Source organism: Acinetobacter sp. ANC_7634 (assembly GCF_056779875.1).
Genome location: NZ_JBWYIT010000001.1, coordinates 518,504 through 576,174, shown reverse-complemented (window position 1 = coordinate 576,174; position 57,671 = coordinate 518,504). Strand labels below are relative to the sequence as shown.

Annotated in this window: 52 protein-coding genes (2 of these 52 running past the window's edge); 23 read left to right on the top strand and 29 right to left on the bottom strand. The window is 38.4% G+C overall.

The genetic code is table 11. The features are described 5' to 3' along the window. A protein-coding gene (gene kdsA, locus AC1M9A_RS02730) for a 3-deoxy-8-phosphooctulonate synthase (protein WP_035263729.1) crosses the window boundary here: on the bottom strand, positions 1 to 535 show its 5' portion. Its footprint begins 323 nt before the window's first position; the window shows 535 of its 858 coding nt (coding positions 1–535); its start codon is at positions 533 to 535; the stop codon falls past the left edge of the window. Between the two features lie 32 nt (positions 536 to 567). Beyond that, positions 568 to 2,208, bottom strand: coding sequence for a CTP synthase (locus AC1M9A_RS02725; protein ID WP_035263731.1), 1,641 nt, complete (start codon positions 2,206 to 2,208; stop codon positions 568 to 570). A gap of 227 nt (positions 2,209 to 2,435) precedes the next feature. Between AC1M9A_RS02725 and AC1M9A_RS02720 the strand changes: the two genes are divergently transcribed. After that, on the top strand, positions 2,436 to 2,834 hold the full coding sequence (locus AC1M9A_RS02720; protein ID WP_481587524.1) for an internalin: 399 nt from the start codon (positions 2,436 to 2,438) through the stop codon (positions 2,832 to 2,834). 97 nt (positions 2,835 to 2,931) lie between these two features. On the opposite strand, the gene AC1M9A_RS02715 is transcribed toward AC1M9A_RS02720, so the two are convergent. The 3 genes from AC1M9A_RS02715 to AC1M9A_RS02705 all read right to left on the bottom strand — a co-directional run bounded on the left by AC1M9A_RS02715 (position 2,932) and on the right by AC1M9A_RS02705 (position 6,662). Further along, positions 2,932 to 4,032 carry a YheT family hydrolase gene (locus tag AC1M9A_RS02715; RefSeq protein WP_481591061.1) on the bottom strand — a complete coding sequence of 367 codons (1,101 nt, stop codon included), beginning with the start codon at positions 4,030 to 4,032 and terminating at the stop codon, positions 2,932 to 2,934. Between the two features lie 51 nt (positions 4,033 to 4,083). Beyond that, positions 4,084 to 4,491, bottom strand: a complete 408-nt coding sequence (locus tag AC1M9A_RS02710) for a nuclear transport factor 2 family protein (RefSeq protein ID WP_481609575.1) — start codon at positions 4,489 to 4,491, stop codon at positions 4,084 to 4,086. Positions 4,492 to 4,637: 146 nt separating this feature from the next. Further along, positions 4,638 to 6,662: a 2,4-dienoyl-CoA reductase FMN-binding domain-containing protein gene (locus AC1M9A_RS02705; RefSeq protein WP_481609574.1), complete on the bottom strand. Its 2,025-nt coding sequence runs from the start codon at positions 6,660 to 6,662 to the stop codon at positions 4,638 to 4,640. Between the two features lie 138 nt (positions 6,663 to 6,800). Between AC1M9A_RS02705 and AC1M9A_RS02700 the strand changes: the two genes are divergently transcribed. The 3 genes from AC1M9A_RS02700 (at position 6,801) to AC1M9A_RS02690 (ending at position 9,061) form a co-directional block, all read left to right on the top strand. After that, positions 6,801 to 7,343: a PadR family transcriptional regulator gene (locus AC1M9A_RS02700; RefSeq protein ID WP_092766380.1), complete on the top strand. Its 543-nt coding sequence runs from the start codon at positions 6,801 to 6,803 to the stop codon at positions 7,341 to 7,343. An 11-nt stretch (positions 7,344 to 7,354) separates the two neighbouring features. Further along, positions 7,355 to 8,263, top strand: coding sequence for an alpha/beta fold hydrolase (locus AC1M9A_RS02695; RefSeq protein ID WP_481607427.1), 909 nt, complete (start codon positions 7,355 to 7,357; stop codon positions 8,261 to 8,263). A gap of 75 nt (positions 8,264 to 8,338) precedes the next feature. Further along, complete coding sequence (locus AC1M9A_RS02690; RefSeq protein ID WP_481609573.1) at positions 8,339 to 9,061, top strand: SIR2 family NAD-dependent protein deacylase; 723 nt, start codon at positions 8,339 to 8,341, stop codon at positions 9,059 to 9,061. Between the two features lie 9 nt (positions 9,062 to 9,070). Here AC1M9A_RS02690 and AC1M9A_RS02685 read toward each other — a convergent pair whose 3' ends face one another. The 3 genes from AC1M9A_RS02685 to AC1M9A_RS02675 all read right to left on the bottom strand — a co-directional run bounded on the left by AC1M9A_RS02685 (position 9,071) and on the right by AC1M9A_RS02675 (position 11,585). Continuing rightward, complete coding sequence (locus AC1M9A_RS02685) at positions 9,071 to 9,679, bottom strand: hypothetical protein (RefSeq protein WP_481609572.1); 609 nt, start codon at positions 9,677 to 9,679, stop codon at positions 9,071 to 9,073. Then, positions 9,660 to 9,959, bottom strand: coding sequence for a hypothetical protein (locus AC1M9A_RS02680; protein ID WP_481609571.1), 300 nt, complete (start codon positions 9,957 to 9,959; stop codon positions 9,660 to 9,662). The genes AC1M9A_RS02685 and AC1M9A_RS02680 overlap by 20 nt, the downstream gene beginning before the upstream one ends. Before the next feature lie 168 nt (positions 9,960 to 10,127). Then, the gene (locus AC1M9A_RS02675) at positions 10,128 to 11,585 is read right to left on the bottom strand and encodes an aspartate ammonia-lyase (protein WP_180027778.1); all 1,458 of its coding nucleotides are present in this window, start codon (positions 11,583 to 11,585) and stop codon (positions 10,128 to 10,130) included. Positions 11,586 to 11,954: 369 nt separating this feature from the next. Between AC1M9A_RS02675 and putP the strand changes: the two genes are divergently transcribed. Next, the gene (gene putP, locus AC1M9A_RS02670) at positions 11,955 to 13,469 is read left to right on the top strand and encodes a sodium/proline symporter PutP (RefSeq protein WP_481609570.1); all 1,515 of its coding nucleotides are present in this window, start codon (positions 11,955 to 11,957) and stop codon (positions 13,467 to 13,469) included. Between the two features lie 45 nt (positions 13,470 to 13,514). Here putP and AC1M9A_RS02665 read toward each other — a convergent pair whose 3' ends face one another. Continuing rightward, positions 13,515 to 14,006 carry an Lrp/AsnC ligand binding domain-containing protein gene (locus AC1M9A_RS02665; protein WP_481609569.1) on the bottom strand — a complete coding sequence of 164 codons (492 nt, stop codon included), beginning with the start codon at positions 14,004 to 14,006 and terminating at the stop codon, positions 13,515 to 13,517. A gap of 125 nt (positions 14,007 to 14,131) precedes the next feature. Between AC1M9A_RS02665 and putA the strand changes: the two genes are divergently transcribed. After that, on the top strand, positions 14,132 to 17,881 hold the full coding sequence (gene putA, locus AC1M9A_RS02660; protein WP_481609568.1) for a trifunctional transcriptional regulator/proline dehydrogenase/L-glutamate gamma-semialdehyde dehydrogenase: 3,750 nt from the start codon (positions 14,132 to 14,134) through the stop codon (positions 17,879 to 17,881). Between the two features lie 51 nt (positions 17,882 to 17,932). On the opposite strand, the gene pepN is transcribed toward putA, so the two are convergent. Then, positions 17,933 to 20,542 carry an aminopeptidase N gene (pepN, locus tag AC1M9A_RS02655; RefSeq protein ID WP_481609567.1) on the bottom strand — a complete coding sequence of 870 codons (2,610 nt, stop codon included), beginning with the start codon at positions 20,540 to 20,542 and terminating at the stop codon, positions 17,933 to 17,935. Positions 20,543 to 20,846: 304 nt separating this feature from the next. Between pepN and AC1M9A_RS02650 the strand changes: the two genes are divergently transcribed. The 3 genes from AC1M9A_RS02650 (at position 20,847) to thiM (ending at position 23,352) form a co-directional block, all read left to right on the top strand. Next, positions 20,847 to 21,110, top strand: coding sequence for a hypothetical protein (locus AC1M9A_RS02650; RefSeq protein WP_035263756.1), 264 nt, complete (start codon positions 20,847 to 20,849; stop codon positions 21,108 to 21,110). A gap of 199 nt (positions 21,111 to 21,309) precedes the next feature. Next, a complete protein-coding gene (locus tag AC1M9A_RS02645; RefSeq protein WP_481609566.1) occupies positions 21,310 to 22,470 on the top strand; it encodes a hypothetical protein in 1,161 nt (386 codons plus the stop codon). A 9-nt stretch (positions 22,471 to 22,479) separates the two neighbouring features. Further along, on the top strand, positions 22,480 to 23,352 hold the full coding sequence (thiM, locus tag AC1M9A_RS02640; protein ID WP_481609565.1) for a hydroxyethylthiazole kinase: 873 nt from the start codon (positions 22,480 to 22,482) through the stop codon (positions 23,350 to 23,352). A gap of 34 nt (positions 23,353 to 23,386) precedes the next feature. Here thiM and AC1M9A_RS02635 read toward each other — a convergent pair whose 3' ends face one another. The 3 genes from AC1M9A_RS02635 to AC1M9A_RS02625 form a co-directional block, all read right to left on the bottom strand. After that, positions 23,387 to 23,755 (bottom strand): 5-carboxymethyl-2-hydroxymuconate Delta-isomerase, encoded by a 369-nt coding sequence (locus AC1M9A_RS02635; protein WP_180027772.1) that lies wholly within the window; start codon positions 23,753 to 23,755, stop codon positions 23,387 to 23,389. 52 nt (positions 23,756 to 23,807) lie between these two features. Further along, positions 23,808 to 25,523: an AAA family ATPase gene (locus AC1M9A_RS02630; protein WP_481589920.1), complete on the bottom strand. Its 1,716-nt coding sequence runs from the start codon at positions 25,521 to 25,523 to the stop codon at positions 23,808 to 23,810. 113 nt (positions 25,524 to 25,636) lie between these two features. Further along, positions 25,637 to 27,679 carry a hypothetical protein gene (locus tag AC1M9A_RS02625; RefSeq protein ID WP_481609564.1) on the bottom strand — a complete coding sequence of 681 codons (2,043 nt, stop codon included), beginning with the start codon at positions 27,677 to 27,679 and terminating at the stop codon, positions 25,637 to 25,639. Between the two features lie 229 nt (positions 27,680 to 27,908). On the opposite strand from AC1M9A_RS02625, the gene AC1M9A_RS02620 reads away from it, so the two are divergent. The 3 genes from AC1M9A_RS02620 (at position 27,909) to mdh (ending at position 31,235) form a co-directional block, all read left to right on the top strand. Continuing rightward, positions 27,909 to 28,739 (top strand): SDR family oxidoreductase, encoded by an 831-nt coding sequence (locus tag AC1M9A_RS02620; RefSeq protein WP_481609563.1) that lies wholly within the window; start codon positions 27,909 to 27,911, stop codon positions 28,737 to 28,739. Positions 28,740 to 28,790: 51 nt separating this feature from the next. Further along, positions 28,791 to 29,756 (top strand): alpha/beta hydrolase, encoded by a 966-nt coding sequence (locus tag AC1M9A_RS02615; protein ID WP_481609675.1) that lies wholly within the window; start codon positions 28,791 to 28,793, stop codon positions 29,754 to 29,756. A gap of 306 nt (positions 29,757 to 30,062) precedes the next feature. After that, a complete protein-coding gene (mdh, locus tag AC1M9A_RS02610) occupies positions 30,063 to 31,235 on the top strand; it encodes an iron-dependent methanol dehydrogenase (protein WP_035263769.1) in 1,173 nt (390 codons plus the stop codon). A gap of 202 nt (positions 31,236 to 31,437) precedes the next feature. Here the strand turns inward: mdh and AC1M9A_RS02605 are convergent, their stop codons facing one another. Then, on the bottom strand, positions 31,438 to 32,613 hold the full coding sequence (locus AC1M9A_RS02605; RefSeq protein ID WP_481595370.1) for a sigma-54-dependent transcriptional regulator family protein: 1,176 nt from the start codon (positions 32,611 to 32,613) through the stop codon (positions 31,438 to 31,440). Between the two features lie 204 nt (positions 32,614 to 32,817). On the opposite strand from AC1M9A_RS02605, the gene exaC reads away from it, so the two are divergent. Next, entirely contained in the window at positions 32,818 to 34,329 is a 1,512-nt protein-coding gene (gene exaC, locus AC1M9A_RS02600; RefSeq protein WP_180027767.1) for an acetaldehyde dehydrogenase ExaC, read from the top strand. A 59-nt stretch (positions 34,330 to 34,388) separates the two neighbouring features. On the opposite strand, the gene AC1M9A_RS02595 is transcribed toward exaC, so the two are convergent. From AC1M9A_RS02595 to AC1M9A_RS02585, 3 genes are all read right to left on the bottom strand, one after another. Then, positions 34,389 to 35,441 (bottom strand): NAD(P)-dependent alcohol dehydrogenase, encoded by a 1,053-nt coding sequence (locus AC1M9A_RS02595; protein ID WP_481609562.1) that lies wholly within the window; start codon positions 35,439 to 35,441, stop codon positions 34,389 to 34,391. 101 nt (positions 35,442 to 35,542) lie between these two features. After that, positions 35,543 to 36,145, bottom strand: coding sequence for a 2-hydroxychromene-2-carboxylate isomerase (locus AC1M9A_RS02590; protein ID WP_481609561.1), 603 nt, complete (start codon positions 36,143 to 36,145; stop codon positions 35,543 to 35,545). Between the two features lie 22 nt (positions 36,146 to 36,167). After that, positions 36,168 to 36,938: an SDR family oxidoreductase gene (locus AC1M9A_RS02585; protein WP_481609560.1), complete on the bottom strand. Its 771-nt coding sequence runs from the start codon at positions 36,936 to 36,938 to the stop codon at positions 36,168 to 36,170. An 86-nt stretch (positions 36,939 to 37,024) separates the two neighbouring features. Between AC1M9A_RS02585 and AC1M9A_RS02580 the strand changes: the two genes are divergently transcribed. Together AC1M9A_RS02580 and AC1M9A_RS02575 are read left to right on the top strand one after the other, a co-directional pair. Beyond that, a complete protein-coding gene (locus AC1M9A_RS02580) occupies positions 37,025 to 37,597 on the top strand; it encodes a TetR/AcrR family transcriptional regulator (protein ID WP_481609559.1) in 573 nt (190 codons plus the stop codon). 88 nt (positions 37,598 to 37,685) lie between these two features. Further along, positions 37,686 to 38,387 carry a glutamine amidotransferase gene (locus AC1M9A_RS02575; protein ID WP_481609558.1) on the top strand — a complete coding sequence of 234 codons (702 nt, stop codon included), beginning with the start codon at positions 37,686 to 37,688 and terminating at the stop codon, positions 38,385 to 38,387. Between the two features lie 160 nt (positions 38,388 to 38,547). On the opposite strand, the gene AC1M9A_RS02570 is transcribed toward AC1M9A_RS02575, so the two are convergent. Next, on the bottom strand, positions 38,548 to 39,129 hold the full coding sequence (locus AC1M9A_RS02570; RefSeq protein WP_481609557.1) for a hypothetical protein: 582 nt from the start codon (positions 39,127 to 39,129) through the stop codon (positions 38,548 to 38,550). Between the two features lie 393 nt (positions 39,130 to 39,522). Continuing rightward, positions 39,523 to 40,107, bottom strand: a complete 585-nt coding sequence (locus AC1M9A_RS02565; protein ID WP_179998144.1) for a YceI family protein — start codon at positions 40,105 to 40,107, stop codon at positions 39,523 to 39,525. A 330-nt stretch (positions 40,108 to 40,437) separates the two neighbouring features. Here AC1M9A_RS02565 and AC1M9A_RS02560 point away from each other — a divergent pair, with 330 nt between their 5' ends. Further along, entirely contained in the window at positions 40,438 to 40,965 is a 528-nt protein-coding gene (locus tag AC1M9A_RS02560; RefSeq protein WP_481596990.1) for a nuclear transport factor 2 family protein, read from the top strand. 58 nt (positions 40,966 to 41,023) lie between these two features. Here the strand turns inward: AC1M9A_RS02560 and AC1M9A_RS02555 are convergent, their stop codons facing one another. After that, the gene (locus AC1M9A_RS02555) at positions 41,024 to 41,239 is read right to left on the bottom strand and encodes a hypothetical protein (protein WP_035263790.1); all 216 of its coding nucleotides are present in this window, start codon (positions 41,237 to 41,239) and stop codon (positions 41,024 to 41,026) included. Between the two features lie 114 nt (positions 41,240 to 41,353). Beyond that, positions 41,354 to 43,342, bottom strand: a complete 1,989-nt coding sequence (tkt, locus tag AC1M9A_RS02550) for a transketolase (RefSeq protein ID WP_481589912.1) — start codon at positions 43,340 to 43,342, stop codon at positions 41,354 to 41,356. Between the two features lie 443 nt (positions 43,343 to 43,785). Between tkt and metK the strand changes: the two genes are divergently transcribed. Then, positions 43,786 to 44,952, top strand: coding sequence for a methionine adenosyltransferase (metK, locus tag AC1M9A_RS02545; RefSeq protein WP_035263794.1), 1,167 nt, complete (start codon positions 43,786 to 43,788; stop codon positions 44,950 to 44,952). Between the two features lie 45 nt (positions 44,953 to 44,997). Here the strand turns inward: metK and AC1M9A_RS02540 are convergent, their stop codons facing one another. Beyond that, positions 44,998 to 45,240 (bottom strand): hypothetical protein, encoded by a 243-nt coding sequence (locus tag AC1M9A_RS02540; protein ID WP_035263796.1) that lies wholly within the window; start codon positions 45,238 to 45,240, stop codon positions 44,998 to 45,000. Positions 45,241 to 45,547: 307 nt separating this feature from the next. On the opposite strand from AC1M9A_RS02540, the gene AC1M9A_RS02535 reads away from it, so the two are divergent. Further along, on the top strand, positions 45,548 to 45,757 hold the full coding sequence (locus AC1M9A_RS02535; protein WP_180027759.1) for a hypothetical protein: 210 nt from the start codon (positions 45,548 to 45,550) through the stop codon (positions 45,755 to 45,757). Here the strand turns inward: AC1M9A_RS02535 and AC1M9A_RS02530 are convergent. Both AC1M9A_RS02530 and AC1M9A_RS02525 read right to left on the bottom strand, forming a co-directional pair. Continuing rightward, entirely contained in the window at positions 45,701 to 46,342 is a 642-nt protein-coding gene (locus tag AC1M9A_RS02530; protein WP_179998148.1) for a LysE family transporter, read from the bottom strand. The two genes, AC1M9A_RS02535 and AC1M9A_RS02530, sit on opposite strands and share 57 nt — an antisense overlap. 106 nt (positions 46,343 to 46,448) lie before the next feature. Then, positions 46,449 to 47,033: an FxsA family protein gene (locus AC1M9A_RS02525; protein ID WP_035263802.1), complete on the bottom strand. Its 585-nt coding sequence runs from the start codon at positions 47,031 to 47,033 to the stop codon at positions 46,449 to 46,451. 122 nt (positions 47,034 to 47,155) lie between these two features. Between AC1M9A_RS02525 and ruvC the strand changes: the two genes are divergently transcribed. After that, the gene (gene ruvC, locus AC1M9A_RS02520) at positions 47,156 to 47,701 is read left to right on the top strand and encodes a crossover junction endodeoxyribonuclease RuvC (RefSeq protein WP_035263804.1); all 546 of its coding nucleotides are present in this window, start codon (positions 47,156 to 47,158) and stop codon (positions 47,699 to 47,701) included. Between the two features lie 23 nt (positions 47,702 to 47,724). Here ruvC and AC1M9A_RS02515 read toward each other — a convergent pair whose 3' ends face one another. After that, on the bottom strand, positions 47,725 to 48,003 hold the full coding sequence (locus tag AC1M9A_RS02515; RefSeq protein ID WP_092766403.1) for an acylphosphatase: 279 nt from the start codon (positions 48,001 to 48,003) through the stop codon (positions 47,725 to 47,727). Positions 48,004 to 48,018: 15 nt separating this feature from the next. Then, positions 48,019 to 49,530 carry an NAD(P)H-hydrate dehydratase gene (locus AC1M9A_RS02510; protein WP_481609556.1) on the bottom strand — a complete coding sequence of 504 codons (1,512 nt, stop codon included), beginning with the start codon at positions 49,528 to 49,530 and terminating at the stop codon, positions 48,019 to 48,021. A gap of 19 nt (positions 49,531 to 49,549) precedes the next feature. On the opposite strand from AC1M9A_RS02510, the gene queG reads away from it, so the two are divergent. Together queG and bioB are read left to right on the top strand one after the other, a co-directional pair. Beyond that, entirely contained in the window at positions 49,550 to 50,653 is a 1,104-nt protein-coding gene (gene queG, locus AC1M9A_RS02505; protein ID WP_481609555.1) for a tRNA epoxyqueuosine(34) reductase QueG, read from the top strand. 290 nt (positions 50,654 to 50,943) lie between these two features. Beyond that, a complete protein-coding gene (bioB, locus tag AC1M9A_RS02500; RefSeq protein ID WP_180027754.1) occupies positions 50,944 to 51,933 on the top strand; it encodes a biotin synthase BioB in 990 nt (329 codons plus the stop codon). Between the two features lie 46 nt (positions 51,934 to 51,979). Here bioB and AC1M9A_RS02495 read toward each other — a convergent pair whose 3' ends face one another. Then, positions 51,980 to 52,189 (bottom strand): hypothetical protein, encoded by a 210-nt coding sequence (locus tag AC1M9A_RS02495; protein WP_092766405.1) that lies wholly within the window; start codon positions 52,187 to 52,189, stop codon positions 51,980 to 51,982. A gap of 191 nt (positions 52,190 to 52,380) precedes the next feature. Between AC1M9A_RS02495 and AC1M9A_RS02490 the strand changes: the two genes are divergently transcribed. Next, entirely contained in the window at positions 52,381 to 53,700 is a 1,320-nt protein-coding gene (locus tag AC1M9A_RS02490; RefSeq protein WP_481609554.1) for an acyl-CoA dehydrogenase family protein, read from the top strand. A 158-nt stretch (positions 53,701 to 53,858) separates the two neighbouring features. Here AC1M9A_RS02490 and AC1M9A_RS02485 read toward each other — a convergent pair whose 3' ends face one another. After that, on the bottom strand, positions 53,859 to 55,121 hold the full coding sequence (locus AC1M9A_RS02485; RefSeq protein WP_481609553.1) for an acyl-CoA dehydrogenase family protein: 1,263 nt from the start codon (positions 55,119 to 55,121) through the stop codon (positions 53,859 to 53,861). A 13-nt stretch (positions 55,122 to 55,134) separates the two neighbouring features. Further along, positions 55,135 to 56,385, bottom strand: a complete 1,251-nt coding sequence (locus AC1M9A_RS02480; protein ID WP_481588244.1) for an SfnB family sulfur acquisition oxidoreductase — start codon at positions 56,383 to 56,385, stop codon at positions 55,135 to 55,137. Between the two features lie 208 nt (positions 56,386 to 56,593). Between AC1M9A_RS02480 and AC1M9A_RS02475 the strand changes: the two genes are divergently transcribed. Further along, positions 56,594 to 57,671, top strand: partial view of an LLM class flavin-dependent oxidoreductase gene (locus AC1M9A_RS02475; RefSeq protein ID WP_092766409.1) — the 5' portion only. Its footprint extends 338 nt past the window's final position; 1,078 of the gene's 1,416 nt are visible here — the first part of the coding sequence; it begins with the start codon at positions 56,594 to 56,596; its stop codon lies off the right edge, out of view.

The window sequence follows — 57,671 nt, the reverse complement described above, 5'->3', positions numbered from 1 at the left end:
TGTAACCAAATGCTGAGCCACGCTCACATAAAATCAGCTTGTCATTCCCTGCTTCCAAACACTTATGCAAGATATGACGCATTTCATGCGGTGCTAAGAATTGCGCTTTTTTGATATTGATAATGGCTTGAGTTTTTGCCATTGCCTCAACAAGATCTGTTTGACGGCTGAGGAAAGCAGGTAATTGAATGATGTCAGCCACTTCAGCCACAGGTGCTGCTTGATATGGTTCATGAACATCTGTAATGATGGGTACATTAAAATGTTTTTTAATGTCAGCTAACCACTCAATTCCTTTTTCAAGACCAGGTCCGCGGAAAGAATTTAAGCTCGAACGATTTGCTTTATCAAAGCTTGCTTTGAAAACATATGGAATATCCAAACGTTTGCAAATATCAACATAAGTTTCTGCAATTTCAAAAGCTAAATCTTTTGATTCAAGTACATTCATTCCGCCGAATAATACAAATGGCAAATGATTTGCCATTTGTATATCGCCTAAACGTACAATTTCTTGTGCTTTTAATTGTGACATTTAAACTTCCTAGTTATGTCCTAAGACATTCATTATTTCGATTTTTGATACTGTTTTTTAGCAGCATCAATAAAACCAGCAAATAATGGATGACCATCACGTGGAGAACTTGTAAATTCCGGGTGGAATTGTACAGCAATAAACCAAGGATGTTGAGGAATTTCAACAGTTTCAACTAAACGTTGGATTGGTGAATAACCAGAAATTTTCATACCTTTTTCTTCTAAAGTAGGAATATAACGATTATTCATTTCGTAACGATGGCGATGACGTTCAATAATTTCTACTGAACCATACACTTCTGCAGTTTTAGTGCCTTCAACCAATTCTGATTTTTGAGCGCCAAGACGCATTGTTCCACCAAGATCAGAATCTACAGAACGTTGTTGTACTTCACCACGTTCGTCTAACCATTCCGTAATCAAACCAATTAAAGGCGATTTAGTTGAACGGTTAAATTCAGTTGAAGTTGCATCTACGATACCAGCAACATTACGTGCGTATTCAATGACCGCAAGTTGCATACCCAAACAAATACCAAGGAATGGAATTCCATTCTCACGTGCGAATTTAATCGCTTGCATCTTACCTTCAGTACCGCGCTCGCCAAAACCACCAGGAACTAAGATTGCGTCAGCATCTTTCAACACTTCCGCTACATCTTGGCTTTCTAGTTCTTCGGCATTGACATAATCAATTTGAACTTTAACGCGGTTTTGGATACCTGCATGTAAGAGTGCTTCGTTTACAGATTTATAAGCATCTGGAAGTTCAACATATTTACCCACCATCGCAACACGAACAGTGTACTCAGGATTTAATAGTGCTTCTACGACATTATCCCAATCTGAAAGATCGGCTTCTGGTAAATCGTTATAACCAAAACGCTCGCAAATTAAATCATCAACGTCTTGTTCATAGAACGTACGTGGAATTTCGTAAATTGTGCGTGCATCTTTACACACCACAACTGCACGAGCTTCTACGTTCGTGAACAACGCAATTTTACGCTTTGTATCAGCATCAACATCGTGTTCAGTACGACAGATCAAAATATCTGGTTGAATACCGATTGAGAGTAATTCTTTCACTGAGTGCTGAGTTGGTTTTGTTTTCAACTCTGCAGCTGACTTGATATATGGCAACAACGTTAAATGCATCAGCATTGTGCGTTTGTGACCAAGTTCAACCATTAACTGACGAACAGATTCCATGAATGGGAGAGATTCAATGTCACCTACTGTACCGCCAATCTCAACAATAGCAACGTCATAGCCTTCACCAGCGCGAAGAACACGTTCTTTAATATTGTCTGTAATGTGTGGAATAACTTGAACTGTTCCACCAAGGTAATCACCGCGACGCTCTTTATTTAAAACGTCTTGGTACACGCGACCAGATGTAAAGTTATTAAGCTTGGTCATTTTCGCACGACGCAAGAAACGTTCGTAATAACCCAAGTCTAAGTCAGTTTCCGCACCATCCTCTGTGACAAAAACTTCACCATGTTGGAACGGGCTCATCGTCCCTGGATCGACATTAATATATGGATCCATTTTCACCATGGTTACTTTTAATCCACGGGCTTCTAAAAGTGCAGCAACTGAAGCAGCTGAAATACCTTTACCTAGTGATGAAACAACACCACCAGTAACGAAAATAAAATGGGTCATTGGGTTTCTCGTACAATCGAGCCTAAATCGGCCTGCAATGTTGCGCAATTTTACTTTACTCTGTACCTATAAAGCAAAGTCAATCCGCATCAATTCAAAGAACAATAAACAATTGGTTATTCTATCATCATTTCCAATAAAGATTCACGCACACTTTCAGTGATTTTCATCTGTTAATTTGCTGTTATACTACGTCAGTCGATCTAGCTAGTTTGTTTTGAGCAACTATGAATAAAAAATTTTTAATCGGTGGTGCAATCTTATCTGCACTCCTCGTTACTGCATGTGTAAAAAAAGAAGCGCCTAAGGAAGAAGAACAGGAACAAACTGTTGAAACAACTGAACAGGCAGAACAAATTGAGAACATTGAGATTTCTGAACCAGAAATCGAACCTGAGCCACCAACTCAAGTTGAAATTGAGCATCAGGAGACAAACAATACGTCAGCGACTATTCGTCGTGAATACCGCGATGCTCCTGCACAAACGAATCCTGCCCCAGCACCAGCTGTTGAAAATGTAGAACGCCCTACACCTTCTCCAAGTGCATCAACAGGTGGTTCTCAATCTGAAGATGATGCTGTTGCCGCTGCTATTGCTGCTGCTACCCCTGCTTTAGAAAACTAATTTTCGAATTTAAAAAAACCGAGTGACAAGACTCGGTTTTTTTATGTCAACATAAATGAAAGTCAAATTGTTATTCATTTATAAACAACAAAAATTGTCAGGCTTTCTCTAATTCTAAAAAAAATTCTGCAATTAATTTGTGTGCCCAAGATTCTGGATTTTTATTACCTTCATAGAAACAGCAATGGCTTCCTTTTTTTGTGGTCACTACTGCCATGTTCGGCATATGTTGAATCACTTCTTTATAAGGCTCTAAATTGCGGATATGGCATACTGGATCGTCTTCCGAATTTAAAATCATCAACGGCACTCTAATCTTCTCAAAGACATAGATGGGATTTGTCGCTTTACAATATGCGTCATAATTTTCAAATCCAGCGAACTGATAATATGTTTTTTCAAAATCAAATAAATCTTTAGCAACACTCAGTTGCTTTAAACTTTCTAAATTTCGCCAATGTTGCTCATAAGGTTTTAAAAAATGTGCATTTAACTTTTTTGCCATCAAACGGCTATAAAAAGGATGAACATTTGAAAAACCAGTTTCCGTATTGTATCCAGGACAAAGTGCGAAAGCCGCTTGAATTGGTGTGGAGCTTTCTTCCTCACCTAAATATCGAACCAATAATCCAGTTCCTGCTGAAGACCCAACTGCATACAATTTAGAATATGGTAAGCGCTGTTGAATATGTTCAATCTGCTCTCTTAGATCTTGCGTGTTTCCAAAAAGATTAATTTTAGGAACTGAAAGTGGTAGACCTGCATGCCCTCGTCTTAAACACAATGCAATACGCCAACCAGTTACTTGATGTAAGTCTCTGACCAATTCTCTCATACTGGCTGGGCTTCCAGTAATGGTATGCAGCACTAAAATAGTAGGTGTTTCCGCAGGCAGATGCATGCCATACCAAGCAATACCCGTTGTTCCCCCATCAGACATTGTTAACTGTTCAATGAAGTCATATTCTAATTTTACGGTTTTCTTTCGAATTTTATCAAAATACACCAAGTGAGCATGCGTATTCGAGAGCCACGGCGTTGGTCTATATTTATAATGCAGACGTTTCAAGTTTGAAATCACATGCGCTAACTCACCTTGCGGATTAAAATAGATTGAAGGTATAGCTGCACCAGTAAAATGATCAAGTTGGGTTTGAGTGAATTCTTGCATCCACTTGAAACGCTGATTAAGATTCATACAGACTCCGAATTTACTTACTCCAATTCATAAGCCAAAAACATGCCTAATTTATTTTGGTAGAAATTGAGCCATACGTTGGCCCATTTGCAACGCCAAAGCCTCTAAACCACTTTTAGGCCGAATCATCACCTCAAAGTCAATAATTTGACCTTGCTCATTAAACTGGATCATATCAATCCCTTTTAATGTTTTTTCACCGACATTTGCGGAAAATTCGAGCACAACACTGAGCCCATCTGCTGTATAGAACTCACGGTGATAACGAAAATTTTCAAAGATCTCAATCACATTGGTCAAAATAAAAGTAACAACTTGTTTGCCTGGATAAGGCTTAAATGCGATGGGTGATTTAAATACGACTTCTTCAGACAAAAGCTCATTCAATAGACTTAAATCACGCGTTTCAAGCATGTGGTGCCAACGTTGAATGGATTTTTGTGTGGTTTCGAGTGTCATTTTTATGTCCTTTTTGTTGTATCAGTCCAACCTTTTAGAAGAAAAGGGAGAATACTATGTCAAGGAGAAGTCACATTTAATTAAGTACCCTCTCCAAATCCTCTTCTCGCACTTTAATCTAGAATACAGGAGAGAAATTTTCTGGCTTAAATCTTGGCAGCCAATTCAGCACCTTGACGAATCGCACGTTTTGCATCTAGCTCACCCGCTTCTTTCGCCCCACCAATTAAATGAACTTTTTTACCTACCTGCTCAAGTTGATCAAACATAGCCGTATATGATTCTTGACCTGCACAAATCACCACATGATCCACGTCTAAGACGGTAGTTTGTTCATTGATTGTGATATGTAAACCTTGGTCATCAATCTTGTTATACGTTGCACCTGGAATCATTTTTACTTCGCGATTTTTTAATCCAGTACGATGAATCCAACCCGTTGTTTTACCCAAGCCTGCACCAACTGAAGTGGCTTTACGTTGTAATAAGTAGATTTCACGTGATGGCTGTTCTAATTGAGCAGGTTTTAAACCTCCTACATTAGAATATGATGTATCAATTCCCCATTCATCATAAAATTTTTGAGGATTCAAGCTTCCACTTTCCCCCTCATGGGTTAGATACTCAGCAGTATCAAAACCAATACCACCAGCACCAATAATCGCAACACGCTGTCCGACTGGTTTTTTCTCTCTTAAAACTTCGATATAAGACAACACTTTTGGATGATCAATTCCTTCAATATCTAAATGTCGAGGTGTCACACCTGTAGCGACGACAATTTCATCAAACTGATCTGCATTGAGCTCTTCAAAAGTTACAGTATGATTAAGTTTTAATTGAATTAAAGGTTGCAGCTCAATTTTTCGCTTAAAGTAACGCAATGTCTCATAAAACTCCTCCTTTCCTGGAATCGTTTTTGCAATATTAAATTGCCCCCCAATTTGATCGGCTGCTTCAAAGATGGTGACTTGATGACCACGGTCAGCTGCATAAGTAGCAAAACTCAATCCTGCAGGACCTGCACCAATGACAGCAATTTTTTTAGGCGTATGGGTTTCTTTAAAAATGAGTTCAGTTTCATGGCATGCACGTGGGTTAACCAAGCATGACGCAATTCTGAGTGAAAAAATATGATCCAAACACGCTTGGTTACAGCCAATACACGTGTTGATTTCGTCACTTCTACCCTGTTCAGCTTTTAGTACAAATTCTGCATCTGCAAGCATTGGGCGAGCCATAGAAATCATATCTGCATGACCTGAAGCTAACACGTGTTCAGCCATTTCAGGGGTATTGATACGATTTGAGGTAATCAATGGAATATTAACTTCACCTTTTAGCTTTTCTGTCACCCATGTAAATGCTGCTCGAGGTACTTTCGTTGCAATCGTGGGTATACGCGCTTCATGCCAACCAATCCCTGTATTAATGATAGTCGCTCCGGCTTTCTCAATTTCTTTTGCAAGATGGATGACCTCCTCAAGCGTTGAACCGCCCTCAACCAAGTCGAGCATCGAAAGTCTATAAATGATAATAAAGTTTTCACCCACCTCTGCACGGGTACGTTTTACAATTTCAATCGGCAAACGAATGCGGTTTTCATAACTCCCACCCCATTCGTCATCACGGTGATTGGTACGTGCTGCGATAAACTCATTAATGAGGTAACCTTCAGACCCCATAATCTCAACACCATCATAACCTGCATATTGAGCCAGCTTTGCACAGTTAGCAAAATCATCAATGGTTTGATGAACTTCAGCCGAGCTTAAAGCATGAGGTTTAACTGGATTAATTGGTGCCTGAATTGCTGATGGCGCAACGTTTTCAGGCTGATATGAATATCGACCAGTATGCAAAATCTGCATTGCAATCTTACCGCCAGCATCATGTACCGCTTGCGTAATGATTTTATGTTTCTCAGCTTCAGCAATCGAGTCTAATTTTGACCCTCCAGCAAAAGTCACACCAGCATCGTTGGGTGAAATTCCCCCCGTCACGATAAGACCGACCTGTCCTTGAGCACGCGCAGCATAAAATGCGGCCATACGTTCATAGCCACCTTCAACCTCTTCTAAACCTACGTGCATTGAACCCATCAATACACGATTTTTTAAAGTGGTAAAACCTAAATCTAGTGGTGCAAGTAAGTTTGGATAATTTGACATTCTGACCTCATGGCTCGCGTTTGCTTGCTATTATTGTGTGCTTCATGCAACTTGTTGCATAAATATATATTCTAATTTTGCATTTTATGCAACATGTTGCATAATAAAGTTGATTCAACATTTTACGATATATGATTTATGTCTTTAGCACATGTTTTGTTGACCAGTCTCATCGAAAAACCAAGTACAGGTATTGAACTTGCGCGTCGCTTTGACCGTTCTATGGGATTCTTTTGGAATGCAACTCATCAACAAATCTATCGTGAACTCAATGCTATGCAAAAAAAAGGTTGGATTTCGACTATTGATGAAGGTGATCCCAATTCGAGAAAGAAAAAATATAAAGTTGATGCTCTAGGTCGAACTGAACTTGCCAATTGGATGGTACAGCATAGTGAGCCTGCCCAACTCAGAGAAGAATTGATGGTGCGTTTAAGAGCTGAAGCACAATTAGGTGGTAATAATGTGCTGACAGAATTGGAGTCTCATTTAGAAATTCATAAAAATAAGTTAAAAATATACCAAGCGATTTACGACAAAGATTTTGCCAATAAAAATAATGATGATCGTACACTCTATATTCATAAAATGATTCTTCAATTAGGCATTGAATTAGAGCAAGGTTGGATCAGTTGGTTAGAACGTGTAATTCCACAATTGAAAATAATGAATACAAAATAAAGGATATATCTATGCCATTTTTTACTATGCAAGATAACGAAAAATTATATGTTCGTGAAATTGGTCAAGGTGAACCTGTTTTGGTGCTATCTGGTTTAGGAATGCAAAGTTGGCAATGGATTCCTTTTTTTGCATTTAATTTAAAGAAATATAAATTTATTATTCCTGACTGGCGTGGTTTTGGTGGGTCTAAGCATTGTAAAATTCCAGATGCTGATGCTATTTCAAGTCACTGGAACGATATTCAGGCATTGATCAGTCAACGCCCTAGACAACAATATAAAGTGATTGCTTATTCTATGGGGGCAACTACTGCCATGCATGGTATGCAATATGGTCAATTTGCTGATCAAATCCAAGCATACTTGCATATTGATCAAACCCCTAAAATACCTTCTGATGAAACTTGGAGTTTCGGGCTATTGGGCGATCGCTATCCAGAGTTCAAAAAGCTACTCATCGAACTTTCTTCTTTTTTACATCAACATGAAAATTATCAAAACCTGAGTGAATTACCTACTCACTTAAGCCGCGAATTAGTCGAGCTTTGGGTTAAATTTTTATCTTTACAAGATAATCATCAATTGAGCGCTAAAATTTTTAAAACAACACTCAATCAACCGAAAATTCAAAAGTTAATCCTCCCTATGCAACGTCTCGACTATATGCGTTGGTACATTGACAACTATCTAAACCATAAAGAAGATTACAGAGCCGCGATCTCAAAGTTAGAATGTCCAGCAACTTTTTTTATCGGCGCTAAATCCGCACTCTATCCAGCGCAAGGGCAAAAGCTCATTGCTGAATCGGTTAAAAATCATCGTATCGTACTGTTTGAGCGCTCAGGGCATACGCCTTTGATCAATGAACCCATTAAATTCGCACAAGAAATTTCTAAATTTCTGAATCAAACTATATAAGCTCTAATGAATATTTGAATATTAAGTTGATCCAGACGTCATACGTGGGCATAAAATCAATAGGACGGAGATTGGATGAATCAGTCTAAAAAAAAGCTTGTGATTTTTTCGGGTGCTGGTATGAGTGCTGAAAGTGGTATCAATACATTTCGAGATAGCGATGGACTTTGGGAAAACCATCGCATAGAGGATGTCGCAACGCCCGAAGCTTGGCGTAACAATCCTGTTTTAGTACAGCGCTTTTACAATGAACGGCGAAAAAAAATTTTAGCATCTGAACCTAATGCAGCACATCTTGCGATTGCAGCACTTGAACAACATTATGATGTACATGTGATCACGCAGAATATTGATGACTTACATGAACGCGCTGGAAGCAAAAAAGTACTACATCTTCATGGAAATATAAGACTGGCCAAAACCTCAGGGCCAGATGCTCAATTCACAGACAAATTTTACACAATTGAAGGTACTGAACTGGATATTTCTCGTGACTTCTGTGACGCTGGATATCCGCTTCGTCCACATGTCGTATGGTTTGGTGAATCCGTTCCCGCTTTTGAAGAAGCAGATGTGATTTGCCAGCAAGCTGAAATCTTTGTTGTGATTGGAACGAGCTTAGCTGTTTATCCTGTTGCAGGCTTAGTACACAGTATTTCACCAAATTGTGATGCGTATTATATCGACCCTAAAGCCGATCTCAGCCGTGTGCCACAACACTATACATGTATCTCAAAATCAGCAACCGAAGGAATGCAAGATTTGGCTAAACTTCTTTCTTCAGTTCAGCCAAATTGAGGCATGGGCTTATTTGAGTTTATCAAAATAAGGTTTTAACCATCGATATAACCAGAAGCCAATTAAGACAATCAAATACAAAGGCCAAATCATTAATAAAAACACCAAAAGATCGAGCACAAATTGCCAGCCATATTTGATGCTATTCCAAGCACGCTGAGTAAAGTGATCACCATTTAATCGCGCCACTGCATCAAAATCAATATCAACCCTTTCTCGGACCAGTGTTGGTTGATTCAGTTGCAAACTGATCGTACTGAATTTAACTCGGTCTTGAACTTCGAGTTGAGTGAGCCGTGTGATTTCATTCAAATGAGCTGGTCGTGCTTGACTTGAAATAGTCTGTGCTTGATTCATTTTTTCTTGAAGAAGCTTCAATTCAAAACGTTGTGCACTATAGCGTTGCTGATTCAGAAAAAAAATTAAAGGTAAAAGTTGATTAACAACATGTGGGGCACGCTCACTCGGTACACGTAGCACCATAAAAGATACAGGTTCAACTTTTTCAAATACTTTTACTTTGCCTTCTGAAATATTCTGACGTTTAAGATCAACCACATTGAAATCAATATCTTTTCTTTCAATAAATCCGCCTGCTTCAAGGGTTATTTTTTTCAATCTCTAAACTGCTTTTCACCAAATCTTTAACGGTAAAGTTAACTTGCGCCTCTCGAACCATACGACGAGTCAGTTCAACCGGATTAACCTCTTGATTTAATATGACCTCAGGTTTTTGCTCCTGGACGGGCAAAGTATTTGGTTCAGCCGCTTCTTGCATATCGACTTGCTTATCAGCAGTATTTTCTTGAACTGCTTCAGCAGAATGTTCCTCTATTTTTTTTGAACAGGATGCCAGCAACATCGAACACAGCAGCGTGCTTATTGCTATTCTTTTCATTCATTTTCTCTAAATTATAATGTTTGTATTGATGGCTCATAATTTTTATTATTATAAATATTCAATTAAGAAATTATACTTAAAAGTTTCAATGAAAATGGCATACCTCATTGAATGAAATATGCCATCAATTCATATTCAATTGACTTTCAGATTCTACCTACTCTATTAGCTTACTTTGTCCATGTTCATATCATCGACAACATGACCAGCGATCTCAGACACTAAATTTTCAAAAGAGAAAATTTGATTTAACTGCTCTTGCGTCAAAAGATTCTGCTCAATGACAACTTGCTGAATGGTTTTATTTTCTGCAAGACAAACCTTCCCAATTTCATCACATTTGGCATGACCTAAGATCGGATCTAATAATGTGACGATACCAACACTTCGCATCACTGCATCGTAACAAGACTGTTCATTTGCAGTAATACCTTGAATACACTTGTTTTCCAGTGTTTGCATTGCTTGAATTAATAAATTGGTTGACTCATTCATGGTCAGTGCAATTACAGGTTCCATGACATTTAATTGTAATTGCCCCGCTTCAGCTGCCATGGTCACTGTCAAATCATTACCAATGACTTTAAAAGCAATTTGGTTCACTACTTCAGGAATAACTGGATTGATTTTCGCAGGCATAATGGATGAACCGGCTTGTAATTCAGGTAATCTAATTTCAGCTAATCCCGTACGAGGCCCTGAACTTAATAAGCGCAGGTCATTACAAATTTTTGAGAGCTTGACGGCTAAACGCTTTAAAGTACTTGATAGAATAATAAATACGCCACAATCACTAGTGGCTTCAACATAGTCTTCAGCACCTTGTAATTTCAATCCAGTAATTTGAGAAAGCGTTTGAACCACTTCTAGTGCATATCCATGAGGTGTGTTCACACCCGTTCCAATCGCAGTCGCACCCAAATTTATTTCTAGCAGTAAATGACGCATCTTTTGGATGAGGCGATAGTCTTCTTTTAATAGCGTCGCAAATGCACGAAACTCTTGTCCAAGTGTCATGGGTACAGCATCTTGGAGTTGAGTTCGCCCCATTTTAATTACGTGTTGAAATTCAGATGCTTTGATCTCAATAGCAGCGATTAATGAGCGAACTTGAGACAATAAATCTTCTAAACTGTAATATGTTGCTAGTCTCAATGCAGTTGGATAAACATCATTGGTCGATTGCGATTTATTCACATGGTCGTTTGGATGAATTACATCATATTGACCTTTAGGCAAGCCGAGATGCTCGAGTGCAAGGTTAGCCACCACTTCATTACTATTCATATTAATAGAAGTTCCAGCCCCCCCCTGATAAATATCAATTGGAAATGATGATTTCCAACTTTCAGGCTGCTCAATCAGTTGATCACAAGCCCATTGAATCGCTTGGCTGACATCTTGACTCAATTTGGAAAATTTTAAATTTGTCTGTGCTGATGCTTTTTTTACCTGTGCCAATGCACGAATAAAATGTATGTTTTCACCTATTTGTTGATGCGAAATCTGAAAATTCTCCATCGCACGCAGGGTATGAATCCCATAGTAACGATCGAAAGGAACCGCTTTTTCACCGAGCAGATCATGCTCTATTCTTGTTTTATCAAATTGAACCGTAGACACTTTTATTACTCAACAATAATGCACCATTATCGTGCAATATCGATCATAGGCTTCATGCTTATTTTCACTATTGCTTTAATACTTCTTTATGCAATAAAAAATTACAACTTCGCTGTTTAAGTGACAAATGTAACTTTATGTTAAAGACAATCGTTTATAGAATTGTTTTAAACCTCAAAGTAATTATTTTTTGAAAAAATAGTCTTTGTAACTAAAATTACATTCAGTTTCACTAAACGACTATAAATCTCACTCAAATGTAACAGAGCGTAATTTTCAAAACGTGCTTGAATCAGCTCCTCGAATAATTCGATTAAAAATTCATCTCGGAAAGATGGTCATTTAGGACAGACAAAGGATGGCATAGCAATGAGCCAATTAAATCCTACGCTAATCACATTTATTTTTTATATTGTGGCGATGCTTGGCATTGGGCTTTATGCCTATAAAGCCACGAATAATTTTGATGATTATATTTTAGGTGGTCGGAGTTTAGGCAGTGTCGTCACTGCATTATCCGCAGGTGCATCAGATATGAGTGGCTGGTTACTCATGGGTCTACCTGGTGCAATTTATCTCTCAGGTTTATCCGAAGCTTGGATTGCCATTGGTTTAATTATCGGTGCTTGGTTGAACTGGCTTTTGGTCGCGGGTCGTCTACGTGTTCATACCGAAATTCAACATAACGCATTGACTCTCCCCGACTATTTCACCAGCCGCTTTGGTGATCGAAAAAAAGTTCTCCGTATCATCTCAGCTTTTGTAATTTTGATTTTTTTTGCAATTTATTGTGCCTCTGGCATGGTCGCAGGTGCACGTTTATTTGAAAGCCTATTTGGCTGGGATTACAACACAGCCCTTTGGATTGGAGCAGTGGCAACGATCAGTTATGTCTGTATTGGCGGTTTCTTAGCCATCAGCTGGACAGATACATTCCAAGCAGGCTTGATGATCTTTGCGCTTTTACTTGCTCCAGTAATGACCTATTTAGCCATTGGTGAAAATGCTCAGCAAGTTAGTGTCATTGTGGAATCCGCACGCCCATTAGCGAATAATTTACTTTCAGATCTCAGCACTGTAGCAATTTTATCTTCAATGGCATGGGGACTTGGCTACTTTGGTCAACCACATATTCTTGTGCGCTTTATGGCAGCAGATTCCGTGAAGTCTATTCCAGCAGCACGTCGAATTGGAATGACATGGATGATTCTATGTCTTGGTGGTGCAGTCGCTGTCGGTTATTTCGGAATCGCTTACTTTGATACGTTTCCTCAACTCGGTGCTGCAGTCAATGCAAATCCTGAAACTGTTTTTATGGAATTAACTAAAATTTTATTTAATCCATGGGTTGCAGGAGTGATTCTTGCAGCGATTCTTGCAGCAGTGATGAGTACCCTCAGTTGCCAGCTATTGGTATGCTCTACCACGCTTACAGAAGACTTATACAAAGCATTTATTCGTAAATCTGCATCACAAAACGAGCTGGTTTGGGTAGGTCGTTTGATGGTATTAATCGTTGCGATTATGGCGATCTTCCTTGCAATGAATCCGAACAGCAAGGTACTCGGTTTAGTTGCTTATGCGTGGGCTGGCTTTGGTGCAGCATTTGGACCACTGATTATCCTTTCTCTCTTCTGGAAGCGAATGACCATCAATGGTGCATTGGCAGGTATGATTGTTGGTGCTGTTACCGTCATTGTATGGAAAAACACCATGGCTGATACTGGCGTCTATGAAATCATTCCTGGCTTTATTTTATCTTGGGTGAGTATTATGGTGGTGAGTTTATTAGGCCGCCCGCCAGCGCAAGATGTGACTGACCGTTTTGATGAAGCTCAACAGAAATATGAAATTGAAATGCAAGAAATCAAAAATGGAAGGTAATGAGAAATAAAAAATTAAGGGGCTTATAGCCCCTTTCTTATACATTTACTTTTTAAATGTTTGCTTAAGTTGCACTTGCGAAGATTCCTTAATAACTTCCATCACTGGATAGCTACGGGTTTCTTTGATGCCAGGCAGTTGCCATAAAACCTGTCCAGAGATCTTACGAAACTCTTCCATGTTGGCGCAACGAATTTTAACTACAAAATCAAACCCACCGCTGATCATGTGACATTCAACAATCTCAGGGTAACTTCTGACTGCATCAGAAAATTCTTCTAATACATTTGGAGTTGTTTTATCTAATAAAATTTCGACAAATACCACAAAACTTCGATTCAGCAGATCTGGATTTAACTTGGCTTCATAACCTGTAATATACCCATCTTTGGTTAATTTTTGTACTCGAGCAAGCGCTGCTGTGGGAGAAAGATTGACCATTTCAGCAAGTTTTATATTTGATAGACGCCCATCTTTTTGCAAGATATCTAAAATTTTTAAATCTGTACGATCCAAGGTCATCATTTGATTCTGCATGCGAATTATTCTCTAAATTTAACTCTAATTATAGTGAGTTATGCACCATATTTTCTGTAATTATAAATTAAATAAACCTTAAAGATAAATCTATTTCATTGTCACAGGACGCTGGCGTATATCTCATGGAACAACTTAGCTCACCCCTTTCTCGCCCATTAGACATTCAAGACATTACTGAATTTAAAGATAAATCAGATCTAGAATTAGAAATAAATCGTGCATGGCGCCGTGATGAATCTGAATGTGTCGAAACACTTCTCGAACAGACCGAGATTGATCAAGAAATTTCAGACAAAATTTATCAATTAGCCTTCAATTTAGCGCATTCATTACGTGAACGTAAAGGGTCAGCGGGCAAAGCAGGCATTGTACAGGGTTTATTACAAGAATTTTCATTATCTTCACAAGAAGGTATTGCGCTCATGTGTTTAGCTGAAGCGCTGTTACGTATCCCTGATAAAGCAACACGTGACTTATTGATCAAAGACAAAATCAACCAAGGCAATTGGAAAGATCATTTAGGTCAAAGCAGCCTAATGTTTGTAAACGCGGCAGCATGGGGCTTAATGTTGACCGGTAAGTTAATGGAAACACCTAAAGCAAATAGTTTATCTGGTCTACTCACAGGCATCTTGGCACGAAGTGGCCGTGGCATTATTCGCAAAGCCGTTGATGTTGCTATGCGTATGATGGGTGAACAGTTTGTTACAGGTGAAACCATTGATGAGGCGTTAAATAATGCCGAACGATTAGAAGAACAAGGCTTCCGTTACTCATATGATATGTTAGGTGAAGCAGCGCTTACAGATCATGATGCGGAGCGCTATTATCAAGATTATACAAATGCGATTCATGCGATTGGTAAGGCATCATCCAACAAAGATGTTTACGAAGGCCCTGGGATCTCAATCAAACTTTCGGCGCTTCATTCACGTTATCAACGCTCGCAAATTGACCGTGTACACGATGAACTTTATCACAAAGTCTTTAATTTAGCGGTTCTAGCAAAACAATATGATATTGGTCTAAATATCGATGCTGAAGAAACTGATCGGCTGGAAATTTCATTGGAACTTCTTGAACGCTTATGTTTCGAACCAAAATTGAATGGCTGGAAAGGCATTGGATTTGTGATTCAAGCTTATCAAAAAAGATGTTTTTACGTGGTCGATTACATCATTGATTTAGCTAAGCGTAGTCAAAAACGTTTAATGATCCGTTTAGTCAAAGGCGCCTATTGGGACAGTGAAATTAAGAAAGCACAAGTTGAAGGCATGACCGATTATCCTGTCTTTACTCGAAAAGTGCACACAGATTTATCTTATATTGCATGTGCTCGCAAACTTTTAGCCGAACCAGACTTTATTTATCCGCAATTCGCGACACATAATGCACAAACCTTAGCCACTATTTATCATTTAGCGAATCCTGAACAATATTATAAGGGACAATACGAATTCCAATGTTTACATGGCATGGGCGAACCACTTTATGAACAAGTCGTCGGTTCTAAAGCAGATGATAAACTTGGCATACCTTGCCGAATTTATGCACCTGTCGGAAATCACGAAACCCTTTTGGCTTATTTGGTTAGACGATTGCTTGAAAATGGGGCAAACACGTCTTTTGTAAATCGTATTGCTGATAAAACACTCAAAATTGATGACTTGATTGAAAATCCACATCAAACCATTGATGTCACAAGTCGAATCGAAGGCAAAGTTGGATTAAAGCACCCTGCTATTCCATATCCGAAACATTTATATGCTGATCATCGCCCTAACTCTCTTGGAATTGATCTTGCAAATGACCAAGACCTTGAACATTTGAATCATACTTATCAACAATGGTCTAAAGTTCAAATTAAAGCCACCCCAATGGGTCTGAGATTAGATGAATCCGTACACGATACAAAGTCAATGGCAATTCTCAATCCTGCGAACCATCAAGATATTGTCGGTGAAGTGACGGAGACTCATGCCATGCAAGTGGAAATGGCGTTAGTTAATGCGACTGAAGCACAGCAGGATTGGCAAAATTTAGAAAAAGATCAACGTGCAGAATATTTAATTACAGCATCCAATGTGATGGAGTCTCGACTTGAAGAGCTAATGGTTCTGCTCAGTCGTGAAAGCGGTAAAACATTTGCCAATGCGATTGCTGAAGTACGCGAAGCAGTAGATTTCTTACGCTACTACGCAGCACAAGTGAAAGATCTAGAACACAAAGCCGTTATTCAACCCTTAGGTACAGTACTGTGTATTAGTCCTTGGAACTTCCCATTGGCAATTTTTACAGGTCAAATCGCGGCGGCACTTGTAACAGGGAATACTGTAATCGCCAAACCAGCGGAGCAGACCCCTTTAATTGCCTCAATTGCAGTTCAGATCCTTTGGGAATCTGGCGTACCACAATCTGTCTTACAGCTCTTGCCAGGACGTGGTGAAACAGTGGGTGCACAACTCAGTAGTGATCATCGTATTCAAGGTATTATGTTTACAGGGTCAACTGAGGTTGCGAAAATTTTGCAGAAAACCGTTTCAAAACGACTGAATCAATTTGGTCAATCAATACCTCTCATTGCAGAAACCGGCGGTCAAAATGCCATGATCGTAGATTCTTCTGCCCTGACTGAACAAGTGGTATTAGATGTTGTCAGCTCAGCATTTGATAGTGCTGGTCAGCGTTGTTCAGCACTGCGAATTTTATGTGTTCAAGAAGATAATGCGCATACCGTAATCAAAATGCTTAAAGGTGCGATGAAGCAATTGCGTGTCGGTATTCCAAGTTTATTAAAAACTGATATTGGACCTGTTATTGATCGCGAAGCAAAACAAACCATTGATCAACATATCAATAAAATGAAATCTTTGGGCTATCCCGTTCAACAACTCATGTTGGATGAAGATGACTCTCATCTCAAGCAAGGCACATTTGTTAAGCCGACTTTGATTGAGTTACCACATTTAGATGATCTTGAACGTGAAGTTTTTGGTCCAGTACTGCATGTCATTACTTATAAATATGGCGAACTTGATCGACTTATTGATCAAATCAATGCCAAAGGCTATGGTTTGACTATGGGCTTACACACACGGATCGATGAAACCATACAAACCGTAATTTCAAAAGCAGAAGTTGGAAATCTCTATATTAATCGCAACATTGTAGGTGCTGTTGTCGGTGTACAACCCTTCGGTGGAGAAGGTTTATCTGGTACAGGTCCCAAAGCTGGTGGACCGATGTATATTTATCGCTTAATGCATGAATGTACACATAAAAAAATTGCACAACCTTATGCAACGAGCCAAGCCGTTGAATTGACTGAACATCAAAACGTATTGAATCAATATAAAGATTGGGTCAATAAGTCATTTCCTCATTATCAAATGAAGGCGTTGCAACCAAGTTGTGTCGGACATAGCTATGAATTACAAGGACCAACAGGTGAAAGCAATCAATATGTTGTGTTACCGAGACATCGTGTTTTAAGCTTGGCAGATCAAGAAATAGATCAGATTCATCAACTTCATGCCATTCTCGCGGTTGGCTCTCAGCCAACTGTTCTAGGTGAGAATACGTTTGTTTTAAAATACTTACAGTCTATGCCTAAAGAAGTCGCTCAACGTATCGCCATTATTGCTGATATTGAGACAGGTAGTTTTGATGCAATTCTACATCATGGCACCAAAAATCAACTGTTAAAATTGCAAGATAAAGTGGCTCAGCGACAAGGTCCGATCATCGGAATTACACATCTAGAGCCTGGTAATTATGACATTCCTTTAGAACGCTTCTTTATTGAACGTGCAATTAGTATTAATACCGCAGCTGCTGGTGGTAATGCGAGTCTAATGACCATGCAAGCTTGATTCTGTTGAGTCAAAAAAACCAGTGCATTGCACTGGTTTTTTATTTGTGATTTAAACAGCAAGCATACTATTTAAAGTTTCCGATACATTTTTAGATTTCACGATAGGTTTCAATGCTTCGAGTTTCGCTTTGACTTCGGCTTGTTGAGGTTGGGCTAACGTGTACCAACGTGACAAAAGTTGTAACAAACGTGAGCCTACAATCGGATTCTTTTCGTCCAAATATTGAGCCAACTGAATAATGTGATCTACCCCAAAACTCCAAGTATTCACAGGGTTTGAATTTAAACCACCAGTTACAGCACGGATTCGATTAGGTACTTTAAGATCGTAATCAGCATGTGATGTCAGTTTTTGAATCGTCTCTGCTGTCGCTTTCGGATGAGCTGCTTGGATCATAAACCACTGATCCATTGATAGAGCCTCATCTTTAAAACGCGCATAGAAATCTTCTAAAATTTCAGCAGCTTGTGGTGCATCATTCCACACCAACACTTTTAAAGCACCTAAACGTTCAGACATATTACGTGTTTGACGATACTGTTGCTCAGCTAAGTCAAATGCAGCTTCATCTCCTTGACGCGCAATAAAAGAAAGCATGATGTTCTTTAAAGCACGTGTACCCATAGCTTGGGAAAAATCTGACTGTGTTGCTGGATCTAATGATAAATAAGTCTCTTTAGCAAAATCACCTAAACGGCGAGACAAAGTATCTAATAGAGCGTTACGCTTTTCATAGATCGCTGTCGGTTGATAATCGTAGTCAATACGACTACCCAAATAACCTTCACTCGGAACATCAAATAAACGTGAAGCTAACAGCGGATCTTGCTGAATTACTCTAGGTAGCGTTTTTAACATCGCTTCAATATATATGTCAGCAGGTTGGTCATTTAATAAGATGCGCTCAAGCAATGTTTGCGTCGCTTGCCACTGATTAAAGCCATTGGTTTCGTACTGTAATAAGAACGCAAGCTGTTCATCAGTATAATTAAACTCTAAATTCACGGGTGCAGAGAAATTTCGTAATAGTGAAATTACAGGCACCTTCTCCACATTTTTAAACTCGATCGTTGCTTCATCATTCGTGAATAAGTAAACACCATCTTTGACTTTATCTTCAACCAAAGCCGAGCATTCAAGTTGAAGTTGCTCACCAGTGTGTTCATCAAACAAAGCCAAAGCGACAGGAATTGGAACCGCTTTTAAGTTTGGATATTTTGGATGTGGTTTTAAACTTTGCTTAAATTTTAAATGATAAGTTTTTTGCTCAGCATCATACTCACCTTTAGCTTCAAGCTTAGGTGTGCCCGGTTGGTTATACCAAGTTAAAAATCCTGATAAATCCACACCAGAACCTGCTGATAATGCAGCAACCCAATCTTCCACAGTCACAGCTTGACCATCATGGCGACGGAAATACTCATCCGTTCCTTTACGGAATTTTTCTTTACCTAATAAAGTCGCCATCATTCGGTTAATTTCTGCACCTTTTTCATACACAGTCGCTGTATAGAAGTTATTAATTTCTACGAAATGATCTGGACGTGGAGGATGAGACAATGGGCCTGAATCCTCAGGGAATTGGTGCGCTTTAAGCACTGCTACATCATCAATTCGTTGAACAGCAGCAGACTGCAAATCCTCAGAAAAAGATTGATCACGGAAAACGGTTAAACCTTCTTTCAAACAAAGTTGGAACCAGTCTCGGCAAGTGATTCGATTACCCGTCCAGTTATGGAAATATTCATGAGCGATAACAGATTGAACACGCATAATCGCAGCATCAGTCGTGTATTCTTCATCAGCTAAAACACATGATGTGTTAAAAATATTAAGCCCTTTGTTTTCCATTGCACCCATATTGAATGCACTGGTCGCGACAATCATATAATTGTCTAAATCATAAGGTAATCCATAGTGCTCTTCATCCCAACGCATAGAATGTTTAAGTGCTTCCATGGCAATATGGCACTTCGGAATATCTTTTTCTTCAGCATAAATTTCTAGAGCTACATCACGACCTTCAGACGTGACGTAACGATCTTTTAAAACCGCTAAGTCTCCAATGACACATGCAAAGAGATAGGCTGGTTTCTTGGTTGGATCTTGCCAAATGGTATAATGACGTCCTTCGCCTACTTCACCCGCTTCAATTAAATTACCATTCGCCAGTAGGACTGGAAATTTCTTATCCGCTTCGACACGTGTTGTGAAAACAGACAGCACATCTGGACGGTCTGGATAGAACGTAATTTTACGAAAGCCTTCTGGTTCGTTCTGTGTAACAAACAGATCAGATGCTGCTTGGTATAAACCTTCAAGTTGTGTGTTTGATTCAGGATGAATTTCAACGACTGTAACGATGCATGCATCATCAGGTGCATCTTTAATCACTAACTGTTCATCATCTAGATGATATTGCGAAGAATCTAACTCTTGACCATTCAGTGTAATTGACTTCAACTCAAGCTCACGACCAAGCAAAACCAAATCACCTTCAGTCTGACGTTGCATTTTTAGTGTGCCTGTCACCATCGTATGATCGTCATAGACTTGGATATTTAAATCAATCGAATCCACGACAAATGCTGGCTTCTGATAATCTTTCAAAAAAATCGTTTGATCTGCTTCGATCACTGGATTTGCCGCGATATTCATAACTCGTCCTATAAGCTGTTCTTTACAGCGATTATGCTTTTATGTGAAGTCAATTGATCATAGGTCAAAATTGACGAATTGTCTGTGTTTGACGCTCTATTTAATATGGGTCTATTCATGTTTTTTTCAATTTAATTTATTTGTAGTAACAACAGTTTGCTTCTTTATTACCCGTTTCAAATATCTTGTCTAAGTACGATAGAAATGTAACAAAAATTCACTTCTTTATTTTCAAGCATAATTATTGCTTCAGTTTAAGAGCGGTAATCATCAAAAAACTTATAAATCATAAATGAGGTGAAATATGCTCATCAGGGACCACATAGTCAGAGTAGAAAACATCAAAACCATGCAGATGATGGATGCTGCTAAAATTGATCATCGCGTGATTGCAGCATTTTTAACCAGCGAGGGAATGCCTATTGAAACATCAGAAGTCACAGCTGTATTGAAAAACTATGATGCACTCGGAATCAAGAGATTATCTCAAAAGAAATCTCAGGTACTGATCCAAGCTAAAATGCAACATTTTTCCGATTCAGAGCTCCCTTGCCCTTTAACCTATTAAACCCTCCATTCAAGTCGATCTAACGCTTGAGGAAATGATTTTCCGGTTCGATCTATTCATATCTTTCACATAAGCAGGCATTCACCTGCTTATTTTATTGATCGCAACACCAGTCAGATTTGTTTTCAATACTGACTCAATCAAGCGATGTTGAACAATCGTGTGTATAATTCTTTCATCTTGAAATTAAAGTGCTGCCATGTTGCAAATTCTCCAAAAAAATGCTGATGAAAGTAGTTTCTGTCCACTTTGTCAGGCCAGTATGTACTTTATTGAAGCAGAAGAATTTGATAAAGAAATCCTATTCCATCAATGCTCTCACTGCCATCATCAAGTCTTTCAAGATGAAAACCGAAACTGTCATTGTGAGCGTTGCACAGCAAAACGAAAGAAAATGATGCAGGAAACTCGCATTCAAGAACAACGTAAAATTGCATCGAAGAATAAAGACATACAAGAACTCGATTTGCATCAACTGAGCTTTATGCACAAGTTGTTTTTACTCTCAATATTAGATCAACAAGTTCATGAGCATACCCAACATCAAGAATTCATCGATTGGGAAAATATTAAATATCACACCATTACCCCAAGTTATTTATTTCAAAATCATTTGATGAAACAACTTTTGAAAGACAATATTCTTGTCCCACGTGACTTTTCGAGTGAACTCAGTCAATACTATATTAATGTCCGTCTTGACGGCTATTCTGAGCCGAGCTTGTTTAGTATTACCCAAGCGTTACGTCAGCTCTTTTATGAAAATCTGAGCCAAGGTGTACCATTTAAAAATAGTGATGAAGTGAAAAGTGCACTCTACACTCTGTTGTACCAAGAAATTATTCAATTTGCGCAATACTACTGTCGTACTTGGGGCATTCAAATTGCTGGAAATCAGAGTTTTCAAACCTTTTGTTTTAGATTATTAGACTCTCTCGCTGTAGGTCAAATCTATTATTTAGTTCAAACTGCGCTTGAATATTTGCACCATCAGAAAGCACTCCAAGCCCGTAATGAAAATTTTATCAATACCAACCTTTTAAAAAAGACCTTACAGCAATATCGTGAACGTTCTTTAGCTGAAAAATGGGAAACCTCAACACTGCCAAGGCTACCTAACTTGCCTTTAAGTAAAATGAGCGAAATCTTATTTTTTCATTTTCTAGGCTATGATGAATCAATCTTTTTTCAACCCGTTTGGCGATCGTGGAGTAAAATTGAGCCACGTTTAAATTTTTACTCACAAAAACGTTGTATGAATTGTGGCTCGAATGAACTTTCTGTGGATTATGACGCTGATGACTATGTCAGTTTAATTTGTCGTAATTGTAATCACCAAGACCACTATTTTACACGCTAGCGAACGACTATGAATCATCCAGAAAACTTGATAGCAAATGCTCCAAAAGATATTGAGGTTCAAACCCAAGAGATTCTTAAACAGGTCATTGAAGCATGGCATCTGTTAAAAACCACTCAACCTTTAGTGCATTGTATGACCAATCAGGTTGCTGCCAACTATGTCGCAAATGTACTGTTAGCTGCTGGTGCCTCACCTGCCATGATTGATAATCCTTTTGAAGCTGAAAGTTTCGTGAGTATTAGTCAAGCTTTAAGTATCAATTTAGGGACTCCTCATACAGAACAAGTTGCCGCAATGAAAATTGCCACAGAAACTGCTCACAAAAAAAATATACCTTGGGTATTAGATCCTGTTGGCTATAGTGCTGTTTTGCCATGGCGTACTGAAATTACAAATGATTTATTGCGGTTTAAACCCACCATTATCCGAGGTAATGCTTCAGAAATTGGGAGCTTAGCAGGACAACAAAATCAATCTAAGGGTGTAGACAGTACCCTCGATAGCGCTGCCGTAGTAGAACAGGCACAAACTTTATTAGATTACTCTGAATGTATCGCAATTTCTGGCGAATCTGATTTTATTCTTTCTAAGTCTTATGGATGTATGGTTAAGATTAATGGAGGTTCACATTTACAGCCAAAAGTTACCGCTACAGGATGCGCCTTAGGTGCATTAATTGCTGCTTATGCTGGCGTAACAAACCCAACCATGGCCTGTATTGCTGCCCATTTACACTTTGCCATCGCAGGTAAGCTCGCTTATACGCAGGCTCAAACTGTCGGAAGTTTTAATGTCGCTTTTATCGATGAACTCTATAGCTATTCGGCTGAAAAAATTCAAAATAGTGCAGATATCGAAATACTGACTTTTGCTGCATAACAAAAGGCTGAAGATCACTTCAGCCTTTTTTGTCTTACTTCTGAACTCTACCTTTACGATAATGCTCTTTTGGCATTTCCGCCAACTCAATGATCAATTGAACCGTTAAGCCTTGAGCATGATAACCATTAAAGCTATGAAGATACTCATTTAAGCGATCTGAAATAAGATTCTTTTGCTCTTCATTACGCCCCGTCATGATCCCTAAACGAACATGAATATAGGCTTGAGGCTCTTCGCCAAAACCAATCAGGAAATCACTATTAGCACGAATACGTGATTTGATATCAGAAGGATGCCCCACTAGACCTGTATCAAATAAAGCGTGGTTTAAGCCTAAAAGCAACGCTTTCGCATCTAAATTTTGAATATTATCCGAATACTCAACGATCATCTGTGGCATCTTAATTCCCTTTGCTTGTGTGTTAAAAAATCAATTTCAAACGCGTAACTCATTATTCAATGAATAATAAGGCTAATCTCACTTGGTCATAGCCCATACGCGGATTGGTATTTTCCACGATCGGACGCAACTTGATTGCGCCATCTTCACCGAAATGTTCAGGACTCTGTCTTTTAAGTAATTTTTTATAGATTTTACGTACTTGTTCAACGACTTCATCCCCAGGATGAGCAACCGAGATATCTAAGCCCTGCTCACGATGAAGTTTGCCTAAGTGGTTAATAATGGTTGCTGGCGTTAAACCACGCTCAACCGCAATATCCTGAATTTCATAACCATTTTCGAAGAGCTCGCGAGTTTCATCGAGAGTCGCGGTGGCATAATTGGCTTTGCCTGCATTTTTGGCAATTTTTTTCTCATTACGACTAATCTCAAGCTCATTGAGTGTGCCACCACAGTGCCGAATAAATGCCTTATGTTGCGCTTCTAAATCAGCATCACCAAAATGCGCTTCTGCTTCATCAGAGAGTTCTTGAAATCTTCGGTCGGCTTTAATTGCTAAACTGTCTAATTCTAATGCTTGCTCATTGAAGCCTAGCAACCTCAGACCATCAATAGATTTCAAACGAGATAAGGCGACATAGCCCTGACCCTTTTCAAAGGTATTCGCCAAATTGATTTCCGCCGCCGATAAAGTCATCCCTTGAGACTTATGAATAGTAATCGCCCAAGCTAACCGCAAAGGAACTTGGGAAAAACTCGCGATTGTCTTTCCTGCATCATTATCAACAGACCAGGTTTCAGGTTCGACCACCAGAACAGTGCCGTCTGTTAATTTAACTTTAGGTAATACCCCGTGATCATCTACTTCTTCAAAGCCAATGACTTCACCAAGGCTGCCATTGATATAACCCACATCAAAATTGTTTTTTACAAACATGACTTTGGCATGTTTCTTTAAGGTCAATTCTTCTGGTGCACGAACGGAAGATTTTAATGTCTCAATTAATTTTTCATTACCATCCATTTGTGCACAAAATTGATGACCATCCCCATCAATCTCATTTAAATGACGGTAATTAATGGCATCAACATCCATATTATGGGTATACAAACGTGTAAATGTTTCACCAATATCTTGCTCACGCGTTTGTTGTAAAGCTTGAATATGCTCGGCTTGAATATTTTGTGCACGGATTGCATTCAAAATATCATTCAAGGCTGAGTCATCTTGTCGATGTTGTTCAGTTAAATAACAAACACGAAATTTCGCTTCTACCCAAGCCTGAGACATAAAACAGAATTTATCTCGATTTTTTTCGTCATTGCGTCCGACTGGTGGTAACTGGAAGAAATCTCCGGCGGCAATCACCTGTATGCCACCAAATGCTTCATCAGACTCTTTAAAAAACTTAAGCACTTGATTAACTAAATTAAGCTGCTTCGCATGTAGCATCGAAATCTCATCGATGATCAATACCTGCGCATTTTCTAAATGCTCTTTGAGATATTTACGCTCTTTCATGCGCTTTAGATCATCATCTGATAAAAAATCTTTGATCCCGATCCCCGCCCACGTATGAATGGTCATCCCATTCATGTGTGTGGCTGCAATGCCTGTAGATGCGGTAATGGCGACTGAAACTTTTCGTGCCTTAAGATAATTAATATATTGATTAAGCGTATACGTTTTTCCTGCACCCGCAGAACCTGTCAAAAAGACATTTTCTCCTGCTTTCATTAACTTCAGTGCAGTTTCTTGTTTCATATGTGCTTAACCTAATTTGAACGCTCATAGCCTAACGACATTTCATCAAAAAGTTAAGCCAAAAATCAGCCTTGTGATCATGTTAACGCTTGAATACGTCAATTTAAGGCGCATCAGCTGTTGATTTGTTCAGGATCTCCAAAATTCCAAATCAACATTTCATTGACTTGATGTACAAACTCTTTAGCTTCCCTCACAACCTTAGGATCAGCAACTTCGTTATTGGGCAAACGCAGTTGGTCAAAATGCAACTGATCGAATTTAAAAAAACACCCGAGTGTCAAATGCTGTGAGGGATCATGTAAATTTGACATATGGAACGCCACATATTCACCATCAATAATTCTTTGGGTATAAGATAAAGCTAGACAATGTTTATAATTTACAGACTCTTGAATAATTTGCTCTAATTCATTCAACTCCTCAAATTTCCAATTCTCTGTATACATTACTGCTTGCGGTGATACTCGTTTCCAATGACTCTCAGAATGTCGCAATTTCAAAGTCGTCAATGTATCAACATAATGTAAATGTTGATGCCAACGTATTGCTTGCTGATACCATGCAGACCAAGTCATGTTTTTCGCAATGGTTCGATCTTGTTGAAAAAAATCAATGAGATAATCTGCGATATAAGAGTCAAAAATACTATTGCTGCGGTTATATTGAGAATTTGGATGCTTAAAGCGCTGCCTAAACTCATCTAGATTGATATGATACTGCTGCATTAAGAAATGAAAATGCGTTTGATGTTGTGTTGAGGGCTCAATAAATTTGATGATTTGATCAGGCAGATCTTTAACTAAGTCATTTAAAAACAACATATAAGACTGCATCACTTGAGAAATACGTTTAAAGACATATTTCACTGAACTCAATCCTTGCTGATCCAATGACCATAACAAGTCCAACCATTCCTTGAGATATAAAATAGAAGCCGTGAGTGGCTGTGATTTTTTAAAATCTTGAGCATTTTGTGCCTCATTCAATGCATATGAATGATGCTCAGCAGATAGTTCAAACCATGCTTGTTGCTGTGAAATACGTAAACACTCAGAAATAAATAAACGACCGATAACCTGTTCAAAATATTGAATCGAGAGTTGTATGACATGCGGATGTACTTTAGAGCAATCCACAAAACTTAAAGCGGTGACGGCCAATCGAATATTCGGATCTTTTAAATTTTCACTTACCCAGTCGATGACAAGATAATCTTGTTTAAATAACCAATTCACTGCTCTTTTGTGTATAAACAGTGGCGACTGTTGCGCTATATCTTCTACCCAATACTGCACATCTTTATTTAAAAAATTTTGTTTATTGAAAATATCTTGATACTGCCAATACCCTCGTTTGATCCAACGTGTAAAACCTAATAAATGCGGTGTTTGCTCGTTATGCAGTTTGAGTAAATTGAAATCAGGCTCTAAGTCTACCAATTGAGATAAGCTAAATTGTTCTTCGAAAGAAATTTGTGCCATACGATATAACCGTTTTGGCAACATTAATTCTGCTGAAGTGCTTAACCGATCGTATACTGGGATCAATTTTTGCACTGCAAGAAAATTATCTCCCATGACTGAATTGACCAAGCACAGATGTTTAAAATTCAGTTCAACTTCCAAAGGTATTTCAGCACCAAATCGACTGAAATTCAGCAAATGAGGTTCATCATAATACTCACTTTGCATCATGATTCGATCTAACTGCATCGCTTGCTGATCGGTCAAATTATAAAGGCATTGTTCAACACGATTTTCTCCATCGACCCATTTAAAGACTTCTTCTACCAACATTTGACGAAATAACTGCACTTTCGTTTTTAAATATAGAGAATGATGTGAGGCCTTATGATTAAAGATAAAACAAAAATCATTGAACATAAAATCCGCAATTTTTTGAATCTCGACATTTGCGTGGGATGTATAAAATTGAATTTTATAATCATCGATACACTCAACTGTGAGCAGTCCATCTGCGATCACTAAGCTATTATTTTCCTGATCAATTACGAATAAATTTTCAGGCGTAATCGTCCATAGATATAACCACTGATCCTGAAATACGGCTTTGAGTGTATCGCAATGATCAATTAATGCCTGTGCAGTATATTGATGACGTTGCTTTGGATTTTGCGGAGGACACGCCAGCATACAGTTTGCCTAAATAAGAAAGACTGGAAGAATTTTAAAAATAACAACGATATAACTATATTATTCTATCTTAAAATGAGTTGTGCTATTCAGATTCTGTAACTTTTGTATGAGTCAGATAAGCAGTTCGTATCATGCAACAATTATATGAAAATTTCTTGAAAGTACGTTTGACTCACTGCTCTGACTGTATTAAAACAATCTCATACTAAGAACTTTAGAGACAATAATGAAAACAGTGGTGATTACAGGTGCAAATACAGGAATTGGATTAGCGACAGCAAAAAAATTTGTTGAAGATGGTCATCATGTCGTACTTGCCTGTCGTAATTTGGATAAAGCTCAGAAAGCTAAAGCAGAAATCAGCACCAAAGGTCATGGTCAAATTGATATTGTAGAATTAGATTTAAATGATTTAAATCAAGTCAAATCTGCAGCACAAACTTTAAAAGAAAAATATTCACAGATTGATATTTTGGTCAACAATGCAGGTCTAATGACGCCTAAATTAGAAGAAACGGCTAATGGTTTTGAAAAACAAATAGGTGTCAATTATCTAGGACATTTTGTGTGGACAATACAATTGTTACCTTTACTTCAAAACGCGCCTTCAGGCCGTATCATTCATCTTGCATCCATGATGCATGTTCTGGGTAAAATTGACACACATCAATTTAAATTTCATTCTGTTAAAAAATATAACGGTGTACTCAGCTATGGAAATAGTAAATTAGCAAATTTACTATTTAGTCATGCCTTAGCTGAAAAGCTCAAAGGCACATCTATCACCAGTAATGCAATTCATCCAGGTGGTGTGGATTCCGAAATTTATCGCGAGCTTCCTAACTATCAATATCGCGCTTTAAAATTGTTCTTAATCACACCCAACAAACCAGCAAATCTTATTCATCAAATTGCGTTATCACCTGAATGGTCTAAGAAAACAGGTCAATACAAAAGTTTGCAAACACCAGCTTTTCAATCTGCACATGCGAAAAATCGTAGTTTAGCTCAGCGATTGTTTGACGAGACAGAACAACTTTTAAAAGAATATTTATAGTCAATATAAACAATTTTGAATCAGGGAATGAATCAATAGATGATCGAAAAAATGAGTGCTGAGACCACGCTAAAATACCAACCCGACATTTTAGGTGAAAAATTTGAGCAACATATTTTCAAATTTTCGCCTGATTATGATGGTGAGGTTATTGCAACATTAGTACGTCGTCCATCAGATATTCCATCAACTAAAGCTGTGCTGTATATCCATGGCTTTATTGATTATTTCTTTCAACAAGAAATGGCGAAAAAATTTAATGCCCAAGGTTTTCAGTTTTACGCCATTGACCTTAGAAAATACGGTAGATCACTACTTCCGCATCAAAAACCTTATTTTGTGAAAGACCTAACCGAATATGATGAAGATATTCATGCCGCATTGAATACAATTCAAAGTGACGGAAATGAATCGGTATTATTATGCGGTCATTCTACAGGCGGTTTAACTGCCACTTATTTTTCAATTCGACACCCTGATCATCCATTGATTAAAGCAATCTGGGCCAACAGCCCATTTTATGATTTCAATATGAATGTATTAAAAAAGAAATATGCGCTTCCAATGATTGCAAAATTAGCTCAGCAATTTCCGTTGATGCAATTACCAAGTGAATTAAATAAGTTTTACGTGAAGAGTTTGCACGAAAATTTGAACGGTGAATGGAGTTTTGATCTCAAGCTTAAACCTAAAACCTACACCAAAGTGTATTTGAGTTTTATTGGTGCTGTTGTGAAAGCACAACAGAAAATTCAATCTGGTCCTAAAATTTCAGTTCCGCTCCTTGTTATGCACTCAAGTCGCACGACCAATCCGAAGAAATACAATATTGATGTTCAGACCTCTGATGTGATTTTAGATGTAAAAACCATCGAAAAATATGCAAAAGGATTACAAGGTGATGTCACTGTAATGACAATTAAAGATGGCCTGCATGATTTGGTTCTTTCAAAAAAACTGGTTCGTCAGCAAGTGTATGACCAACTCTTTGCTTGGCTTTCTTCAAAAAATCTATAAATTCAGTTCATCTAAGACCTCATTTTACTGGTCTTGATTGTTAATGTGTATTGATCAAGCTGAATGGACTTTCTCTTGGTCATACAATATTTCTATTCTTCAACGTTCCCATCTCTTCACAGACCTTTGCGACCAATCTCCTTTTCACCCATTTGAAATATTATTTCTTGCTTTCTGTTTCTTGTTTTGAGCCATGGAGAAATTGGGTTGGTATTTGGTAGGTACACATCTTCTCAAGCGTGTCCAATACTGCAAACACGGTAAATATCGCCGAACACAACAATAAATGGTAAAAGGAATCTCACCATGGCTTTTAAAAATATTGCAGACCAAACAAACGGTTTTTATATCCCTTGTGTTTCACTTTTCGGACCAGGTAGTGCTAAAGAAGTTGGAAGCAAAGCTCAAAATTTAGGGGCTAAAAAAGCACTGATTGTGACTGATGCAGGTTTATACAAATTTGGTGTCGCAGATATCATCGCTGGCTATTTAAAAGAAGCGCAAGTGGAGAGCTACATATTTGCTGGTGCCGAGCCTAATCCGACTGATATTAATGTCCACGATGGTGTGGAAGCCTACAATAATAATGCTTGTGATTTTATTATTTCTTTAGGTGGTGGCTCTTCACATGATTGTGCTAAAGGTATTGGTTTAGTGACTGCAGGTGGTGGGCACATTCGCGACTATGAAGGAATCGATAAAAGTACCGTTCCGATGACACCTCTTATTGCAATCAACACAACTGCAGGAACTGCTTCGGAAATGACGCGTTTCTGTATTATTACCAATACAGAAACTCATGTAAAAATGGCAATCGTCGATTGGCGTTGCACTCCACTCATTGCCATAGATGATCCTAAACTGATGATCGCAAAACCTGCAGCATTGACAGCTGCAACAGGTATGGATGCGCTTACTCATGCCGTCGAAGCCTATGTTTCAACAGCAGCAAACCCAATTACAGATGCCTGTGCTGAAAAAGCCATCAGCATGATCAGTCAATGGCTGAGTCCTGCGGTTGCTAATGGTGAGAATATTGAAGCACGTGATGCAATGAGTTATGCACAATATTTGGCAGGCATGGCATTTAATAACGCCTCTCTAGGTTATGTACATGCCATGGCTCACCAATTAGGCGGTTTTTATAATCTTCCGCATGGTGTGTGTAACGCGATTTTACTCCCACATGTCTGTGAGTTCAACTTAATTGCCTGCCCTGATCGTTATGCCAAAATAGCTGAATTAATGGGTGTAAATATTGAAGGATTAACCATTAATGAAGCTGCATATGCAGCAATTGATGCGATAAAAATCCTCTCTCAATCTATTGGCATTCCAACAGGATTAAAAGAGCTTTCGGTTAAAGAGGAAGATTTAGAAGTGATGGCTCAAAATGCACAAAAAGATGCCTGCATGCTCACTAACCCACGTAAAGCAGATCTCCAACAAGTCATCAACATTTTTAAAGCTGCAATGTAAACTTTTGAGTTGCTAGATCTAAAAGAGAATCTGGATACACTTCAGATTCTCTTTTTTACTCTTTGATTCTCAATCGAATCTGATAGTGCATTACATCAGGAACGGCGGCGTTAAATTTTTGTAGGTATAAATAAATGAGGATAAAATACATTAACAATACGAAGAATATGCTTTAGGCCGTTGTGTTTTACTTTAATTCGGCTCAATTACGATAGTGCTGTAAAAGTTGTTGCGTTGAATAATCTTGCGGAGACAACTCCATTAAACGCTCCATTGCATCAACTGCATCAGGATTTCGTGCAATGTATTTTAAAAGCACTTCAACATCACAATAGTTAAAAATTGCTTCACTCAAACGCGAATCTAAACAATTTCGCCAAGAACATAAGAATGGGCTTTCTGTTTTTGCGAGCATTACACCATTGACCTGCTGTAAAGCTTTATCAATAAATCCAACGTCTAAAGCATTTTCGATTCGGAGGAAATCAGCCTCAATATGCGCCAGTAATTTATAGGGTCTTGAGCCTAACATTCCACCCAATAAATCTCGAAGCTGCGACATTTCAGCTTTTAAAGTTCCCATGCTTACCTTTCGCTCCCCATACAAAGCTTGATGAAGCGAATCTAAGCTAAGCCCTTGAGGACATAATGCCAATATTGTCAAAATTTCAATCTGTCTAGGTGTAACCACCAAGGTACGTCCGTTAAATATGACTTGAGGAATTCCAAAGGTACGAATAAATAAATGTTGGCGTTGATAATTCAGTAATGCTGATTGTATTAAAGATGCACAACGTTCTGCTGCGAGTAGTCCAAAACTATTGTGATGATCCCATGTCGTTGATAAATCTAATACACCAATGAGTTGCTTTGAAAATGGATCAACAATTGGTGCTGCATAGCACACCCAATCATGAATAGACTCCATATAGTGTTCATTTGAAAACACACAACTTGATTTTTCAGTTTTCAAGGTTAATGCTAAAGCATTGGTTCCAACCACTTCCTCCCGCCATTGACCTCCTTCAATAAAGTGAACACGTTCTGCAGCCTTACGCATTTGTTGACTAGCTTCCGTCCAAATAATGGTGCTGTTGATATCGCCTACCGCAAGTACCATAGATGATTGTTGTGCAACATGTTTTAACTCTTGTTCACATATTTTCAATGCTTGATTTAGGCTGTTACTTTCAACAGTACTCGTTGTGATCAACGGCGCTACCATTCGCTCTTTCGGAATTTCTGCCAACTTCGATCTTTGCCAAGACTTTAAAATATGCTGACCAAGTTGTTTCGCCTGTACAGTTGAAAGACTGATTTTCTCTCTAAGTGTTTCTATTTGTTGTCTTTGCTTGATAAGAGTCTGCATTGAGTTCATTCCTTATTATCTCAACATTTCCCAATATGCATATGTTGTACTTATTATAGTTATAGTATTTGTTGATCAGTTGTAAACCTTCATCATTCCAACCTTTTTCCAACCTTATTGTGGTTATTTTAACTCATCAATAATAGAAGATATCTAATACCAAAGACGAAGATATTTTCCATAACTTTACAGCACAACCAAAGGATGGACACTATGCGCTACGCTGACCCCAATCAACCAGATTCTAAAGTTCAATTTAAAGCACAATACGAAAATTTCATTGGTGGGAAATGGGTTCCTCCAGTAAAAGGTGAGTATTTTGATAATCTTTCTCCCGTAGATGGGAAAGTCTTTACTCGAGTTCCCCGTTCTTCAGTCGAGGATATTGAACTCGCTTTGGACGCAGCTCATGCCGCTAAAACTGAATGGAACAAAACGTCTGCAACAACTCGCTCTAACATTTTATTAAAAATAGCAGATCGCTTAGAAGAGAATCTAGAATTACTTGCTGTGGCAGAAACATGGGACAATGGTAAACCTATCCGTGAAACCTTAGCTGCAGATATTCCACTGTGTATTGACCATTTCCGCTATTTTGCTGGCTGTATCCGCGCACAAGAAGGTGGTATTTCAGAAATTGATGAAGATACTATCGCCTACCATTTTCATGAGCCGTTGGGTGTCGTTGGGCAGATTATTCCTTGGAACTTTCCGATTTTAATGGCGGCGTGGAAACTTGCGCCTGCATTAGCGGCGGGGAACTGTATTGTCTTAAAACCAGCTGAGCAAACTCCTGTCAGTATTCTAGTTTTAGTTGAACTGATACAAGATATCTTACCACCAGGTGTGCTGAATATCGTCAATGGCTATGGTGTTGAAGTAGGACGCCCTCTTGCCACAAATCCACGTATTTCAAAAATTGCATTTACCGGCTCAACTGCAGTCGGTCAATTAATTATGCAATATGCCACCGAAAATATTATTCCAGTGACATTAGAACTGGGTGGCAAATCTCCAAATATTTTCTTCGAAGACATCATGGATAAGGATGATGAATATCTAGATAAAGCGCTTGAAGGTTTTGCCATGTTTGCCCTGAATCAGGGAGAAATTTGTACTTGTCCATCACGCGCTTTAGTCCAGGAAAGTATTGCAGATAAATTCTTAGAGATGGCTGTAGAGCGCGTGAAGCGAATTAAAACGGGACATCCACTTGATACAGAAACCATGATTGGTGCTCAAGCCTCGCAAGAGCAACAAGATAAAATTTTAGGTTGTATTGCGACAGGTCGTGAAGAAGGTGCTCAAATTCTTACGGGTGGTCAAGCTCGTGAAGAAATTGGACAAGGTTTTTATATTGAGCCGACGATTTTCAAAGGCAATAACAGCATGAAAACATTCCAAGAAGAAATTTTTGGACCAGTTTTGGCTGTGACAACATTTAAAGATTTCGACGATGCCATCAAAATTGCCAATGACACCATTTATGGATTAGGTGCTGGTGTTTGGTCTCGATCAGCGCATACTTCATATCGTGCAGGACGTGCAATTCAATCAGGTCGAGTCTGGACAAATTGCTACCATATCTACCCTGCTCATGCTGCTTTTGGCGGTTATAAAAAATCAGGGATTGGTCGTGAAAATCATAAAATGATGCTGGATCATTACCAACAAACTAAAAATTTATTGGTGAGTTACTCTACTAAACCAATGGGTTTCTTCTAAAACAAAAGCTAAAGAAGCGGCAGATTGCCGCTTCTTTTCTGCTACAGGAGTTTAATGGATTAGCTGGCTTGTAGACTTTTCATATCAATCACAAAACGATATTTCACATCACTTTGAAGCATTCGCTCAAATGCCTCATTAATATTTTGCATATCAATGACTTCTACATCCGACACGATATTGTGCTCACCACAAAAATCAAGTAGTTCTTGAGTTTCTTGAATCCCACCAATCACCGATCCAGCGATTGATTTTCTTCCCATAATCATGGGTACGGAATTGCTGCTAAATTCTCCGAGATAGCCTACCAATACTAGTGTCCCACTCAATGCAAGTGTCGGAATATAAGGCTTTAGATCATGATCATATGGCACAGTATCAATAATTAAATCGAACTGATTTTTCACTGATTTCATTTGTGTTGGATCTGTTGATAACACGACATGATCTGCACCTAAATCACGTGCATCCTGTTCTTTATTTGCTGATCGTGTAAATAAAGTCACTTCTGCACCAAGTGCATGAGCAAGTTTAATCGCCATATGACCTAAACCACCGAGTCCAACAACAGCCACTTTAGAGCCTTTACCGACATTCCAATGTTTTAACGGCGACCATGTCGTGATCCCTGCACATAAGATGGGTGCAATGGATTGAGTATCTAAATTTTCAGGTACTTTCAATACAAAATCTTGGCTCGCAATGATCGTTTGTGCGTAGCCACCATAAGTAGGTGTTTGATCATGGCGATCTAAACTACCATAGGTTTGTGTATTTCCAGCTTCACAATATTGCTCCAAACCTTGGTGACAAGCTGAACAAGTACGACATGAATCTACCATACACCCGATTCCGACCAGATCTCCAACCTTAAACTTAGTTACAGATGTTCCGATGCTTTTTACACGACCAATTACTTCATGACCCGGTACAATTGGGTAACGACTAAAACCCCAATCATTACGCGCTTGATGTAAGTCAGAATGACATACACCGCAGTATTCAATATCAATAATGACATCATCGGGGCGAGCTTGACGTTGCTGAAACGTATATGGAACCAATGGACTTTTAGAATCAAGCGCTGCGTAAGCTAAAACATTATGGGTCATCGTGACTCCCTCAAGCTGTTAATTTCGTACTCTCTTATTCGTTATATCACATCAATATTTTTAATAAATTTAGCTGAGTCTCAATTTAATTTCTTTTTCACTTATTTTTGTAATTCGCGCTCTACAAAATGCAAGCGATCTTGCCCCCAGTACATATTTTCCCGCAAAAAAAATGTAGGTGCTCCGAATACCCCTCGTTGTACGGCATTGTTTGTTTCATCAATCAATTTTTGTTTTACCACCGGATCTTGGCTTAAATCCAAAAGTTGCTGACCGTCGATTGCATCACCTTGAAATAAATTTATCAGAACTTCTGGATCGGCTAAATTCAAGGGCTTTCTAAACATCGCATCGAAAAGCTTGGTCAAAATCACTTCAAAATATTCATCATGATAGATTTTGACTCCCGTTAATATACGCATTAAAGTCAATGTATTCATTGGAAAATATGGATTCATCTGCATCGGGATCTGATAATAATCTGACCAACGACTTAAGTCTTGCATTGAATAGATCCCTTTAGCAGTCACCTCAATTGGACTCTTGTTACCAGTCGATTTAAAAATTCCACCCAATAAAATCGGTGTGTACTCAATCTCTGCATTATATTTTTTGGTGATTTCTTGTAGCTTGTAAAAAGCCAAATAACTAAATGGACTGCCAAGGTCGAAATAAAATTCAACTTTTTGTTGTTGTTTAGTCATGTCTTATCCTTATTAAATATGATTACCACTGTTCAGACCATGGACGCAAATCCAATTCATGTGTCCAAGCATCTCGTGGTTGATGAGCAATATGCCAATAGTTATCAGCTATATGTTGAGGATTCAAAATACCGTCATGCTGTTTTTTTTCATACAAATGAGGGAAAGTATCTTTAATAAAATCAGTATCAATCGCCCCATCAATAATGACGTGCGCAACATGAATATGATGAGGCCCTAACTCTTTCGCCATACTTTGGGCTAAGGCTCTTAACGCATGTTTAGCGCCAGCAAAAGCGCTGAAGTATGATGAACCACGAATACTTGCTGTTGCACCAGTAAAAATGATAGTGCCGCGCTGCCTTGCGACCATCCGTTTAGCGACTTCACGACCATTTAAAAAAGCACTAAAACAAGCCATTTCCCAGATTTTAAAATATTTACGTGCTGTTTCTTCTAGAATGCTACACGGCACATTTGCTCCAATATTAAAGACCAATACTTCAATCTGACCAATGTCACGTTCAATTGTGTCAATCAGTTGAATCACTTGATCTTCTTTTCTTGCATCTGAAGCAAATCCATAAGCTTGACCACCGTGTGCTTCAATCTCTCGGATGACAGGTCCAAGCTTGTCTGCATTGCGTCGAGTCATACAAGCAGTATATCCACCTCGTGCAAAGCGTTTTGCGATCTCACTGCCTGTGGCATCTCCTGCACCAATGATCAGTGCGACCTTGTTATGTGTTGATTTTTCTTCTGAATAATTAATTTTTGACTGTTGATCGTTCATCATCTCTCCATTAAATAACGATCGTTATTATAACGATCACTATGTTATAGTTTTGAGGCACAGTCAATGGTTATTGAATATTCAATATGAGATATAAAGCAGGATACAAAGAAGAAAAACGTCGCGAAATTTTAAAAACCAGTGGTGAACTCGCAAAAAAACAAGGTTTTAACAATACTGGGGTTGATGGTTTTATGCACGCTGCAAATATGACCAGCGGTGCTTTCTATTCTCACTTTTCTTCAAAAAACGACTTATTTAAAGCCTTAATCGAATCTGAAATCGGAGCAAGTATTCAACAGTGGGAAATGAATCCTCATCAAGATCCAGAATCTTGGTTAGATTTTGAAATGAAACGATATCTTTCTCTATTACACGTTCAACACCCAGAAAAAGGCTGTGTTTTACCCTCACTTGCTGCTGAAGTTTCACGCGCTGATGCTGACATTAAACAATGTTTTGAAAACGAACTTCAGCGTGGTTACAAACTATTTGCGCAGCATGCTCCAGAACCTGATTTCGCTTGGGCCATACTCTGTCAAATGGTGGGCTCCGTACTATTAGCGCGTGGAGTTCAAGATGAACGCTTAAAAAAAGATATTCTCAATTCTAGTCTAGCGATGCTTAAGAAATTATTAAAAAAAGAGATTGCGAAATAAATCGTTTTATATTGTTTTATGGACGAAACCTTAGTTCCAAAAGTTCTATACTATAATCTCCTCATCATTCTTTTAAGAACGTCACATCATGAGAAAGCTTCCTGAAACAGTATATGCAATACAGCATTTAGCCTTTGAAGATCTAGGTTCTTTTGAGGAGACACTATATCAACTGGGTTATCGGGTCAGATATTTTGATGCAGGTGTGGATGATCTTTCAGTAGCCTTAAAGTACGAAGGTCTGACCATTATTTTGGGTGGACCGATTGGTGTTTATGAGACAGAAGATTACCCTTTCCTACAAACAGAAATAGACTTACTTAAAGAAAGATTAAAACTCCAACGCCCTACGCTTGGCATCTGTCTAGGTGCTCAACTCATTTCAAAAGCCTTGGGCGGTGCAGTATATGCTGGCCACACTAAAGAAATTGGCTGGAGTAAGGTAGATATTATAAATGAACAAGACAACCTTCTAAATTCTTTACATGGTGTACCAGTTTTGCATTGGCATGGTGATACCTTTGATCTTCCCTCGCAATCGAAACTTCTGGCGAGCACTCAAATTTATAAAAATCAGGCTTTTCAAGTTGGATCTAATATTTTAGCACTCCAGTTCCATCCTGAAGTGACCTCAGATAGTTTAGAGAAATGGTTGATTGGTCATACTTGCGAATTGCGTAAAGCGGGTATCGATATTACTCAATTACGTGCAGATAACCACCGTTATGCTGAAAAGCTAGAATCTGTGGCAGGTTCAATCTTAAGCCGTTTTATTGAACAGATTAAATGATTTTGATTTGATAGCCTTGAACCCAACTGTAGATCAGGATATTTGATTGTGCTATGCCAATTAATCCACCATTCGTTATGAGCATCCACTCCGTTGCATCCCATTCAACCAAATTTGATAGAGTGAGTAACCGCTTTCAACAGTTATTATTTTTTTGATATCAAGTGTCTAAAATTTTGTTCAAATTTTTCCAATGTACCCAATCGTTAAGAAGTTTGACTATGGTGAGTCCACATATCACACATATAACTCCATAAATTATTTCGGGAACTATCTGTGATGCACCTAAAGAATTAAACAATCTCCAATATTCATCTTTTTTAAAGTAAAACATTATGGGAGCAAAACTCATAGAAAATAAAACTAGTAAATTCATTACTAAAACTTTTATTTTTCCTTTTTTTGATACCTTTAGTCTAATAATTTCACCTCTAGAGTTTTTTAATACCTGATAACCTGCTCTATTCCATACAAAAGTCCAATAAAGTAACTCAAACTCCATTGCATTAAATTTATCTAAGAAATATTCTAGCTCTTTTATATCAACGTTTTTTGCTCCAGTAAGTGCAGAAATTGCTGAATTTAGCAGAAGCATTTTAACTTCCTCGCTTTCATTAAGATTTTTAATCCTTTCTCGTTCTTCAAAAAAAGATTTAAGACGTAAGTGGCGCTCAAGATATTTTTTTCGATTGTATGATGGTGTAATAAGCTCAATGGCTTTTTCAAATATTTGCAAATACATATTAAAATAAACTAAATAATTATAATCAGTCCAAATCATAAATCTAAATTTATTTTAAATAAATGCAATTTTTTTAAACCATACAATATCCATGACTTTTTTAAATATTTCTACTCCTATCTCTGCAAGCGTATATCACGTTTAATGAATTGATCTACAAACTTCTTAGTATGGTTATTATCTCCCTGTGTAAAATCGTATGTGACATTGATTCTAAAGCTTGAGCCACGCCAATGACTTAAGCTATTTAGATAAAATTCTTGTTGTAGATTTGGTTCATCTTACTTTCGATAATTACGGGTAGAGCATTAAAAAGAGAAGCTTTTGGCCTCATAAGAAAATAATAAACCGCCCATTTAGGCGGCTTATTTATCACTTAACAAATTGATTTTATTATTTTTTATTATCTACTGAAGCTTCAGTTGTAATATTCACCGTGATTTTATCGCCTACATTAGGCACATATGCGCCTACACCGAATGCAGAACGGTCAAATGAAGTCGTTGCATTGAAACCAATAGACTGCGCTTTCGTCATAGGATGTTCAGCTTGTTTATTCAAAACAGCATCTAGTACGACAGGCTTAGTAACATTTTTAATCGTTAGATCACCTGTGATCTTATACTTGTTCTTACCATTTGGTTGAACTTTAGTACTTTTAAAAGTGATATTCGGATATTTTTCAGCATCAAAGAAATCTGGTTTCAATAAATGTTCATCTAATGCTTTAACATTTGTATTGATACTTGAAAGTGGAATTGTAACATTCACTGCTGAATTCGCAGGCTTTTCATTGTCTACTTTGATCGTCCCTTGGATATCGCTAAAATTACCTGAGGGTGTAGAAAAACCAAAATGATCCCAAGTAAATACTGTCGCTGTATGAGTTGGATCAATTTTATACTCAACTGGTTTAGCAACTGAAACTGTTGCTACAGAAAGCACTACGGCACTTAACGCTATTGTTTTAAAGTTCATCAATTTTTCCTCGAATTTTTTAAAACATTTATGAAATGGATAGTGAATAATGTATAGCATTCTGAAATTCTTGCATCAGTACAGATAGAACAGTTTGTTGCAAGATTAGAACGCACCTTAAGAAGGTGTCACTTTTATCAAATCAATTTGATCAGATTATGACTATCACTTGTGTATAGATCATGTTTTTCATCTTTAAGCTTTCTCCTAATAAGCAGTTAACATCAACACATATCTTAAATATGAGATTAAATTAAACATTTATACAATATACTAATATTTTGTCTCATTTATAATACTAAAATTACCACTTTGAACTGGAGAATAATGATGAGTGAACAACAACAAGCGATTGATAAAGCGCTTAAAACTAAAGCACCTAAAGATGTCGTATTGGCTTTTTTATATAATACTGATAAATCAAGAGTAGCGATTGCTTCAGAAAAGTTAGTGGCTGAAGATGCCATTTATACTTCGCTAAATTTCAACAATCCTGAACTTAAACAAATTGAACCTTGGGCTGGTACTTCTACAGGTCGTGATGTCTATATATATACTTTTTCTAATGTCGGAACTTATTGGACGATCGATGATTTTCAAATCACAGATATTTTAGCTGAAGATGAAACAGTGGCTGTATTCGGACAATTTACCTATACATCTGTTCACGCTAAGCGCACTTTTACTTCACCTTTTTCAATTAAAGCAATAGTTAAAGATGGCTTAATCACGTATTTCCAGTTTATGGAAGATACTTATGCTTCAGCAGCATCTTTCAGAGTAAGTGGTGAATGGACAATTCAACAAAATGCTGATCCAAAATTAAATTTTACCGTGTCAGAAACTACGGCTAATTAACTGTAAAATAATAAAATAGGATAATAAAAAAGCCTCATAAGAGGCTTTTTTATGACTGTTAAAGCTTTTCAATCAGAATACGATCAATCTGTTTTAATCCTGAAGTTTTTTCACGATTTTTTCGACGTACTTTAATGATTTTCTCTTCAGCCATATCTTGTAGCAATAATTCTACTGCTACCATCGCTTCAAGTGGTAAGTCTTCACCAATCCACTTTTGCTCACCCGCATCCATTAAAGTAATTTCATCACTAATTTGCTCATACAAACTCATTGCGCTACTCACTTCCAATCTGAAATCTAGGGAATGAATGTATCTATATAGATACATAAAAATAAAAAGACGCCCCACAGTTGGGACGCCTTTTAAAACACTTAATTCTAAGAATTAAGCAGTAATTTCTTTCACTGCTGCGACAACTGCTTCAGTCGTAATACCAAAGTGTTGGAACAAATCTTTCGCTGGTGCAGATTCGCCATACGTAGTCATACCAATCACACGACCATCAAGACCTACGAATTTCCACCAGTAGTCAACATGAGCCGCTTCAACAGCAACACGTGCACGAATGTTAGATGGAAGAACTGCCTCACGGTAAGCAGCATCTTGCTTAACAAATTCTTCAGCACATGGCATAGACACAACACGCACACCTTCAAGCTGTGCATAAGCTTCCATTGCCAATGCAACTTCCGAACCTGTTGCAATGATAATCGCTTTCAATTCGCCTTTTTCTTCAGCCAATACATAACCACCTTTCGCAACATCAGCAATTTGTGCTTCTGTGCGTGTTTGGAATGCTAAGTTTTGACGAGAGAAGATCAACGCAGTTGGACCTTCAGAACGTGTTAAAGCAGATTTCCAAGAAATTGCTGCTTCAACTGTGTCACATGGGCGCCATGTGTTGAGGTTTGGTGTACCACGTAAAGATGCGATTTGTTCAATTGGTTGGTGTGTTGGACCATCTTCACCCAAACCAATAGAATCGTGTGTGTAAACATGAATCACACGTTGTTTCATCAATGCAGACATACGTACTGCGTTACGTGCATACTCCATAAACATGAGGAATGTTGCTACGTAAGGAATGAACCCACCGTGAAGTGCAACACCGTTTGCGATTGCAGTCATACCGAACTCACGTACGCCATAGTGTACGTAGTTACCTGCAGCATTGTCTTGAACGCCTTGTGCGCCTTTCCAAAGTGTTAAGTTAGAACCTGCTAAGTCAGCAGAACCACCTAAGATTTCAGACAGCATTGGGGCAAATGCTTGGATTGCATTTTGGCTTGCTTTACGTGTTGCGATGGTTTCAGCTTTTGCGTTTACTTCAGCAATATACGCATCGGCTTTTGCAACGAAGTCAGCAGGTAATTCACCGCTTAAACGACGTTTAAGATCAGCCGCTTCAGTTGGATATTTTGCTTCATATTGTGCAAATACTTCGTTCCAAGCTGCTTCTGCTTGTTGACCTTTTTCTTTAGCGTCCCATGCAGCATAAACGTCAGCAGGAATTTCGAATGGACCTTCAGTCCAACCCAACGCTTCACGTGTTAATGCGATTTCGTCGTTACCCAGTGGTGCACCATGGCAATCTTCTTTACCTTGTTTGTTTGGTGAACCTAAACCAATAATCGTTTTACAGATAATGATTGTTGGTTTCTTCGTTTCAGCTTTCGCTTCTAAAGTTGCCGCACGTAATGCATCTGCATCGTGACCATCAACTTTCAATACTTGCCAGCCATAAGCTAAGAAGCGTTGTTCTGTGTCATCAGAGAACCAACCTTCTACTTCACCATCAATTGAAATACCATTGTCGTCATAGTAAGCAATTAATTTACCTAGACCCAAAGTACCTGCCAATGAACATGCTTCATGAGAAACACCTTCCATTAAACAGCCGTCACCTAAGAAACAGTAAGTGAAATGATCAACGACTTTAATGTCTTCTTTGTTGAATTGCGCTGCTAAGGTTTTTTCAGCCAAAGCAAAACCGACAGCATTCGCGATACCCTGCCCTAATGGACCAGTAGTTGTTTCGATACCAGGTGCATAACCTAATTCTGGGTGACCCGGTGTTTTAGAATGCAATTGACGGAATGCTTTTAAATCTTCAATTGAAAGATCATAGCCAGTCAAATGTAATAATGCATATTGAAGCATTGAGCCATGACCATTTGATAATACAAAACGGTCGCGGTTAGCCCACTGAGGGTTTGTCGGATTGTGATTTAAGAATTCACGCCATACAACATCAGCAATATCAGCCATCCCCATTGGTGCACCTGGATGTCCAGAATTTGCTTTTTGCACAGCATCCATTGCAAGTACACGAATTGCGTTAGCAATGCGACGTTCATTCAGCGGGGTTGTCATAGATCAGTGTCCGATAAATTAAAGATGGGAAATGAATAAAATTCAAAAACTGGGTGTATTGTCTTAAAAAAATCAAACAGCGTAAAGCCCAGAAACGTATATTTCAGCCCTAAAGCGAAAAAATTCATACAATGCGAGTCGGTTTTACCAATATTCAATTCAATCCAATATTTTTTAGTCGCTTGGCCTTTTTTTAAAGTACTGATGTTGAATCATATATTCATATTCTTTCGTACCCACTTAAGCTGTTTTTTATTTCAGCTCAGTCTTAAAAAGAATAAGTCTTATACAAAAGTTTTCACTTATCAATTTAACAGATGATGATATCAATTAAAAAAACACAAAAATGACATAAATTCATGCTTTTTAGTCAGGTTAAGCTAGTCCTTAACGTTAAGTCGATGTACCATATTGCGTCTTTAGAAATAACTGTGATAGGACTTATGCGCGAGTACGCTGTATTTACTTCAGAATCTGTAAGCGAAGGCCATCCAGATAAAATGGCTGACCAAATCAGTGATGCTATTTTGGATGCAATCTTAAAAGAAGACCCATATGCACGGGTTGCTTGTGAAACGCTTGTAAAAACAGGTGCTGTTGTTCTTGCAGGTGAAATCACAACAACTGCAAATGTAGACTTTGAAGCAATTGTACGCCAAACCGTAAACGGCATTGGATACCATCATTCTGATTTAGGTTTCGATGGTTCAACTTGTGCTGTTATCAACATGATTGGCAAACAATCTCCTGAAATTGCTCAAGGTGTAGATCGTCAAAAACCTGAAGATCAAGGTGCTGGCGATCAGGGTTTAATGTTTGGCTACGCAAGTCGCGAAACAGATGTTTTAATGCCTGCTCCTATTTCGTATGCGCACCGTCTTATGGAAAAACAAGCAGAACTTCGTCGTAACGGAAGTCTGCCATGGTTACGTCCAGATGCGAAAAGCCAAGTGACTTTTGCATATGAAAATGGCGTACCTGTTCGTTTAGATGCGGTCGTATTATCGACTCAACACGATCCTGAGATTTCACAGACTGATTTAAAAGAAGCTGTCATTGAAGAAATCGTGAAAAAAGTGATTCCAGCAGATATGTTCCATGCGGATACCAAATTCCATATCAACCCTACTGGTATGTTTGTGATTGGTGGTCCAGTCGGTGACTGTGGTTTAACAGGTCGTAAAATCATTGTAGATACATATGGTGGTATGGCTCGTCACGGTGGTGGTGCTTTCTCTGGTAAAGATCCATCTAAAGTAGACCGCTCTGCTGCTTATGCTGGTCGATATGTTGCAAAAAATATTGTTGCCGCTGGTTTAGCCGATAAATGTGAAATTCAAGTGTCTTATGCGATTGGTGTTGCTGAACCAACATCTATCTCAATCAATACATTCAATACTGCTAAGGTTTCTGAAGAATTGATTATTGCATTGGTACGAGAGCATTTCGATTTACGTCCGTATGGTATTACACGTATGTTGAATCTCATTCAACCGATGTATAAGCAAACTGCTGCATATGGTCACTTTGGTCGTGAAGGTTCTGATACTGCATTCACTTGGGAAAAGACAGACAAGGTTGAAGCGCTTAAAGCATCAGCTGGTTTGTAATTTCCAAATAAAAAAGCCCACATTGATGTGGGCTTTTTTATAGATTCAATTTGCTTTATCACTTTGATGAAGCGTGTCCAAAAACGACTGCTTCACAGGGACATTTTGGTTATCTTGTAAATATAAATGGGCCACTTTAAACACAATGGCTGCGGCTAAACACGCAATGATACAAAATATCCAAAAACCATAAGGTGTTCTGATATTTTGTGATCCGCATTCAGAACACACTTTGTCTGTCGAAGCAACCACCTTGTCGCAACACGCACAATGATACTGATACAGCATACTCATCCTCCCGATTTGACTGTCTTTTTATTTTTATCTACATCACCTTAGAGGCTAATATTTATACTATATAAGCCTTCACCAATAATCAACCTCATGATGTAGCTATAAAACAGCAACCATCTATGTCTTCATTCAATATCTTGTATTATCAGATATCTATATGAATTTTTTTTGACAATCTGCTCTATCATTCTTTTTTCTTCTAGAGATTATCCATATTTTATTCACGCACTCGCCCATCATATCCGCATGGAAATCATAAATTGAAGTAAAATAAACGTAGTGAAAAAATGATGATATGACGATGGTTCAATTAATTAAGAAAGGCGGCTTGAGAGAAAGAGCAAACAGAAGTCGCTCTTATCAAGGTTCTGAAAATACTGAAGCAACTTTGCGACCAAGACGTTATCAGCAAGACACGCTCGTTCTGACTCAAACAGAAGAGTTAGATCAGGATTCAGTTAAGCAAAATAAGCGCATCGATCCACAACCAGACTGCAAAGATCAAAAATAGACCACCCGATGCCATATCTATGTAATGCCCTGAACGCTGGTAGAGCTGTTTAATTTTAGGTCGTGCTAAAACGACCATCAAAAACGTAAAGGTTAAAAACGTTTGAATCGGAATAATGACTGCCAGTTGTATTTTCAACATCTCTGGTGCTGAAGCAGTTAAGGCAAGTGAAAATACACTACTAAAATAAATCAGTGTTTTAGGATTGGATAGGTTTGTAAACAACCCCATCAGAAAGTATTTTTCAGCTTTTAAAGGTAACTGATTTTCATCAATTGCATCAAGTTTGAAAGACTTATAGGTTTGCCAACCACCCTTTAGCATCGCCCAGCCCATTTTTGCCAAAAATAAACCACCGACTAACATTAAGACTTGTTGAATCCATGGGAATTGGGCAATCAAAAGTGCAAAACCTGATAAAGTTAAAATCACCCAAAATAAAATTCCAATAGAAATACCTAAAATAACTTTCAACGTGTTTGCGATTGTGGTTGACGCTGCGCATTTGGCAATCAACAAAATATCAGGTCCAGGACTCAATTGAGCAACAAGATGTAGGACACAGATGGTAAGTAATAGAGACATAAATCAAAAATGAATAAAAATTGTTTGAATTATACTGTTTTTTAGGAAAATCGAGATACAAAAATAAAAAAACCAGACATTACATCTGGTTTTGAACATGCGCAATTTACTTTTGATTAACGTCTTTCATTTCAATTTTCTTTGCTTCAGGTGTAATTTCTCTTGCTTCACCATCAATGATAGTAGAGTCATTTGAACCACGACCGTGCTGCTGGCTTTGCATTTCTTGCATTTGGCGCATTAAATCTGCAAATGGATTCTGACCATTTGCTTGACCACCCATGCCACCCATATCTCCCATCATACCACCCATCATTTTTTCCATCATGGCTTGCTGACGCTTCATCATGGTTTTCATCATCACCGCTTTAAATGCTGTTTGAACAGGTGGAATTAGAATAAGTAAGGCGAATAGATCGGAAATTAACCCCGGAATCAAAAGGAAAATACCCGCAATAATTTTAGGTAAGTTATTGGTCAAATTCGGATCAGCACTCATATGACCTTGTTGCATTTGCTGCATCTGTGGCATTAAACCTGATGCATGAGAACGAACCATATTTAAACCAATAAAGAATGCAGCAATAAACCAGAAGAATACATACCACATACTTCCGACTAGATCACCCACACCGACCCATACGAAGATTTCAAGGACTATACCGATTAAAACAATAAGAGCTAATTTCATGAAATGTAATCTAATCTCAAAAATTTAAATATAGGGTCGTAATCATCTGCTCAATCTGTATCAAGCTTTTTTCATACGCTTATGTAACAATATGGGCATTATTTTATTTTTAAAGTCATGGAATGTCATTAATTATCGGAATTGATCCTGGTTCACGTCTAACAGGTTACGGTATTATTCAAAAAGAGGGGCAAAAACTCACTTTTGTTGATGCTGGAACAATTCGCACTGAAACACCTGACATGCCTGAGCGTCTAAAACGAATTTTTTCAGGCATTGAAAGAATCGTTAAATTTCATGGTCCTACCGAAGCTGCTGTGGAACAGGTATTTATGGCGGTCAATCCTGACTCTGCCTTAAAACTTGGTCAAGCACGCGGTGCAGCTATAGCGGCATTGGTCAATTTAGATCTACAAGTGGCTGAATATACTGCGCGTCAAATTAAACAATCTGTTGTTGGCTATGGCGCTGCTGATAAAGAACAGGTTCAAATGATGGTTATGCGCATACTTAATTTAAGTATTAAACCACAAGCCGATGCTGCAGATGCACTTGCCGCAGCAATTTGCCATGCACATGCTTCTGGCAGTATGAGTAAATTGGCTGTCTTAAATGCTTTAGGTGGAATGGCACGTGGACGAAGCCGCAGCAGTAGTCGTCGACGTTAAAAGTCTCTCGACACTCAATGCACTTATTGGCGAATTTGAAAGTTATCGAAATCACGCTCTTTGATGTCAATTAAGTCTTCATAGAAGATTTGCTTAACTTTACTATTATGAGGCCCTGCCATGGCCAGTTTGATCATGTCATTTACATCTTTATATGTGCCAACAATGATAGCTTCCACATCCCCATTATCCATATTTTTAACGTAACCAGTTAAATGCAACTTTAAGGCTTGTTCCATAAACCAGCGACGAAATCCGACCCCTTGAACAAGACCTTGTATCGTTAATTTTAAATATCGCATATCTATCCCTGAATTTTATTTTAGATTTACTATTTGATAAATTGCTTGAGCCATATTCTGAGCTAACAAACCACGTTCACCCTGTTGAGCCAATACATCACCTGCCATGGCATGTAAGTTAACAATTTCATGAAGTTGAATGGAATTAGACAATTGTCCTTTAAGACTAGCAATCATTCCTGCAAGGATATCCCCCATTCCACCTGTACCCATTCCTGGATTACCCTGGGTGCAAATCCAAATGGTTTGCTGCGTGTCAATTGTTAAACTTCCTGCACCTTTTAAAACCCATTCACCAGCATACAGTGTTTGTAATCGTTTAATTGTTTTGATGCGGTCATGCTCAACTTCCGCCACGCTAGAGTGTAAAAGTTTTGCAGCCTCACCAGGATGTGGCGTTGCGTAAGTTCTCTCATTGAGTCGAATGGGCTTTTCAGATAAGAACCACAATGCATCAGCATCGAGTACAGTCGGTTTGTTCGTAGAGGACAGAATACTCATCCATTGATCATATTGCTCAGCTGCCCAATCATCACGTCCCAACCCCATCCCAAAACAAATCGAATCGACTTGCTGTAGCAAATTTTTTCGTTGTGATGGATCGAAACGATTAATATCCTGCACCATTACATTGGGAAATCGTGACAAAATTGCTGAATGATGTTTAGCATCACACACGATCGTGACTTTACCCGCCCCAGCGGCAAATGCAGCTTCAGCCGCCATAATCACCGCACCTCCCATTTGTGCATGACCGCCAATCACGAGCACATGCCCATATGTTCCTTTATGTCCTGTAGAGTGTCGTCGCGGCAAAATTGTTTTGACTGGGCTTAATCGGGCCACAGGTTTTAAATCTGAGTCACATGGTAAAATGGGAATGAGTTTTAGATGTCCTATAAAATCCTGTGCACGCCCTACAAATTGCCCTACCTTATATGCGAGTGCGGTAAGCGTATGCTGAGCATGAATAGCCATTGGTAATGGTTGACCTGTATTTGCATCTAAACCGCTCGGCATATCAATCGCAATTTTGACGCCGTCTTGCTCATTAATATGATGGATAATTCTCTGCCAGTCTTCACTTAAAGTACGATTAATTCCAATTCCAAACAATGCATCAATATAGACATCATAACCCTGACACAGGTTCAGATCGGTGAACTGCTTAAGTGGTATGGATTGACTCATTTTATAAGCACTCTGCAAGGAGTCAGCCGAGTGATGATCGACTTGTGAAAAAGAAAAAATATCGATTTCTAGATTTTGGTTGAATGAACAATGTCGTGATAAAGAGTGCTGTGCTAAATAGTACGTAACAAGATAACCATCCCCTGCATTATTTCCTTTGCCGCAGCAGACTGCGATACGGATTTTCTTTTTTTCAATACCTTGAAGAATTGTGATGATTTCTTGTGCCATCATCCAAGCAACTTGCTGCATAAGACCAAAAGCACTATTTTGATCGTCAAACCAGCGCTGTTCCCAAGCTTGTATCTCACTGCTGTGATAAACTTGTTGATGCATTAACGTTCCTTTTTTATTTATGACTCAATCTCTCTCATCTATACCAGCTCGTATTCCAACACAGCAATTTGATCCTCATGCGCTTAAAGCTTGGATTAAATCTCAAGCATTGGAACTGGGCTTCGCTGATTGTGTCATTGCCCGACCTGATGCTCAAGATGAATTACCTCGATTAAAAGCATATTTAGATCAAGGATTTCATGGTGACATGAAGTTCCTCGAAGAAAATTTGGAAAAACGTGCTAATCCAACACTGTTGGTTCCCCATACAAAAAGTATTATCTGCGTCAGAATGAATTATTTGGTTGAACGACCTCAACCTCGAACAGTACCTGATTTCCCTAATTCTGCCGTTATTGCGCGATATGCACGCGGACGGGATTACCATAAAACCATGCGCGGTAAATTAAAAACACTTTCAAACCTTATTCGTGAAAAAGTCGGTCCGTTTGAATCAAGACCTTTCGCCGATTCAGCCCCTATTTTTGAAAAATCACTCGCTGAATCTGCAGGTATGGGTTGGACAGGTAAACATACCCTGCTCATCCACAAAAAATCGGGTTCGTTTTTTGTACTCGGTGAACTGTTTAGTTCTCTTGAATTACCCTTTGACGAGCCTGCCAGTGCACATTGCGGATCATGTACAGCATGTATTGATATTTGTCCAACGCAGGCGATTGTAGCGCCATATCAATTAGATGCCCGAAAATGTATTGCCTATCTGACCATTGAATACCAAGGGGTGATTCCTGAAGAACTACGCCGTGGCATAGGTAATCGCGTATTTGGATGTGATGATTGCCAGCTGATTTGTCCTTGGAATAGTTTCGCACAAACCACAACGGTTACTGATTTCCATCCCCGTCATGGGCTGGATCGTCTTTCTTTAATGGAATTATGGCAATGGGACGAAGCAACATTCTTAGCCAACACAGAAGGCAGTCCACTGCGTAGAACAGGCTATGAAAGCTTTATGCGGAATATTGCGATTGGAATCGGGAATGCACCGTATCATCCAAACAATATTGAGCAATTGATACTAAAAAGAAATCAGTCTAGTGAGATTGTGCAAATCCATATTGACTGGGCAGTACAAGAACAACAATCAAAAAGAAATAATTAACTGTACTTTTACAAGATGCCTTGACAGCGCAAAAACACCGTTTTGAGCATGATCTGAAATTTTAAGCACACGTTAGCAACAAGTTCTCAGCATCAAGTTCCCAAAAAATAATTTTGTGGCGAAAAATGCATAAAAATAGTTAAGTTTGTAACTAAATCAACAATGATTAATTTCTATTGAGTTGGCGAATTTGATAATTTTTTTGAGTCATTATTGTCATATTTTACGATTTTGCTTTATTAAAATTACAGTATGATCAAATAAGTAGCTTTTTAATTGATGGATAAATTATGCAAGTACGCAATGATTGGACGCGTGAAGAAATACAAAAACTCTATGAACAACCCTTCATGGACTTAGTTTTCGAAGCACAACGCGTGCATCGTCAATACTTTGATGCAAATACCATTCAGGTCAGCACATTACTATCGATCAAAACGGGGAAATGCCCTGAAGATTGTAAATACTGTTCTCAATCTGCACGTTATGATTCCAAACTTGAAGCCGAAAAAAGAATTGCTGTTGAAAAAGTAATTCATGAAGCCAAAGAAGCTCTCGCTTCTGGATCATCTCGTTTTTGTATGGGTGCTGCATGGCGAAATCCTCATGAACGCGATATGCCTTATGTACTTGAAATGGTACGTGAGGTAAAGGCCCTAGGACTTGAAACTTGTATGACCTTAGGGATGCTCAATCAATCACAAGCGGAACGTTTAAAAGAAGCAGGTTTAGATTATTACAATCACAATTTAGATACCTCTCGTGAGTACTATCCAAATGTGATTACCACACGCACTTATGATGATCGTTTAAATACTTTAGACTTTGTACGCCAAGCAGGCATGAAAGTGTGTAGCGGTGGAATTGTTGGCTTAGGTGAAGATACTCAAGATCGTATTGGTCTATTACATGAACTTGCGACCTTAGCTATTCATCCAGAATCGGTACCAATCAACATGCTTGTACCGATCGAAGGCACACCCTTAGCAGATGTTGAAAAACTCGATGTGACTGAATGGATTCGCACTATTGCCGTAGCGCGCATTATCATGCCAAAAAGTTATATAAGACTTTCAGCGGGTCGTGAATCTCTTTCTGATTCTGATCAAGCTTTAGCGTTTATGGCAGGTGCTAACTCTTTGTTCTCAGGTGAAAAGCTTTTAACGACACCCAATGCTGGTGAAGGCAAAGATAAGCAGTTATTCGATAAGTTAGGTCTAAAAGCAGAAAAAGCGAAGCCGACTGTATCAGAGCTGACTATAGATGCAATGGCAAGTTAATTTCAAAGCTTCGCTTAATAAAAAACCGAAGCTTTGCTTCGGTTTTTTATGATGTGATCAATATGCCATAACTGGCATTAAGATACTGTCCCGGCTTAATTTCATCTGTTCCATTGGCATGGTGTACCGTTATTTTTTGACTAAATGCATCAAACTCAAAGCGATCATAACTATCTTGGTGGTGCATCAACCAATAAATCGTATCTATGACATGATCATCACAAATATAAGTATTCGATTTAAAATCTTTAATCATTTAATTTAAATCCTTTTTTCAATCACAATATTATTATATCTCAATTCATTTTATTGAATATCATTTTCTTTATTTAAGATAATATCTAAATTTCCTTTAATCCAATATATTATATTTACATATCACAATAAATCGATTTTCACCCATTTTATAAGCGCTATTATTTTAATTTAGAATAAAGACTGATTATTATGAGTATTATTAATTTAAAACCTAAAACTGCATTGCAACACCGCCCCAGCGCACTGACCACACAAATTAATGCTGTATGGGGACAAGGACCTTCTTCACGTTATGAAAGCCTCGCCTCGTTATTCAGACCTACATTTGAAAAAATCAAAGCTTCGCGATCAGAACGCGAAGAAAAACGAATTTTAGCTTTTGAACAGATTCAATGGTTAAAAGACATCGGTTTTACGAAACTTCGCTTACCCAGTTCGCAAGGGGGATTTGATGCAACTATTCCAGAATTATTTAATCTATTAATCGAACTTGCCGAAGCTGATGCAAATTTACCGCAGGCACTTCGCGTACATTTTGGCTTTGTGGAAGATTTACTGCTCAGCCGCGACCCACAGTTTAAATCTATATGGCTTCCTAGAGTGGCTCAAGGTCAAATTATTGGAAGCGCATGGTCTGAAGGTGGAAATGAGTCCATTCATGAATTTAAAACGAGACTTTCCAAAGATCCTGAGGGACGCACGATATTGAATGGACAAAAATTTTATACCACAGGAAGCTTGTATGCAGACTGGATTGATGTGGGTATTACTGATTTGTATGGAGAATCAGCCAGTATTCTAATCCCTCGACATGCTGAAGGTGTTGAGATTGTGGATGACTGGAATGGTTTTGGTCAAATTCTTACAGCAAGCGGTACTACTAAGTTCAATCATGTTGTTGTGAATCAACAAGATGTCATCGGAGACCAACAGCGCTTTAAATATTCAGCAGCATTCTATCAACTGATTCAATTGGCAATTATTTCAGGGCTTACAAGAGCAGCAAGCTATGAAGTATCAGCTGAGGTTTATAAACGTGAAAGAAATTATACACATGCCAATGCTTCCTTCGTCCGTAATGATGCTCAAATCCTACAAGTGGTGGGTCAAATTCGTGGTGTCGCCTACACCACTGCAGCAATTATTGAAAAAAATGCACAGGCCATACAACGTGCTTTTGAAGCTGGGTTGAATGATAATGAACAACTCGAAGCAGATCAAAATGCCATAGCAGAATTAGAGGTTGCTCAATCTCAAACCATTATCACCACACTTGCATTAAATGCTTCGACCATCATTTTTGATGCTCTAGGAGCATCAGCCACTGATAAAAACTTAGCTTTAGATCGTTTCTGGCGAAATATTCGTACGCTCGCATCACACAACCCAAGAATTTACAAAGATCGAATTGTCGGAGACTTTAGCGTAAATGGTGCATTACCCCCTTATCAATGGCGTATCGGTAAAGTTGATGAATCAGGGCTTCTACAAACAGATAAGGCTTCTTGAGCTCGCTTTAAATCTTTAAGACACTATTCTTTAGTGTCTTTTTTTAGTGTTTTTTAAAGTGATCTATCTAAATCGCTTAGGCTATTAGAGCTCTTATTTACGAACCTAGTAAAAAGGTCCTTAACAGGACCTTTTTAGCATCATCGAAATTACATCAATTAGGCAGCTTGAGTTTTCAAATGTTTCGCCAAAGGACTATTACCAATTTGCCATACAAATGGCAATTCAGTTTGATTCACGACAAAAGCACCCACCACTTTCTCCTTATAAATAATCGGATTATGTGAGGATACGACTCGTGCATTACGCCAGAAACGATCTAACTGTTTTGATGAAGCACTAGCTGAAGCACCTAAACTGTTGAATAGTTTAGTTGTTAAATCAAGTACAAGATCTGAAATGACGACCTGCCCTTGAGCAGATTCTAGTTCCGCAATTTGGTTAATCTCATGATCTTTTTCAGATGAAGCATTAAAGTGACTTAAATATGCATCATCCAGTGCTGCAGCTGTTTTTAAAGTAATAGCTTGACTGGCAAATGCTTGGGAAGATGCCTTACCAATCACTTGTAGAATCTGAGCATCATCACGGACAAGATCAGCATTCCCGTGGCTAAAGATTCGAGTACGCTTACGCACTTCCTCACTAAAGGTCTCCACCGCAGAAAATGCGATGCCGGTCAGTGTTGCTAGATGTACAACTTGATAAAAAGCTGTTTGATATTTAAAACGCTGATCAAAAGGATAAATATGATCTCGTTCGATCGCCACTTGGTTGATTTTTAGCGTCCCGCTTCCAGTTGTTTTTTGACCAAATCCATCCCAATCATCATATACTTTAATTCCATTAGCTTTAGTTGAGACCGCTGCAATCACATGCTGATCAGTGGTCTCATCATAGGCAAAAAGATCAATCCAATCGGCAAAAATAGTACCTGTAGAATAGAACTTTTCTCCTGAAACTTCATATTCGCCTTTTTGATTTTGTTTCACTCGGGTAATGACGTCGCCTATCTCAACATTACCGACTTCTGTCCAAGCGTTTCCTGCGATTTCACCATTTACAAATCGCTTAAACCAAAACGCTTGTGATTGATCTTTATGCGCCACTAAACGGTCTTCGACAAATGCAAAATGTCCACGTAAAGCTTGCACAATATTTGAATCCGCTGTCGCCAACTCGATTAAGATTTGGAAAAGTTGCTGCTGGGTAAAACCTGCACCGCCATATTTTTTTGGTACACGTAAGGCACCAAAACCCGCATCGTTTAACCATTTAATTTGTTCATGAGGCAAATCACGATCGGTTTCTCGTTGAACGACCCCTTCTGCAATCCGCTTAAAAATCGGTCGAAACTTTGCTGCAACCTCTTCATAGTTGGCACCAAGTGAAAGTTCTTCATTCTGATTTAATATAGTCATAATAAATTTCTCCTTAGCTCCATGGATGACGTGGTGGTGGGACATCATTTAGAAAATAATTTCCTACAATGTTGTATTTCCAACGCACGGGATCATGCAAAGTGTGTGTTCTGGCATTGCGCCAATAACGATCTAAATTTAATTCTGATAAGGTCGAACGCGTGCCAGAAAGCTCAAATAATTTATTCGCTGCTAAAATCGCAATGTCAGTCGTTAAGACTTTTGCTTCAGCCACGAGCAATGTTGCTTCATTAATATGATCTTCGGTCGGTTCAGCAAGTGCTAAATCAATCGCTAATCCTGCCAAATCCAGAACGGCTTCAGCAGCACGCAGCTTAATTTTCAATTCACCAATATTGGCAATGGTATATGGATCTGAACTTGCTTTATCTAAACCTGAATCAATCCATGGACGTGCAAAGTTACGAACGTAATGAATCGTTTCTTGAATCGCACCACGTGCAATCCCAGCATCTACAGCAGCTTGAATAAATTGAGAAATTGCTCCAGCTGCTGTCGGTCTTACAAAAGCTTGATAAATTGGAACGATATATTTTGCATCTACTTTAACGTTGTTTAATTCGACTGATCCACTGACCGTTGTACGCTGACCAAACCCACTCCAATCATTGGTAATTTTTACACCTTCTGTCCCTTGTGGCACGATTGCAGCAAATGGTTTTCCTTCAGCATCAATCGCAACAACTGGAATGCGGTGTGCCAGTAAAGCTCCAGTCGCAAAGAATTTTTGTCCATTCACAATCCCATTGCCAGAAGCATCAAATTCTATTTTTGTGGTGAGATCGGCAACCGTCTTAGACCCTTTTTCTGAGAAAGCATTCCCCAAACGCTCTCCACCCAGTACTGCTTTAAAAAAGAATTGTTTTTGTTCTTCGGTGGCATCTAAACGGATATGCTCTAGAAACACCCAATGATTTTGTGCGATTTGACCTAGTGAGGGATCAGCGCTAGAAATGGTTTTAACAACTTCAGCGAGAGTCTTGTAGCTCGCTCCTGCACCGCCATATTGCTTTGGAATGTTAATTGCCCAAAGCCCTGATTGAGAGTACTTGTTAATTTCACTCAAAGGTAAACGGCGTTCATGATCACGAATGGAGGCTTCCTTTGCAAAATCTTCAGCGAGCTGTTGTGCGATTTGAATCGCTTCTTGATCTGTCTTAATCACATGCGCTGGCTGATGAATTTGGTAGAATTCTTTTGAAATTTCAGCTTCATGCAATTTTATATCTATTTGTGCGGTCATTTTATTCTCTTCAAAAAAATTGAATAAAATTAAATTAGCACTAATTATTTTAATTTTTTATACGATTATTTTATTTACTAATCTGATTTCAAACATAATCAATTCATTTATTTTTTTATTATGTATATTGCAGTTTTTCTCATTAAATAATAAGTATGATATTTCATATAATGAGAATATAAACATTTAATTATTTTATATTTTCATTATGACTAAACATATACGATTTAATGCTTTTGAAATGAATTGCATTGCACATCAGTCCCCAGGCTTATGGCGTCATCCGCTCGATCGCTCTACAGAATATAAAGATTTGGAATATTGGACTGATTTAGCAAAAATATTAGAAAAAGGTATTTTTGACGGTATTTTTCTTGCAGATGTTTTGGGTATTTATGATGTGTATCATCAATCGGCTCAACATGCTTTAAATGGTGCTGTTCAAGTTCCTGTGAATGATCCAATTCAGATTGTTCCAGCAATGGCAGCAGTCACCCAACATTTAGGCTTTGGTGTAACCACCTCTATTTCATTCGAACATCCTTATCCCTTCGCACGACGTATGAGCACATTGGATCATCTCACCAAAGGTCGTGCGGGTTGGAATATTGTGACTTCATATTTAGAAAGCGGATCTAAAAACTTAGGTTTAAAAACCCAAGTGAGTCACGACAATCGTTATGATATTGCAGATGAGTATCTGGAAGTTTTATATAAACTTTGGGAAGGTTCTTGGGAAAATGATGCGGTACGACGCGACAAAGCCGCTGGTATTTTTGCGGATCACACCAAAGTTCATCCAATCCAACATGAAGGTAAATATTTTAGCGTGCCAGGTATTCATATCTGTGAACCTTCTCCGCAACGCACACCTGTTTTATACCAAGCAGGTGCATCAAAGCGTGGACAAAAATTTGCCAGTCAAAATGCAGAATGCGTATTTATATCTGCACCAACGAAAGTTGCTGTAAAAAAGTTAGCACAAGGAATTCGCCATAATCTTATTGAAGAAGGTAAAGATCCAAACGCTGTTTTAATCTATACGATGCTTGCGATTGTGGTCGATGAAACTGATGAAAAAGCACAGGCTAAATTTGCAGAGTATCAATCTTACGGTAGTTATGATGGTGGATTAACACTCGCTTCAGGGTGGTCTGGTGTAGATTTTTCACAATTCAAAGCTACAGACCAGGTTGAATATATTCATACCAATGCCATTCAGTCTATGTTGCAATCTTACGTAGAAGCAGATCCAGATAAAGTTTGGACCATTGAAGAAATTGCAA

Bases quoted from the DNA above. Each gene is read 5' to 3' on its own strand.
- exaC (WP_180027767.1), top strand. From the start codon at position 32,818: ATGCGCTACGCTGACCCCAATCAACCAGATTCTAAAGTTCAATTTAAA.
- AC1M9A_RS02580 (WP_481609559.1), top strand. From the start codon at position 37,025: ATGAGATATAAAGCAGGATACAAAGAAGAAAAACGTCGCGAAATTTTA.
- AC1M9A_RS02590 (WP_481609561.1), bottom strand. From the start codon at position 36,145: ATGACTAAACAACAACAAAAAGTTGAATTTTATTTCGACCTTGGCAGT.
- AC1M9A_RS02530 (WP_179998148.1), bottom strand. From the start codon at position 46,342: ATGTCTCTATTACTTACCATCTGTGTCCTACATCTTGTTGCTCAATTG.
- AC1M9A_RS02540 (WP_035263796.1), bottom strand. From the start codon at position 45,240: ATGCTGTATCAGTATCATTGTGCGTGTTGCGACAAGGTGGTTGCTTCG.
- thiM (WP_481609565.1), top strand. From the start codon at position 22,480: ATGAATCATCCAGAAAACTTGATAGCAAATGCTCCAAAAGATATTGAG.
- AC1M9A_RS02690 (WP_481609573.1), top strand. From the start codon at position 8,339: ATGAATCAGTCTAAAAAAAAGCTTGTGATTTTTTCGGGTGCTGGTATG.
- AC1M9A_RS02480 (WP_481588244.1), bottom strand. From the start codon at position 56,385: ATGACCGCACAAATAGATATAAAATTGCATGAAGCTGAAATTTCAAAA.
- queG (WP_481609555.1), top strand. From the start codon at position 49,550: ATGACTCAATCTCTCTCATCTATACCAGCTCGTATTCCAACACAGCAA.
- AC1M9A_RS02620 (WP_481609563.1), top strand. From the start codon at position 27,909: ATGAAAACAGTGGTGATTACAGGTGCAAATACAGGAATTGGATTAGCG.
- AC1M9A_RS02725 (WP_035263731.1), bottom strand. From the start codon at position 2,208: ATGACCCATTTTATTTTCGTTACTGGTGGTGTTGTTTCATCACTAGGT.
- AC1M9A_RS02635 (WP_180027772.1), bottom strand. From the start codon at position 23,755: ATGCCACAGATGATCGTTGAGTATTCGGATAATATTCAAAATTTAGAT.
- putP (WP_481609570.1), top strand. From the start codon at position 11,955: ATGAGCCAATTAAATCCTACGCTAATCACATTTATTTTTTATATTGTG.
- AC1M9A_RS02585 (WP_481609560.1), bottom strand. From the start codon at position 36,938: ATGAACGATCAACAGTCAAAAATTAATTATTCAGAAGAAAAATCAACA.
- AC1M9A_RS02710 (WP_481609575.1), bottom strand. From the start codon at position 4,491: ATGACACTCGAAACCACACAAAAATCCATTCAACGTTGGCACCACATG.
- ruvC (WP_035263804.1), top strand. From the start codon at position 47,156: ATGTCATTAATTATCGGAATTGATCCTGGTTCACGTCTAACAGGTTAC.
- mdh (WP_035263769.1), top strand. From the start codon at position 30,063: ATGGCTTTTAAAAATATTGCAGACCAAACAAACGGTTTTTATATCCCT.
- AC1M9A_RS02720 (WP_481587524.1), top strand. From the start codon at position 2,436: ATGAATAAAAAATTTTTAATCGGTGGTGCAATCTTATCTGCACTCCTC.
- AC1M9A_RS02510 (WP_481609556.1), bottom strand. From the start codon at position 49,530: ATGCATCAACAAGTTTATCACAGCAGTGAGATACAAGCTTGGGAACAG.
- AC1M9A_RS02630 (WP_481589920.1), bottom strand. From the start codon at position 25,523: ATGAAACAAGAAACTGCACTGAAGTTAATGAAAGCAGGAGAAAATGTC.
- bioB (WP_180027754.1), top strand. From the start codon at position 50,944: ATGCAAGTACGCAATGATTGGACGCGTGAAGAAATACAAAAACTCTAT.
- AC1M9A_RS02490 (WP_481609554.1), top strand. From the start codon at position 52,381: ATGAGTATTATTAATTTAAAACCTAAAACTGCATTGCAACACCGCCCC.
- AC1M9A_RS02535 (WP_180027759.1), top strand. From the start codon at position 45,548: ATGGTTCAATTAATTAAGAAAGGCGGCTTGAGAGAAAGAGCAAACAGA.
- AC1M9A_RS02575 (WP_481609558.1), top strand. From the start codon at position 37,686: ATGAGAAAGCTTCCTGAAACAGTATATGCAATACAGCATTTAGCCTTT.
- AC1M9A_RS02650 (WP_035263756.1), top strand. From the start codon at position 20,847: ATGCTCATCAGGGACCACATAGTCAGAGTAGAAAACATCAAAACCATG.
- AC1M9A_RS02515 (WP_092766403.1), bottom strand. From the start codon at position 48,003: ATGCGATATTTAAAATTAACGATACAAGGTCTTGTTCAAGGGGTCGGA.
- AC1M9A_RS02615 (WP_481609675.1), top strand. From the start codon at position 28,791: ATGAGTGCTGAGACCACGCTAAAATACCAACCCGACATTTTAGGTGAA.
- pepN (WP_481609567.1), bottom strand. From the start codon at position 20,542: ATGAATATCGCGGCAAATCCAGTGATCGAAGCAGATCAAACGATTTTT.
- AC1M9A_RS02485 (WP_481609553.1), bottom strand. From the start codon at position 55,121: ATGACTATATTAAATCAGAATGAAGAACTTTCACTTGGTGCCAACTAT.
- AC1M9A_RS02680 (WP_481609571.1), bottom strand. From the start codon at position 9,959: ATGAAAAGAATAGCAATAAGCACGCTGCTGTGTTCGATGTTGCTGGCA.
- AC1M9A_RS02715 (WP_481591061.1), bottom strand. From the start codon at position 4,032: ATGAATCTTAATCAGCGTTTCAAGTGGATGCAAGAATTCACTCAAACC.
- AC1M9A_RS02665 (WP_481609569.1), bottom strand. From the start codon at position 14,006: ATGCAGAATCAAATGATGACCTTGGATCGTACAGATTTAAAAATTTTA.
- AC1M9A_RS02645 (WP_481609566.1), top strand. From the start codon at position 21,310: ATGTTGCAAATTCTCCAAAAAAATGCTGATGAAAGTAGTTTCTGTCCA.
- AC1M9A_RS02705 (WP_481609574.1), bottom strand. From the start codon at position 6,662: ATGTCAAATTATCCAAACTTACTTGCACCACTAGATTTAGGTTTTACC.
- AC1M9A_RS02525 (WP_035263802.1), bottom strand. From the start codon at position 47,033: ATGAAATTAGCTCTTATTGTTTTAATCGGTATAGTCCTTGAAATCTTC.
- AC1M9A_RS02560 (WP_481596990.1), top strand. From the start codon at position 40,438: ATGAGTGAACAACAACAAGCGATTGATAAAGCGCTTAAAACTAAAGCA.
- putA (WP_481609568.1), top strand. From the start codon at position 14,132: ATGGAACAACTTAGCTCACCCCTTTCTCGCCCATTAGACATTCAAGAC.
- AC1M9A_RS02695 (WP_481607427.1), top strand. From the start codon at position 7,355: ATGCCATTTTTTACTATGCAAGATAACGAAAAATTATATGTTCGTGAA.
- AC1M9A_RS02625 (WP_481609564.1), bottom strand. From the start codon at position 27,679: ATGCTGGCGTGTCCTCCGCAAAATCCAAAGCAACGTCATCAATATACT.
- AC1M9A_RS02565 (WP_179998144.1), bottom strand. From the start codon at position 40,107: ATGAACTTTAAAACAATAGCGTTAAGTGCCGTAGTGCTTTCTGTAGCA.
- metK (WP_035263794.1), top strand. From the start codon at position 43,786: ATGCGCGAGTACGCTGTATTTACTTCAGAATCTGTAAGCGAAGGCCAT.
- tkt (WP_481589912.1), bottom strand. From the start codon at position 43,342: ATGACAACCCCGCTGAATGAACGTCGCATTGCTAACGCAATTCGTGTA.
- AC1M9A_RS02570 (WP_481609557.1), bottom strand. From the start codon at position 39,129: ATGTATTTGCAAATATTTGAAAAAGCCATTGAGCTTATTACACCATCA.
- AC1M9A_RS02595 (WP_481609562.1), bottom strand. From the start codon at position 35,441: ATGACCCATAATGTTTTAGCTTACGCAGCGCTTGATTCTAAAAGTCCA.
- AC1M9A_RS02605 (WP_481595370.1), bottom strand. From the start codon at position 32,613: ATGAACTCAATGCAGACTCTTATCAAGCAAAGACAACAAATAGAAACA.
- AC1M9A_RS02495 (WP_092766405.1), bottom strand. From the start codon at position 52,189: ATGATTAAAGATTTTAAATCGAATACTTATATTTGTGATGATCATGTC.
- AC1M9A_RS02555 (WP_035263790.1), bottom strand. From the start codon at position 41,239: ATGAGTTTGTATGAGCAAATTAGTGATGAAATTACTTTAATGGATGCG.
- AC1M9A_RS02700 (WP_092766380.1), top strand. From the start codon at position 6,801: ATGTCTTTAGCACATGTTTTGTTGACCAGTCTCATCGAAAAACCAAGT.